This window comes from Streptomyces sp. NPDC018031, from assembly GCF_044327625.1.
Lineage (GTDB): Bacteria > Actinomycetota > Actinomycetes > Streptomycetales > Streptomycetaceae > Streptomyces.
In genome coordinates, this window is sequence record NZ_JBIRFT010000001.1 from 115,343 (window position 1) to 171,383 (window position 56,041).

General features: G+C 73.3%; 53 protein-coding genes and 5 tRNA genes. 11 read left to right on the forward strand and 47 right to left on the reverse strand.

Annotation, left to right across the window (positions count from 1 at the left end; genetic code table 11):
- Nucleotides 1–182: 182 nt before the first annotated feature.
- The 13 genes from ACH4B3_RS00415 to proS all read right to left on the reverse strand — a co-directional run bounded on the left by ACH4B3_RS00415 (nt 183) and on the right by proS (nt 10,206).
- The gene (locus ACH4B3_RS00415; protein ID WP_009714730.1) at nt 183–491 is read right to left on the reverse strand and encodes a DUF2469 domain-containing protein; all 309 of its coding nucleotides are present in this window, start codon (nt 489–491) and stop codon (nt 183–185) included.
- Between the two features lie 39 nt (nt 492–530).
- Nucleotides 531–1,022 (reverse strand): NUDIX hydrolase, encoded by a 492-nt coding sequence (locus ACH4B3_RS00420; protein WP_398460485.1) that lies wholly within the window; start codon nt 1,020–1,022, stop codon nt 531–533.
- Entirely contained in the window at nt 1,015–1,776 is a 762-nt protein-coding gene (lepB, locus tag ACH4B3_RS00425; protein WP_398460486.1) for a signal peptidase I, read from the reverse strand. The genes ACH4B3_RS00420 and lepB (ACH4B3_RS00425) overlap by 8 nt, the downstream gene beginning before the upstream one ends.
- A gap of 140 nt (nt 1,777–1,916) precedes the next feature.
- Nucleotides 1,917–2,768: a signal peptidase I gene (lepB, locus tag ACH4B3_RS00430; RefSeq protein ID WP_398460487.1), complete on the reverse strand. Its 852-nt coding sequence runs from the start codon at nt 2,766–2,768 to the stop codon at nt 1,917–1,919.
- A complete protein-coding gene (gene lepB, locus ACH4B3_RS00435) occupies nt 2,743–3,951 on the reverse strand; it encodes a signal peptidase I (protein WP_398460488.1) in 1,209 nt (402 codons plus the stop codon). Before lepB (ACH4B3_RS00435) ends, lepB (ACH4B3_RS00430) begins: the two co-directional genes overlap by 26 nt.
- Nucleotides 3,944–4,702, reverse strand: coding sequence for a signal peptidase I (gene lepB, locus ACH4B3_RS00440; protein WP_398460489.1), 759 nt, complete (start codon nt 4,700–4,702; stop codon nt 3,944–3,946). The genes lepB (ACH4B3_RS00435) and lepB (ACH4B3_RS00440) overlap by 8 nt, the downstream gene beginning before the upstream one ends.
- A gap of 45 nt (nt 4,703–4,747) precedes the next feature.
- Complete coding sequence (rplS, locus tag ACH4B3_RS00445; protein WP_398460490.1) at nt 4,748–5,098, reverse strand: 50S ribosomal protein L19; 351 nt, start codon at nt 5,096–5,098, stop codon at nt 4,748–4,750.
- Between the two features lie 132 nt (nt 5,099–5,230).
- Nucleotides 5,231–6,064 (reverse strand): tRNA (guanosine(37)-N1)-methyltransferase TrmD, encoded by an 834-nt coding sequence (gene trmD, locus ACH4B3_RS00450; RefSeq protein WP_398461536.1) that lies wholly within the window; start codon nt 6,062–6,064, stop codon nt 5,231–5,233.
- A gap of 14 nt (nt 6,065–6,078) precedes the next feature.
- The gene (gene rimM / locus ACH4B3_RS00455; RefSeq protein ID WP_398460491.1) at nt 6,079–6,654 is read right to left on the reverse strand and encodes a ribosome maturation factor RimM; all 576 of its coding nucleotides are present in this window, start codon (nt 6,652–6,654) and stop codon (nt 6,079–6,081) included.
- Between the two features lie 84 nt (nt 6,655–6,738).
- Nucleotides 6,739–6,978, reverse strand: a complete 240-nt coding sequence (locus ACH4B3_RS00460) for an RNA-binding protein (protein ID WP_362211881.1) — start codon at nt 6,976–6,978, stop codon at nt 6,739–6,741.
- Nucleotides 6,979–6,980: 2 nt separating this feature from the next.
- A complete protein-coding gene (gene rpsP, locus ACH4B3_RS00465; protein WP_398460492.1) occupies nt 6,981–7,424 on the reverse strand; it encodes a 30S ribosomal protein S16 in 444 nt (147 codons plus the stop codon).
- Nucleotides 7,425–7,977: 553 nt separating this feature from the next.
- The gene (locus ACH4B3_RS00470) at nt 7,978–8,568 is read right to left on the reverse strand and encodes a hypothetical protein (protein ID WP_398460493.1); all 591 of its coding nucleotides are present in this window, start codon (nt 8,566–8,568) and stop codon (nt 7,978–7,980) included.
- Between the two features lie 222 nt (nt 8,569–8,790).
- Complete coding sequence (gene proS / locus ACH4B3_RS00475) at nt 8,791–10,206, reverse strand: proline--tRNA ligase (protein ID WP_398460494.1); 1,416 nt, start codon at nt 10,204–10,206, stop codon at nt 8,791–8,793.
- 177 nt (nt 10,207–10,383) lie between these two features.
- Between proS and ACH4B3_RS00480 the strand changes: the two genes are divergently transcribed.
- Nucleotides 10,384–11,250, forward strand: a complete 867-nt coding sequence (locus ACH4B3_RS00480) for a methyltransferase domain-containing protein (protein WP_398460495.1) — start codon at nt 10,384–10,386, stop codon at nt 11,248–11,250.
- A gap of 79 nt (nt 11,251–11,329) precedes the next feature.
- Here the strand turns inward: ACH4B3_RS00480 and ffh are convergent, their stop codons facing one another.
- From ffh to ACH4B3_RS00505, 5 genes are all read right to left on the reverse strand, one after another.
- A complete protein-coding gene (gene ffh, locus ACH4B3_RS00485) occupies nt 11,330–12,886 on the reverse strand; it encodes a signal recognition particle protein (protein ID WP_398460496.1) in 1,557 nt (518 codons plus the stop codon).
- A gap of 76 nt (nt 12,887–12,962) precedes the next feature.
- Nucleotides 12,963–15,482 (reverse strand): [protein-PII] uridylyltransferase, encoded by a 2,520-nt coding sequence (locus ACH4B3_RS00490; RefSeq protein ID WP_398460497.1) that lies wholly within the window; start codon nt 15,480–15,482, stop codon nt 12,963–12,965.
- Nucleotides 15,483–15,683: 201 nt separating this feature from the next.
- Entirely contained in the window at nt 15,684–16,022 is a 339-nt protein-coding gene (locus tag ACH4B3_RS00495) for a P-II family nitrogen regulator (protein WP_398460498.1), read from the reverse strand.
- Nucleotides 16,019–17,311, reverse strand: coding sequence for an ammonium transporter (locus ACH4B3_RS00500; RefSeq protein ID WP_398460499.1), 1,293 nt, complete (start codon nt 17,309–17,311; stop codon nt 16,019–16,021). Before ACH4B3_RS00500 ends, ACH4B3_RS00495 begins: the two co-directional genes overlap by 4 nt.
- Before the next feature lie 358 nt (nt 17,312–17,669).
- Complete coding sequence (locus tag ACH4B3_RS00505) at nt 17,670–19,154, reverse strand: hypothetical protein (protein ID WP_398460500.1); 1,485 nt, start codon at nt 19,152–19,154, stop codon at nt 17,670–17,672.
- A gap of 469 nt (nt 19,155–19,623) precedes the next feature.
- Between ACH4B3_RS00505 and ACH4B3_RS00510 the strand changes: the two genes are divergently transcribed.
- Nucleotides 19,624–20,307, forward strand: a complete 684-nt coding sequence (locus tag ACH4B3_RS00510) for a bifunctional DNA primase/polymerase (RefSeq protein WP_398460501.1) — start codon at nt 19,624–19,626, stop codon at nt 20,305–20,307.
- 251 nt (nt 20,308–20,558) lie between these two features.
- Here ACH4B3_RS00510 and ftsY read toward each other — a convergent pair whose 3' ends face one another.
- Nucleotides 20,559–21,779: a signal recognition particle-docking protein FtsY gene (gene ftsY, locus ACH4B3_RS00515; protein WP_398460502.1), complete on the reverse strand. Its 1,221-nt coding sequence runs from the start codon at nt 21,777–21,779 to the stop codon at nt 20,559–20,561.
- A 216-nt stretch (nt 21,780–21,995) separates the two neighbouring features.
- On the opposite strand from ftsY, the gene ACH4B3_RS00520 reads away from it, so the two are divergent.
- Together ACH4B3_RS00520 and ACH4B3_RS00525 are read left to right on the forward strand one after the other, a co-directional pair.
- The gene (locus ACH4B3_RS00520; RefSeq protein WP_398460503.1) at nt 21,996–23,480 is read left to right on the forward strand and encodes a purine-cytosine permease family protein; all 1,485 of its coding nucleotides are present in this window, start codon (nt 21,996–21,998) and stop codon (nt 23,478–23,480) included.
- A 148-nt stretch (nt 23,481–23,628) separates the two neighbouring features.
- Entirely contained in the window at nt 23,629–24,624 is a 996-nt protein-coding gene (locus ACH4B3_RS00525; protein ID WP_398460504.1) for an LLM class flavin-dependent oxidoreductase, read from the forward strand.
- Nucleotides 24,625–24,644: 20 nt separating this feature from the next.
- On the opposite strand, the gene ACH4B3_RS00530 is transcribed toward ACH4B3_RS00525, so the two are convergent.
- The 13 genes from ACH4B3_RS00530 to ACH4B3_RS00590 form a co-directional block, all read right to left on the reverse strand.
- On the reverse strand, nt 24,645–26,072 hold the full coding sequence (locus ACH4B3_RS00530; RefSeq protein ID WP_398460505.1) for a sugar porter family MFS transporter: 1,428 nt from the start codon (nt 26,070–26,072) through the stop codon (nt 24,645–24,647).
- A gap of 293 nt (nt 26,073–26,365) precedes the next feature.
- Nucleotides 26,366–29,956, reverse strand: coding sequence for a chromosome segregation protein SMC (gene smc / locus ACH4B3_RS00535; protein ID WP_398460506.1), 3,591 nt, complete (start codon nt 29,954–29,956; stop codon nt 26,366–26,368).
- A gap of 249 nt (nt 29,957–30,205) precedes the next feature.
- Nucleotides 30,206–30,412 carry a hypothetical protein gene (locus ACH4B3_RS00540; RefSeq protein WP_398460507.1) on the reverse strand — a complete coding sequence of 69 codons (207 nt, stop codon included), beginning with the start codon at nt 30,410–30,412 and terminating at the stop codon, nt 30,206–30,208.
- Between the two features lie 371 nt (nt 30,413–30,783).
- Nucleotides 30,784–31,065, reverse strand: a complete 282-nt coding sequence (locus ACH4B3_RS00545; protein ID WP_398460508.1) for an acylphosphatase — start codon at nt 31,063–31,065, stop codon at nt 30,784–30,786.
- Nucleotides 31,066–32,020: 955 nt separating this feature from the next.
- Nucleotides 32,021–32,914, reverse strand: coding sequence for a bifunctional DNA-formamidopyrimidine glycosylase/DNA-(apurinic or apyrimidinic site) lyase (mutM, locus tag ACH4B3_RS00550; RefSeq protein WP_398460509.1), 894 nt, complete (start codon nt 32,912–32,914; stop codon nt 32,021–32,023).
- A gap of 212 nt (nt 32,915–33,126) precedes the next feature.
- Complete coding sequence (rnc, locus tag ACH4B3_RS00555; RefSeq protein ID WP_398460510.1) at nt 33,127–33,954, reverse strand: ribonuclease III; 828 nt, start codon at nt 33,952–33,954, stop codon at nt 33,127–33,129.
- A gap of 19 nt (nt 33,955–33,973) precedes the next feature.
- A complete protein-coding gene (rpmF, locus tag ACH4B3_RS00560) occupies nt 33,974–34,147 on the reverse strand; it encodes a 50S ribosomal protein L32 (protein ID WP_197990530.1) in 174 nt (57 codons plus the stop codon).
- A 2-nt stretch (nt 34,148–34,149) separates the two neighbouring features.
- Nucleotides 34,150–34,746, reverse strand: coding sequence for a YceD family protein (locus tag ACH4B3_RS00565; RefSeq protein ID WP_398460511.1), 597 nt, complete (start codon nt 34,744–34,746; stop codon nt 34,150–34,152).
- 229 nt (nt 34,747–34,975) lie between these two features.
- Entirely contained in the window at nt 34,976–36,247 is a 1,272-nt protein-coding gene (locus tag ACH4B3_RS00570) for a cell division initiation protein (protein WP_398461537.1), read from the reverse strand.
- Nucleotides 36,248–36,333: 86 nt separating this feature from the next.
- Nucleotides 36,334–36,855, reverse strand: coding sequence for a pantetheine-phosphate adenylyltransferase (coaD, locus tag ACH4B3_RS00575; protein WP_398460512.1), 522 nt, complete (start codon nt 36,853–36,855; stop codon nt 36,334–36,336).
- Complete coding sequence (gene rsmD, locus ACH4B3_RS00580) at nt 36,852–37,436, reverse strand: 16S rRNA (guanine(966)-N(2))-methyltransferase RsmD (protein ID WP_398460513.1); 585 nt, start codon at nt 37,434–37,436, stop codon at nt 36,852–36,854. Before rsmD ends, coaD begins: the two co-directional genes overlap by 4 nt.
- A gap of 141 nt (nt 37,437–37,577) precedes the next feature.
- A complete protein-coding gene (recG, locus tag ACH4B3_RS00585) occupies nt 37,578–39,779 on the reverse strand; it encodes an ATP-dependent DNA helicase RecG (protein WP_398460514.1) in 2,202 nt (733 codons plus the stop codon).
- Nucleotides 39,780–39,842: 63 nt separating this feature from the next.
- A complete protein-coding gene (locus tag ACH4B3_RS00590; protein ID WP_398460515.1) occupies nt 39,843–41,612 on the reverse strand; it encodes a DAK2 domain-containing protein in 1,770 nt (589 codons plus the stop codon).
- A gap of 294 nt (nt 41,613–41,906) precedes the next feature.
- Between ACH4B3_RS00590 and rpmB the strand changes: the two genes are divergently transcribed.
- The gene (gene rpmB / locus ACH4B3_RS00595; RefSeq protein ID WP_009714771.1) at nt 41,907–42,092 is read left to right on the forward strand and encodes a 50S ribosomal protein L28; all 186 of its coding nucleotides are present in this window, start codon (nt 41,907–41,909) and stop codon (nt 42,090–42,092) included.
- 313 nt (nt 42,093–42,405) lie between these two features.
- On the opposite strand, the gene thiD is transcribed toward rpmB, so the two are convergent.
- Together thiD and ACH4B3_RS00605 are read right to left on the reverse strand one after the other, a co-directional pair.
- On the reverse strand, nt 42,406–43,242 hold the full coding sequence (gene thiD, locus ACH4B3_RS00600) for a bifunctional hydroxymethylpyrimidine kinase/phosphomethylpyrimidine kinase (RefSeq protein ID WP_398460516.1): 837 nt from the start codon (nt 43,240–43,242) through the stop codon (nt 42,406–42,408).
- Nucleotides 43,243–43,252: 10 nt separating this feature from the next.
- The gene (locus ACH4B3_RS00605) at nt 43,253–44,221 is read right to left on the reverse strand and encodes a thiamine-phosphate kinase (protein WP_398460517.1); all 969 of its coding nucleotides are present in this window, start codon (nt 44,219–44,221) and stop codon (nt 43,253–43,255) included.
- Nucleotides 44,222–44,511: 290 nt separating this feature from the next.
- On the opposite strand from ACH4B3_RS00605, the gene ACH4B3_RS00610 reads away from it, so the two are divergent.
- Together ACH4B3_RS00610 and ACH4B3_RS00615 are read left to right on the forward strand one after the other, a co-directional pair.
- Nucleotides 44,512–44,745, forward strand: a complete 234-nt coding sequence (locus ACH4B3_RS00610) for an Lrp/AsnC family transcriptional regulator (protein ID WP_398460518.1) — start codon at nt 44,512–44,514, stop codon at nt 44,743–44,745.
- A 20-nt stretch (nt 44,746–44,765) separates the two neighbouring features.
- Nucleotides 44,766–45,257 (forward strand): DUF3515 domain-containing protein, encoded by a 492-nt coding sequence (locus tag ACH4B3_RS00615; RefSeq protein ID WP_398460519.1) that lies wholly within the window; start codon nt 44,766–44,768, stop codon nt 45,255–45,257.
- 73 nt (nt 45,258–45,330) lie between these two features.
- Here ACH4B3_RS00615 and ACH4B3_RS00620 read toward each other — a convergent pair whose 3' ends face one another.
- The 3 genes from ACH4B3_RS00620 to ACH4B3_RS00630 form a co-directional block, all read right to left on the reverse strand.
- On the reverse strand, nt 45,331–46,479 hold the full coding sequence (locus ACH4B3_RS00620; protein WP_398460520.1) for a D-alanine--D-alanine ligase family protein: 1,149 nt from the start codon (nt 46,477–46,479) through the stop codon (nt 45,331–45,333).
- Nucleotides 46,480–46,657: 178 nt separating this feature from the next.
- Entirely contained in the window at nt 46,658–47,608 is a 951-nt protein-coding gene (locus ACH4B3_RS00625) for an NAD(P)H-dependent glycerol-3-phosphate dehydrogenase (protein WP_398461538.1), read from the reverse strand.
- 47 nt (nt 47,609–47,655) lie between these two features.
- Nucleotides 47,656–48,390 carry a lysophospholipid acyltransferase family protein gene (locus ACH4B3_RS00630; RefSeq protein ID WP_398460521.1) on the reverse strand — a complete coding sequence of 245 codons (735 nt, stop codon included), beginning with the start codon at nt 48,388–48,390 and terminating at the stop codon, nt 47,656–47,658.
- Between the two features lie 171 nt (nt 48,391–48,561).
- Between ACH4B3_RS00630 and cofC the strand changes: the two genes are divergently transcribed.
- Nucleotides 48,562–49,233: a 2-phospho-L-lactate guanylyltransferase gene (gene cofC, locus ACH4B3_RS00635; protein ID WP_398460522.1), complete on the forward strand. Its 672-nt coding sequence runs from the start codon at nt 48,562–48,564 to the stop codon at nt 49,231–49,233.
- A 360-nt stretch (nt 49,234–49,593) separates the two neighbouring features.
- Nucleotides 49,594–49,797: a hypothetical protein gene (locus tag ACH4B3_RS00640; RefSeq protein WP_398460523.1), complete on the forward strand. Its 204-nt coding sequence runs from the start codon at nt 49,594–49,596 to the stop codon at nt 49,795–49,797.
- 190 nt (nt 49,798–49,987) lie between these two features.
- Here ACH4B3_RS00640 and ACH4B3_RS00645 read toward each other — a convergent pair whose 3' ends face one another.
- The 4 genes from ACH4B3_RS00645 to leuC form a co-directional block, all read right to left on the reverse strand.
- On the reverse strand, nt 49,988–50,653 hold the full coding sequence (locus tag ACH4B3_RS00645) for an HU family DNA-binding protein (protein ID WP_398460524.1): 666 nt from the start codon (nt 50,651–50,653) through the stop codon (nt 49,988–49,990).
- A gap of 125 nt (nt 50,654–50,778) precedes the next feature.
- Nucleotides 50,779–51,024, reverse strand: a complete 246-nt coding sequence (locus ACH4B3_RS00650; RefSeq protein ID WP_398460525.1) for a hypothetical protein — start codon at nt 51,022–51,024, stop codon at nt 50,779–50,781.
- A 125-nt stretch (nt 51,025–51,149) separates the two neighbouring features.
- Nucleotides 51,150–51,743: a 3-isopropylmalate dehydratase small subunit gene (gene leuD, locus ACH4B3_RS00655; RefSeq protein WP_398460526.1), complete on the reverse strand. Its 594-nt coding sequence runs from the start codon at nt 51,741–51,743 to the stop codon at nt 51,150–51,152.
- Between the two features lie 7 nt (nt 51,744–51,750).
- A complete protein-coding gene (gene leuC, locus ACH4B3_RS00660; protein ID WP_398460527.1) occupies nt 51,751–53,175 on the reverse strand; it encodes a 3-isopropylmalate dehydratase large subunit in 1,425 nt (474 codons plus the stop codon).
- A 142-nt stretch (nt 53,176–53,317) separates the two neighbouring features.
- Here leuC and ndgR point away from each other — a divergent pair, with 142 nt between their 5' ends.
- Entirely contained in the window at nt 53,318–54,034 is a 717-nt protein-coding gene (gene ndgR, locus ACH4B3_RS00665; RefSeq protein ID WP_398460528.1) for an IclR family transcriptional regulator NdgR, read from the forward strand.
- Between the two features lie 5 nt (nt 54,035–54,039).
- Here ndgR and ACH4B3_RS00670 read toward each other — a convergent pair whose 3' ends face one another.
- The gene (locus ACH4B3_RS00670) at nt 54,040–54,528 is read right to left on the reverse strand and encodes a DUF4188 domain-containing protein (RefSeq protein ID WP_398460529.1); all 489 of its coding nucleotides are present in this window, start codon (nt 54,526–54,528) and stop codon (nt 54,040–54,042) included.
- A 117-nt stretch (nt 54,529–54,645) separates the two neighbouring features.
- Between ACH4B3_RS00670 and ACH4B3_RS00675 the strand changes: the two genes are divergently transcribed.
- Nucleotides 54,646–55,290 carry a MerR family transcriptional regulator gene (locus tag ACH4B3_RS00675; protein WP_398460530.1) on the forward strand — a complete coding sequence of 215 codons (645 nt, stop codon included), beginning with the start codon at nt 54,646–54,648 and terminating at the stop codon, nt 55,288–55,290.
- A gap of 78 nt (nt 55,291–55,368) precedes the next feature.
- Here ACH4B3_RS00675 and ACH4B3_RS00680 read toward each other — a convergent pair.
- The 5 genes from ACH4B3_RS00680 to ACH4B3_RS00700 form a co-directional block, all read right to left on the reverse strand.
- Nucleotides 55,369–55,441 (reverse strand) — tRNA-Glu (locus ACH4B3_RS00680).
- Nucleotides 55,442–55,462: 21 nt separating this feature from the next.
- Nucleotides 55,463–55,534 (reverse strand) — tRNA-Gln (locus tag ACH4B3_RS00685).
- A 16-nt stretch (nt 55,535–55,550) separates the two neighbouring features.
- Nucleotides 55,551–55,623: transfer RNA gene (locus ACH4B3_RS00690), tRNA-Glu, on the reverse strand.
- Between the two features lie 61 nt (nt 55,624–55,684).
- A tRNA-Glu gene (locus ACH4B3_RS00695) sits at nt 55,685–55,757 on the reverse strand.
- A gap of 41 nt (nt 55,758–55,798) precedes the next feature.
- A tRNA-Gln gene (locus ACH4B3_RS00700) sits at nt 55,799–55,870 on the reverse strand.
- Nucleotides 55,871–56,041: the final 171 nt, after the last annotated feature.

A 56,041-nucleotide genomic window follows, 5' to 3' on the forward strand; every position in this document is an offset into this window, starting at 1 on the left:
GGACCGGGCGGGCGGGGCCGCGACGGGAGCCGAGGACCGGGGCGACCGGGACGACGGGAAGAACCGGGAAGACGGGGAAGACTGCGGCATCGGTACCACCTCCGGCACCGACTGTGACGCCTTCCGGCAGAGCCCGTGGATCTTGGTCGTGATCCGTGGACAACGTCCCGGTTGTGGATAACTCAGCCACCCGGAAGGTCGAGGTCGCTCTTGTTGAGCTCCTCGATGTTGACGTCCTTGAAGGTCAGCACCCGCACCTGCTTGACGAAGCGGGCCGGCCGGTACATGTCCCACACCCAGGCGTCCGCCATGGAGACCTCGAAGAACACCTCGCCCTGGACCGAGTGCACCTGCATCTCGTAGTCGTTGGTCAGGTAGAAGCGCCGTTCGGTCTCGATCACGTATTTGAACAGCCCGACGACGTCGCGGTACTCCCGGTAGAGCTTCAGCTCCATCTCGGTCTCGTACTTTTCGAGGTCCTCGGCGCTCATGGCATGTTCCCCTTCAGCCGTGCGTCCCCCCATTGTGCGTCAGACACGCTCGGTCTCCAGGACAACCGGGGTGACCGGTGGGCCGTCCTCGAGCAGCGTACGCAGCAGTGCGGCGAGCCTGGTCGGGTACACGGTCTCATGAGTGGCGGCCAGTTCCTCCCATGTCCACCAGCGGGAACCGGTCACACTGCGCAGCTCCAGTTCGGTGAGTCCCGCCGGGCGCGTCACCGTTTGTCGCGTCCGCCCCAGGAAGTACCACTCGTCCTGATCCCAGCGTCGGCCGGCGAACGGGAACGAGCAGATCCGGCGCCACAGCACCGGGCCCAGGTCGACCTCGGTGATCCCGGTCTCCTCGGCCAGCTCCCGGCGCGCCGCCTGCTCCCGGGTCTCCTCGCCCTCCAGCCCGCCGCCCGGGGTGAACCACCAGGTGGACGCCGGGTCGGCCGGCTCGCGGCCGTGCAGCAGCAGCACCCGGTCCCGGGGGTCCAGCAGGACCACCCGGGCGACCTTCCGGAGTTCCGGCTCAGCCATGGACGGCCTCCTCCGCCGGGCGCTCGGGCCGGCGGGCGCGCCGCCGCCCGGCGAGGCCGGCGATCGGCCCGTAGGCCGCGCCGCCGAGGATGAGCACCGCGCCGGCCACCACCGCGATGGTGAGCGGGCGCAGCGGGCCGGGCTCGGAGGTGCCGCCGGGCAGCTGGGCGAAGCCGCCGGCCCGGTCCAGCATCCCCAGGTCGCCGAGCGGCCAGGCGGTGGCGTCCACCCGGGCGCTCACCGCGTCCCGGGACACCGCGCCGTTGCCCTGGTCGGTGAGGTGCTTCCGGGAGTCCAGGGAGTCGCTGCGGTGGTCGCCGAGGAGGAAGAGCTTGCCGGCCGGCACGGTGGCGCTGAACTCGGTGGGCGAGGCGGGGGCACCCTCGGGCAGATACGGTTCCTCGATCGGCGTGCCGTTGACCGTCAGCTTCCCCTGCCGGTCGCAGCAGGCCACGGTGTCACCGTCCACCCCGACCACCCGCTTGATCATCGGCAGGTCTCCCCAGACCTTGTCCTTGAACACCACGACGTCGCCGCGGCGGACCTCGTCGCCGTCTATTCGCTCCGCCAGCACCCGGGTGCCCTGGTCGATGGTGGGCGCCATCGAATGGCTGGGGACGGCGTACGGCCGGTAGAGCAGGGCCGCCCAGGCGAAGCCGCCGAGGAAGAGCACACAGCCGACGGCCACGGCCACTCCGGACAGTCTCCTGCCGGTGCGGCCGTGGCCGTCGTCCGTACGCCGCGCTCCGCTCATCGCCGTGCTCCCGCCTCGCGAGGGGATGTCCCCGGGGAGATCCCGGTGGGGGATCTCCCCGGTTGGAGGTCTCGCGTAGAAGATCCGATTCCATGCCCCGGGGCATGGAATCGCACCCTACCCGGCGGTCACCGGGCGCGTCAGCTCTCCTGCCGCGCGGTGGCCTTCCTGGTCATCCTGGCGCGCCGCCACAGCACGATGGGCAGCGCGCCCGCCAGGCCGAGGGCCGAGGGGCCCACCGCCGCCGCGGCGCTCAGCCCCGGCTGGTCGAACGTGCCGGGCACCGAGAGGGTCGACCAGCGGTCGATCGGCCAGGCGACGACGATCGCCCGTCCCACGACCTCGTCCACCGGGACGGTGCCCTGCTCGATGTTCTGGTGGTACCGCGAGTCCAGCGAGTCGTCGCGGTTGTCGCCCATCACCCACAGCCGGTCGTCGGGGATCTTCACCGGGCCGAAGGGCCGGTCGTCGCAGGGGGTGTCGCCGGACTGGATGTAGGGCTCGTCCAGCGCCTTGCCGTTGACCTTGACCGGGCCGCCCTTCTGGCACTCCACCGTGTCGCCGCCGACCGCGATGACCCGCTTGATCAGGTCCTTCTCCTCGGCGGACGGCATCAGCCCGATGAAGCTGAGCGCCTTCTGGATGCCCTCGATCACCGGGCCGGAGTCGCTCTCGGGGGCTTCCTTCAGCCAGCCGCCCGGGTCGTGGAAGACGACGACCTCGCCGCGCTCGGGTTCGGAGCCGAACCAGGGCGTGAGCTTGTCGACGAGCACCCGGTCGCCGCGGAGCAGCGTGTTGTTCATGGAGTTGGACGGGATCGAGAACGCCTGCACCAGGAACGTCTTGATCAGCAGCGCCAGCACCAGGGCGATGCCGATCAGCAGCGGCAGTTCCTTCCAGAAGGAGCGCGGTTTCCCCTTCGGCCGCCCCTTGCCGTCGCCGTCCTCGCCGGGGCCGTCGGCACCGTCACCGTCGCCGTCCCTGCCTTCCACGGAGGACGAGCCGCCGGAGCCGGGCGCCGCGGCTTCCCTCGGGGACTCGGAGGGGGTCTCGGCCCCCGGCGCCTGGGCCCGGTCGTCCGCCCCGGCCGCGGACGGCTCGGGGTCGGGCGCCTTGTCCACCGGCGTCTCCCCCGTCGTCCTGGGCCGTTCCTCGGATTCGTCGTGACCGGATCGTGCGCCGACCGCCAAATCCCCCACATCCACTCCTCACGCCGCTCTGCCGCCCGCGCCAGGAACGACGCAGGCCCACCACTCCCATAACGAGCGGGAGTTCCGCAGGGGTCGGGAGCTGGACCAATCCTTGCTGATCCACGGGGGAAAGCCTATGCGCCGAGCCGTCCGCCTGGGGCTTGCTCGTCGGCGCGTCCCGCACCGAAGCATAAGTTCCCGGCTCTTCCAGCCGGCGCCAGTGGCCGAACGGCCATGCGATCACCACCGCCCGGCCGACCACCAGGTCTTCCGGAATGGTGCCCTTGCCCTCCTCGTCCAGGTGGTAGCGGGAGTCCGCGGAGTCCTCCCGGTGGTCGCCCATCACGAAGATGCGTCCCCGGGGGACCTTCACCTCGAACTCGATCTTCGAGGGGTCGTTGCCCGGGTGCAGGTACGGCTCGTCGAGCGGGGTGCCGTTCACCGTGACCCGGCCGTCCTTGCCGCAGCACCGGACGGTGTCCCCGCCGATCGCGACCACCCGCTTGATCAGGTCCTGCTCGTCCGCGGAGGGCAGCAGCCCGATGAAGGTGAGGAACTGCTTGGCCTGCTTGACCCCGACCATGTCGTCGTTCTTCGGCTTCTCGTCGTCCGGCAGCCAGCCGCCGGGGTCCTTGAAGACCACCACGTCCCCGCGCTCGGGCTTGGCCCCGAACCAGGGTGTGAGCTTGTCCACCAGCACCCGGTCGCCGATCTTGATGGTCTGCTCCATCGAGCCGGAGGGGATCACGAACGCCTGGACCAGGAAGGTCTTGAGGACCAGCGCGATCAGCAGCGCCACGCCTATCAGGACCGGGATCTCCTTGACGACCGAACGCCGCCGCCGGCGCTTGATGCGTTTGAGCGCCTTGCGCCGCTCGGCCCGCCCGCCGGTGGCCCGCTGCGCCGGCTCCTCGGCCCCGTCCGCGGCCGGATCGGGTTCACCGGCCCGGTGGTGTCCGTGCCGGGGACGCCCGCGGCTACCCATGGCCGCCGTCCGGCTCCGGGATCCGGTCGAACTCCGCCGGCCGGTCCACCGAGGTCAGCCGGCCCAGCGGCCAGCCGATCCAGTCGGCCCGGCCGATCACCCTGTCGACCGGGACGGTGCCGCCGCCCGGGGCGCCGAGGAAGTCCCGGGAGTCCCGGGAGTCGCTGCGGTGGTCCCCCATCACCCACAGCCTGCCCTCCGGCACGACGACGTCGAACGGCACCCGCGAGGGCGCGTCCCCCGGGTACAGGTAGCTCTCGTCCACCGCTCGGCCGTTCACCTCGATCCTCCCCCGCTCGTCGCAGCAGGTGACCCGGTCACCGCCGATGCCCACGACACGCTTGATGTACTCGGTCCCGGCCGGTTCGACCAGCCCCAGAGCCGCCCCCGCCTCGCGCAGCAGCCCGGTGACCGGGTTCTCCGACGGTGCCTCTTGGACGAAGGAACCCGTGCCGTCGAACACCACCACGTCGCCGCGGCGCGGCTCATCCCCGAAACGGTACGCCAGCTTGTTCACCAGCACCCGGTCCCCGGGGCGCAAAGTGTTCTCCATGGACGCGCTGGGGATCTGGAACGGCTGGACGACGTAGGCGCTGAGCAGCATCACCACGGTGCAGCAGACCACGGCGACCACCGCGTACGGCCGCCGGCGCCGCCAACGCGAAGAGCGCGGCCGCTCCCCGGGACCCTCGTCGGGTCGCGGGGAGCGGTCGCGCTCGTCAAGCTCGCTGAGCTCTGCCTCGGTGTCCATGGGCCTGTGAGCCTATCCGGCCCGGCCCACGGCGCGGGAAGCAGCTCAGTTCTCGCGCTTCTCCTTGATCTTCGCGGCCTTGCCGCGCAGCTCACGGAGGTAGTACAGCTTCGCACGGCGCACGTCACCGCGGGTGACGACCTCGATCTTCTCGACGATCGGGGTGTGCACCGGGAAGGTGCGCTCGACGCCGACGCTGAAGCTGACCTTGCGGACCGTGAAGGTCTCGCGGACGCCCGAGCCCTGGCGGCGGATCACGACGCCCTTGAACTGCTGCACACGGGAGCGGTTGCCCTCGATGACGCGGACGTGGACGTTGACCGTGTCGCCGGGGCGGAAGGCCGGGACGTCGCTGCGCAGCGACGCGGCGTCGACGTTGTCGAGCAGGTGAGACATGAGTGTCTGCTTTCCTCGCTGATGCCACAGGTCATCAGCGGTATGTCGTAAGGAGATGTTCGGATGCCGCTTCGCCGGGCGGACGTCGTCTCCCCCTGTGGCAGGGGCGCACGCCGGACGTACAGCAGCGGCCTATTCTTCCACGACCCCGGCCGGGCGCCCAAATCGGCCGTCCGGCCGCTCCTGCCAGCCGAGCTCGGCGAGCAGCGCGCGGTCGTGCTTGTCGAGCGCGGCCGGGTCGCACCGCTCGATCAGGTCCGGCCGGTTGCGGGCGGTGCGCCGGAACGCCTCGTCCCGCCGCCACCGGGCGATCCGGCCGTGGTGTCCGCTGACCAGCACCTCGGGGATGCCCCGGCCGCGCCACTCGGGCGGCTTGGTGTAGACCGGCCCCTCCAGCAGATCGGCCATGGCTCCGGGGGCGAACGAGTCGTCGCGGTGCGACTCGGCATTGCCCAGCACGCCGGGCAGCAGCCGGGCGACCGCCTCGGTGATCACCAGCACCGCGGCCTCGCCGCCGGCCAGCACGTAGTCGCCGATGGAGACCTCGTACACGTCGAGGTGCTCGCCGTACTCCTCGATCACCCGGCGGTCGATGCCCTCGTAGCGGGCGGGCGCGAAGATCAGCCACGGCCGGGCGGCGAGTTCGACGGCGTGCCTCTGGGTGAAGGGCACACCGCTCGGCGTGGGTACCACCAGCACCGGCCGCGCGGCCGGGTCGGCGGGCTCGTCCCGCGGGCCGGAGGCGATGATCTCGTCCAGCGCCTCGCCCCAGGGCCCGGGCTTCATGACCATGCCGGGGCCGCCGCCGTACGGGGTGTCGTCGACGGTGTTGTGCCGGTCGTGCGTCCACTGCCGCAGGTCGTGCACCCGCACGTCGAGCTGGCCGCGGGCGCGCGCCTTGCCGACCAGCGAGACGTTGAGCGGCTCCAGGTACTCGGGGAAGATCGTCACCACGTCCACCCGCATGCGGCCCTGCTCCATCAGGACTCGTCCCGGTCGCCGGTCCGCGGTTCCCCGGCGTCCCGGGCGCCGGCGATCTCCGCCTGGCTCTCGTCGAACAGCCCCGGCGGCGGGGCGACGACCGCGCGCTGCGCCTCCAGGTCGATCTCCGGAACGATCTCGGAGACGAACGGCACCATGACCTCCTGCCCGTCGGGCCGCCTGACGACCAGCAGGTCCTGGTACGGGAGGTGGGCGATCTCGGCGATGCGGCCGAGCTCGGTGCCGTCGGTCGTCACGACGTCGAGGTCGATCAGCTGGTGGTCGTAGAACTCCTCGGGGTCCTCGGGGACCTCCTCGGGGTCGACCTCGGCGATGAGCAGGACGTTCCGCAGCGCCTCGGCGGCGGTGCGGTCCGGCACGCCGGCGAAGCGCAGCAGCAGCCGGCCGCTGTGCACCCGGCCGGTCTCGATGGTCAGCGGTCCGGCCGACGGAGGGTCGGTGGCGAGGACCGCGCCCGGCGCGAGCCGCTGTTCCGGCTCGTCGGTGCGCACCTCGACGGTGACCTCGCCCTTGATGCCGTGGGCCCGGCCGATCCGGGCGACTACCAGCTGCACTGTCTTCCCGTTCCTTGTCAGCACACGGGCCGGGGAGGGACACCAGCCCTCCCCGGCCCGTGCCGGTGCTCTATCTCTCGCTCTTCAGCGAACCTGGTCCACGTCGACGAGGTCGACGCGGATACCGCGGCCGCCGATGGCGCCCACGACGGTGCGCAGCGCTCGGGCGGTGCGGCCGTTACGGCCGATCACCTTGCCGAGGTCGTCGGGGTGGACCCGGACCTCCAGCACCCTGCCGCGCCGCAGGTCGCGCGAGGCGACCTGCACCTCGTCGGGGTTGTCGACGATGCCCTTCACCAGGTGCTCGAGGGCCTCCTCGAGCATCCTCAGGCCTCGGTCGACTCGGTGGACTCGGTGGCCTCGGCCGCCTCGTCCGCCTTCTTCTCCGACTTCTTCGCCTTCTGGGTGATCGCCTCACCCTTCGGCTCGTCGCCGGCGTCCTTGGCCGCGGCCTCGAAGAGGGCACGCTTGTCGGCCTTCGGCTCGGCGACCTTCAGCGGCGCCGGGGCCGGCAGACCCTTGAACTTCTGCCAGTCGCCGGTGAGCTTCAGGATGGCGAGAACCGGCTCGGTCGGCTGCGCGCCGACACCCAGCCAGTACTGGGCGCGCTCGGAGTCCACCTCGATGCGCGAGGGGTTCTGCACCGGGTGGTACAGGCCGATCTCCTCGATGGCCCGGCCGTCACGGCGGGTGCGGGAGTCGGCGATGACGATGCGGTAGTGAGGCGAACGGATCTTGCCCAGACGCTTCAGCTTGATCTTGACTGCCACGGAAGTGGTGTCTCCTGGTCTTGACGTGGGTGGGCACGGGCGGGATGCCACGTGGGGTTGCGGTACCCGAGTGCCCGATGGACGCGTCAGCCGGAGGAGAGAGGGGTCCTGTTCGGCTGTCGAGTACAGCTGACCATTGTGCCACACCGGGTCGGCGCCCCCGTACGCCGTGCGCCTCGGCCGGAGGTGCGGCGGGGCTGGGCCCGGCGGGACGGAGCAGCGCGGGGCGGGACGGGGCGGGACGGAGCAGCGCCGGACGGAGCACGGAACGGAAAGCGGGACGGAGCACGGCGGGACGGAACGGAGCGGGGACGGGGCGCAGCGCGGCGGAGCGGGGCGGACGACGGGGCCGTGCGCGGGCATGCCGGAGACGGACCTGGCGCGGCCGCGTTCCGGGCGGGACGGCGCGCGCGAACCGCCGGCTGCGGCCGCGATCGGCGGCCGGCGGTGAACTCCCGGGAACCTGGCCGCGGAGCCTGCGGCAGCCCGCAACCCGTACCGGGCTGCCGCAGGCTCAGCGGCGGTTGTCAGGATTCGGCGGTGGTGTCAGGACTCAGGCGGCGCGTGCGGCCTCCGGGATGCGGAACGGCTTTCCGCATCCTCCGCACATGATCGGCGCCTGGGCGAGGACCGACGGCACGACCCGTACGTTCCGCCCGCACTCGCACACCGCCTTCACCCGCACCCCGCCGCCCGAGGAGCCGTGCCGTGCGGCCGGGCCCCGGAAGGTGCGGGCGGTGTCCGCGGTGGTGGCGACCGAGTGTGCCTTGAGTGCGCGCTGGAGCCGTTCGATCGTCGGCCGGTACCGCTTTCTCGCCTCGGCGCTGAGCGTGACCAGGGAGAAACCGCTGCTGGGGTGCGGCTCCTCGACGTGGTCCAGGCCCAGCTCCTCGGCGATCGCCAGGAACCGGCGGTTGTGGTAGCGGCCGGCGCGAGAGGTGTCGCGGACACCGCGAGCGGCCGCGATGCCGTGGACCGCCTCGTGCAGCAGCCTTTCGAAGGAGAGCTCCGATCCGCAGGCGGAGGAGGACTCACCGATCAGGGATTCGGGCGCGGCGAGATCCGGCAGCTCGGAGTGGTGCCGTTGAATATCGGCCCACGCCTGTGCCAGCTCCGCGGCGAGAACAGGTGGTGTCGTGCTCACGTCGTGACAACGACCCAGGAGCGCTTTGCGTTCCGATTCCGGGCCATCTCAAATATTTTGCACTTACCAGTCAGTTAACGCTGATGCGTCCTGACGAGGGCGGGTACGCAGATCTGCGGATGCAAGCCCCAGCCCCCGCCAAGACGGCATCTACCGGTCCGTAGGGTGCCGGGGAAGCCGGACCCGCGCCTCCCGGCGCGGGCCCTCCGGCGGACCGGTGCGTCAGTAGGCGCGGGCCACGATGGCGACGTTACCGGGCGCGTCGTCGGCGTCCGGAACCGACCCGTCCGCGGCGACCAGACACCGCACCGACACCGCCTGCTCGGCCAGCTTGGCCTCGCCCTCCGGGCCGAGGTCGGCCCACGGGATACGGGCCCAGCCACCGGCGTTGGCCGCCTCGCCCGCCTCGCCGATGGTCCGCACGTCGGTGGTGCGGGCCTCCCGGCGCTCCCGCGACTGCCGGAGCAGCAGCGCCTGGTCCTCTTCCAGGAACTTCGGCAGCAGCTCGGCCAGCGCGTCGATGTGCACCGGCTCCTTGCCGCCGGGGATCCGGCGGGCGACCATCGCGGTACCGGCCTCCAGGTCGCGCGGCCCCACCTCGATCCGCACCGGTACGCCCTTGAGCTCCCAGTCCACCGCCCGGCGGCCGAACGGGGTGTCGGTCCGGTCGTCGACCTGCACCCGGATCCCGGCGGCGGCCAGGGCCGCGCCGATCTCCCGCACCTTGGCGACCACCGCGTCGTCGCCCTTGATGGCGAGCACCACGGCCTGCACATGGGCCAGCCGCGGCGGCACCCGCAGCCCGTTGTCGTCACCGTGGGACATGATCAGGCCGCCGACCATCCGGGTGGAGACGCCCCAGGAGGTCTGCCAGACCAGCTCCTGCCGGCCGTCCTTGGACAGGTACTGGGTGTTGAACGCGCGGGCGAAGTTCTGGCCCAGCTCGTGGCTGGTGCCCATCTGCAGCGCCTTGCCGTCGCCCATCATCCCTTCGAGGGTGAGCGTGTTGATGGCGCCCGCGAAGCGCTCCTTGGCCGTCTTGCGGCCCAGGACCACGTCGATGCCGAGCACGTTGACCATGAAATCGGCGTAGACGTCCCGGTGGATGCGGGCGGCGTAGTCGCGTGCCTCCTCGTAACCGGCGTGCGCGGTGTGGCCCTCCTGCCAGAGGAACTCGCTGGTGCGCAGGAAGACCCGGGGGCGCATCTCCCAGCGGACCACGTTCGCCCACTGGTTGATCAGCAGGGGCAGGTCGCGGTAGCTCTGCACCCACTTGGAGAAGTACTCGTTGATGATGGTCTCGGAGGTGGGCCGGACCACGACCGGCTCCTCCAGCTCCTTGCCGCCGCCGTGCGTGACCACCGCCAGCTCCGGGGCGAAGCCCTCGACGTGCTCCGCCTCCCGGGTCAGGTAGGACTGCGGGATGAACAGCGGGAAGTACGCGTTCGCCGCGCCCGCCGCCTTGATCCGCGCGTCCATCTCCTGCTGCATCCGCTCCCACAGGCCGTAGCCGTACGGTCGGATGACCATCGTGCCGCGCACCGGGCCGTTGTCGGCCAGCTCGGCCTTGGTGATCAGATCCTGGTACCAGCGCGGGAAGTCGTCCGCCTGGGGGGTGAGAACGGGAGCCTTTGCCATGGCGCCGATCGTACGGCGGCGCGCCGTGGAACCGTGAATCGGGCGGGTGCGCGGTCCGCTCCGGCGCGACCTCTGGACGCCGGGGGTGATGCGCAGTTCCCTGGCTTACGGGCCCTCGGCCCGGCACGGGGGAAGGAAGTGGAACCGGCACCGAAATCGGCGGATTGGGGCGCATCGATGACACCCACGCTCGTCCAGCGGAACAACCGGCACCGTATCCCCTCACCCACCACCGACCCGCGCGCCCGCGTCCGCGACTGGGCCGAGATCCAGGAACGCATGCTGGTACCGCTGTACGAGGCGGTCTACGCACGGCTCGGTATCGGGCCCGGGACGCATCTGCTCGGGCTGGGCTGCGGTTCCGGGCTGGCGCTGCTGATGGCCGCCGCCCGCGGTGCCCGGGTGGCCGGGACCGACCCGGACGAGCGGCGGCTCGCGCTCGCGCGTGACCGGCTCGCGCGCCGCGGGGCGGGGCACGGCCCCGGCGGCGGACCCGCGGTGCGGCTGTCCGCCGCGGCGCCCGCCGGAGTGCGCGACCCGCACGGCGCGCCGTTCACCGTGGTGACCGACTTCGAGCTGCCCGGGGTCCCCGGCGCCGGCCGCCCGGCCGCGCCGTCCTCGGCGGACCGGCTGCGCCGGGCGCGGGCCCTCACCGTGACCGGCGGCGCCGTGGTGCTGGCGGGCTGGGGTCCGCCGGAGCGGTGCGCCACCGCGTCGGTGCTGCGGGTGGCGGCGCGGCTGGCCGACCCGATGTGCGCGCCCGCCCGCTGGCGTCCGAGCGGCCGGGACGACCTGGAGCTGCTGGCCGAGCGGGCGGGGCTGCGGCCGGACGGCTCCGGCCGGGTGGCCTGCCCGTTCGGCTACGCCGACCAGGAGAGCGCGGTGCGCGGCCTGTTGTCGACCGGCTGGTTCGACGCCGCGGAACGGGCCACCGACACGGCGCAGGTGCGCAAGGAGGTGGCCGAGGCGCTGCACCCGCACCGCCGGCCGGACGGCACCGTCTGGATGCCGAACGTCCTGCGGTACCTCATCGCGCGGGTGTGAGCGGCGCGCCCGGGCGCCGGTAAAGGACAGCGGCGGGCGGCGCGCCTTCCGCGCGCCGCCCGCCGTCACCGCCCCTCGGTCACTTCGGGGGCAGGATGTCCTTGAACTCCTGCGGCAGTTCGAAGGAGCCCGGGTCCTGGCCCGCGCCGGGCAGCCCGAAGGCGCCGCCCTGGGCCGCGGCCTTGCGCTGGGCCGCCTCCTGCTCCTGCTGCGCCCGCTTCAGCGGGTTGCCGGAGCGCTGCTTGCCCTTGACCTTCTTCTGCTGCTTGCCCTTGCGCTTGGCACCGCCACCGCCCATGCCCGGCATGCCCGGCATCCCCGGCATGCCGCCGCCCTGGGCCATTCGCGACATCATCTTGCGGGCCTCGAAGAAGCGCTCCACGAGGTTCTTCACCGCGCTGACGTCCACGCCGGAGCCCTTGGCGATACGGGCGCGGCGGGAGCCGTTGATGATGGTCGGGTCCTGCCGCTCGCCGGGCGTCATCGACTTGATGATCGCGGCGGTGCGGTCGACGTCGCGCTCGTCGAGGTTGTTGATCTGCTCCTTGATCTGCCCCATGCCGGGCAGCATCCCGAGCAGCTTGGAGATCGAGCCCATCTTCCGGACCTGCTCCATCTGGGCCAGGAAGTCGTCGAGGGTGAACTCCTTGGGGCCCTTCGCCAGCTTGGCCGCCATCTTCTCGGCCTCGGCCTGGCTGAAGGTCTGCTCGGCCTTCTCGATCAGGCTGAGCATGTCGCCCATGCCCAGGATGCGGGACGCCATGCGGTCCGGGTGGAACGCGTCGAAGTCGTCCAGCTTCTCGCCGTTGGAGGCGAACATGATCTGGCGGCCGGTGACGTGCGCGATCGACAGCGCGGCGCCACCGCGAGCGTCGCCGTCGAGCTTGGAGAGCACCACGCCGTCGAAGCCGACGCCGTCGCGGAACGCCTCGGCGGTGTTCACCGCGTCCTGGCCGATCATGGCGTCGACGACGAAGAGGACCTCGTCCGGGCGGACCGCGTCGCGGATGTCCGCGGCCTGCTGCATCAGCTCCTGGTCGATGCCGAGGCGGCCCGCGGTGTCGACGATGACGATGTCGTGGACCTTGGTCCTGGCGTGCTCGATCGAGTCCTTGGCGACCTGCACCGGGTCGCCGACGCCGTTGCCCGGCTCGGGGGCGTAGACCGCGACCCCGGCCCGCTCGGCGACCACGGCCAGCTGGTTGACGGCGTTGGGGCGCTGGAGGTCACAGGCGACCAGCAGCGGGCTGTGCCCCTGCCCCTTCAGCCAGCGGCCCAGCTTTCCGGCGAGCGTGGTCTTACCGGCACCCTGCAGACCCGCGAGCATGATTACGGTCGGCGGCTGCTTGGCGAAGCGGAGCCGGCGGGTCTCGCCGCCGAGGATGCCGATCAGCTCCTCGTTGACGATCTTGATGACCTGCTGGGCCGGGTTCAGGGCCTGGGAGACCTCGGCGCCGGCCGCCCGTTCCTTGACCTGCTTGATGAACGCCCGGACGACCGGCAGCGCCACGTCCGCCTCGAGCAGGGCGATGCGGATCTCGCGTGCCGTGGCGTCGATGTCCGCCTCGGACAGGCGGCCCTTGCCCCGGAGGTTCTTGAATGTCGCTGCGAGGCGGTCGGAGAGGGTATCGAACACGGTGGTCGCGAATCCTTCGGTCGGATGTCGGGTCGGTGGTCGGCCTCCAAGGGTATCGGGCCGCGCGGGGAATGCGTCACCGCAAGGCGTCCTCGGTCGTCCTGGCCACGGCGGCGGCCTCCGCGCCGGTCAGCCGGGCCCCGTCCCCGCGTGTGACGTAGAAGGCGTCGACCGCGTTCGCGCCCAGCGTGCTGACGTGCGCGCTGCGCACCGCCACGCCCGCCGCCTCCAGCGCGGCGCCGATCCGGTGCAGCAGCCCCGGGGCGTCCTGGGCGCGCACCTCGATGACGGTGGCGAGCTGGGAGCCGCCGGGGGCGACGGTGACCCGCGGTGGCGGCGCGTGCACGCCCCGGCGGCGCGGGTACTTCGCGTACGCCGCCTCCCGTTCGGCGAGCCGGGCCGCTATGTCGAGCGAGCCGTCCAGGGCGCGCAGCAGGTCCTCGCGGAGCCGGGCGGCCTGCGGCAGCGAGCCGTACTCGGCGGCGACCCGCCAGTCGAGCAGCAGCACCCCGCCCGGCCGGCCGGAGGCGGCGATCTCCCGGGGTGGTTCCACGGCGTGCAGGTCGGCGGCGCGTACGGTCAGCCGGTGCAGGGCGAGCACGCCGGCCGCGGCGGCCAGGACGCCCGGCTGGTCGGGGACGGCGATGAGGAGTTCGACGCCGATCGGCTCGGGCTCCTCCGGGTGCCGCTCCGGCCCGTCCCCGCCCACCGGCGGTTCGGCCTGGGCGTGCAGCGCCAGCACGGGTCCGCCGGTGCGCCATGCCTCGACCGCGAGCCGTTCCTGTTCGGCGGTCGGCGCCCCGCGCGCGGCCCGTTCCGGCCCGGGGTCCCCGGCGAGCTGGGCGGCGACCCGTGCCACGAGGTCGGCGACGAGCGAGCCGCGCCAGCTGCTCCAGGCGGCGGGGCCGGTGGCGAGCGCGTCGGCCTCGGTGAGCGCGTGCAGCAGTTCCAGGGTGGCGGTGGTGCCGACGGCCGCGGCCACCGACCGCACGGTCGCCGGGTCGTCCAGGTCGCGGCGGGTGGCGGTCTCCACGAGCAGCAGGTGGTGGCGGACCAGGGTGGCCAGCACGGCGACGTCGGCGCGGTCGAATCCGATCCGCGCGGCGAGGTCGCGGGCGATGGTCTCGCCGGCCACCGAGTGGTCCCCGGGCCGGCCCTTGCCGATGTCGTGCAGCAGGGCGGCGACCAGCAGCAGGTCGGGGCGGCTGACCCGGCGGGTGAGCGCGGCGGCCCGCACCGCCGTCTCCACCAGGTGCCGGTCGACGGTCCAGCGGTGGACCGGGTTGCGCTGCGGGCGGCAGCGGACCCGCTCCCAGTCCGGCAGCAGCCGGGTGATCAGCCCCTCGGCCTCCAGCGCCTCCCACACCGGGACGGTGGATTCGCCGGCGCCGAGCAGGGTCACCAGCTGGTCCCGGGCCTCCGGCGGCCAGGGGACGGGCAGCGGGCGCACCGCCGCGGCGGCGGCGAACTGCCGGACCGCGTGCCGGGACAGCGGCAGCCCGGCCTGGGCGGCCGCGGCCGCGGCGCGCAGCGCCAGTACCGGGTCCCGTTCGGGGCGGGCGGTCCGGGCCACCACCACCTCGCCGTCCTGTTCCACCACGCCGTCGGCGAGCGGACGGCGCCCGGCCCCGGCGTCCGGGCCGCCGCCGGCCCCGCGCCCGCCGAAGGGGCGCGGGCGGGAGGCCCCCAGCAGGCCGCGCAGCCGCGGCCGGGCGGTGCGGGCCCGCAGCACCCGGCCGACCTCGCGCCAGGTGACGTCGCCGGCGTAGGCGACGGTCCGGGCCGATTCGTAGACCTCGCGCAGCAGGGTGTCGGCGTCGAGCAGGCCGAGTTCCCGGGCGACCTGGTCCTGTTCCTGCAGGGCGAGCCGGTCGGTGGCGCGCCCGGTGGCGAGGTGGAGGGCGTCCCGGGTGTCCAGCAGCCGGCGGCGGGCCTCCTCCAGTCCGTCGCGCGGGGCGTCGGCCAGCCAGGAGGCGGCGACGGCGCGCAGGGCGGTGGCGTCCCGGAGGCCGCCGTGCGCCTCCTTCAGGTCCGGTTCCAGCAGGAAGGGCAGTTCGCCGTGCCGCCGGGCCCGCTCCTGGCAGAGTTCGCGCAGCTCCGGGAGGCGGCGGGGGGCCTGGGCGCGCCAGTCGGCGAGGACCGTGCCGCGCAGCGCCGCGGTCAGCGCCGCGTCGCCCGCGATGTGCCGGGCGTCGAGCAGCCCGAGGTGGGCCCTGAGGTCCTCGCCGGCGGTCTTCCGGGCCTGTTCCGGGGTGCGGACCGAGTGGTCCAGGGCCAGACCCTGGTCCCAGACCGGGTACCAGACACGGTCGGCGACGGCGGCGAGCGCCTCCGGGCTCCCGGTGCCGTCGTGGAGCAGCAGGACGTCCAGGTCGCTGCGGGGGGAGAGTTCGCCGCGGCCGTAGCCGCCGACGGCCACCAGGGCGACGCCGGGCGCCGTGCCGAGCAGCCCGGCGAGCCAGTGGTCGGTGAGCCGGGCGAGTGCCGCGCGGCGCGGCGCTCCGGGCGCCTCCTCGGCGAGCAGGCGCAGCCGGGCGGCCGCGTGGTCGCCGGGCTCCGCGTCGGGGGTCCGGTCCGTGGTGACGCCGTCGGTCAACTCGGGTCTCCCTGGTCGGGGAAGGCGGCGGTGCCGCCGTCCGTCCGATCGGCCGGTGGGGTCCGCCGGTGGCGGCCGGGGGCGGCGGGCTGCGGCGGGTGTCCCGCCGCCGAGGCGGGGCGGCCGCGGGCGGTGGCCGGGGCGGCCCGGCGGCGGGGTGGGCGGCGGCGGGTTCCGGCCGGTGCCGGAGCCCGCCGGCGGTCACAGCGCGTCGGGTCCGCGTTCGCCGGTCCGCACCCGGACCGCCGTCTCCACGGGGACGCTCCACACCTTTCCGTCGCCGATCTTCCCGGTGCGGGCGGCCTTGACGACGACCTCGATGAGGTCGTGCGCGTCGTCGTCCTCCACCAGCACCTCGATCCGGACCTTGGGCACCAGGTCGACGGTGTACTCGGCGCCCCGGTAGACCTCGGTGTGGCCGCGCTGCCGTCCGTACCCGCTGGCCTCCGTGACGGTCAGGCCCTGTACGCCGAAGGCCTGCAGCGCTTCCTTGATCTCGTCCAGCCGGTGCGGCTTGACGACGGCCGTGATGAGCTTCATGCGTCCACCTTCCTGGTGCGCGGCGTGGCCGCGGCGATCTCGTCCTTGCTGGGGGCGGGTGCCACCGTACGGCCGCTGGGCGCGCCGCCCACCGCGCTGAGGTCGTACGCGGTCTCCGCGTGGAACGCCTGGTCCACGCCGCTGAGCTCGTCGTCCTCGGTGGCCCGGAAGCCGATGGTGGCGTCGACCAGCTTGGCGAGGAGCCAGGAGACGACGAAGGAGAAGGCCATCACCGAGAAGGCGCCGACCGCCTGCTTGCCGAGCTGCTCCAGGCCGCCGACGCCGTCGGTGGCCAGCACGCCGACCAGCAGGGTGCCGATCACACCGCCGACCAGGTGCACGCCGACGACGTCGAGGGAGTCGTCGTAGCCGAGCTTGTACTTCCAGCTCACCGCCCAGGAGCAGGCGACACCGGCGACCAGCCCGATGGCGATGGCGCCGAAGGCGTTGACGGCGGCGCCGGAGGGGGTGATGGCGACCAGGCCGGCGACGGCACCGGAGGCGGCGCCCAGCGTGGTGAACGCGCCGTGCCGGACGCGCTCGTAGGCGAGCCAGCCGAGCATCGCGGCGCCGGTGGCGACCTGGGTGTTGAAGGCCATGTTGGCGGCGGTGCCGTTGGCGGCGAGCGCGGATCCGGCGTTGAAGCCGAACCAGCCGAACCACAGCAGCGCGGCGCCGAGCATCACCAGCGGCAGGCTGTGCGGACGCATCGGGTCCTTCTTGAAGCCGATCCGCTTGCCGACCACCAGGACGGCGGCGAGGGCGCCGATACCGGCGTTGATGTGGACCGCGGTGCCGCCGGCGAAGTCGATGACCTCCAGCTTGAACAGCCAGCCGTCGGCCTGCCACACCCAGTGCGCCACCGGGAAGTAGACGACGCTGACCCACAGGGTGATGAACAGCGCCCAGGCGCTGAACTTCACCCGGTCCGCGAGGGCGCCGCTCATCAGGGCGGGGGTGATGACGGCGAACATCAGCTGGAAGAGGGCGAAGGCGAGGACCGGGATGCCTTCCTTGCCGCCGGTCAGCGTCTCGGGCTCGATGCCCTTGAGTCCGATGTGGTCGAGGTTGCCCAGCAGCCCGCCGCCGATGTCGTCACCGAAGGTGAGCGAGTAGCCGAAGAGCACCCACAGCACGCTGACGATGCCCAGCGAGATGAAGGACATCATGAGCATGTTGAGGGCGCTCTTGACCCTCACCATGCCGCCGTAGAAGAAAGCCAGGCCGGGTGTCATCAGCATCACGAGCGCGGCACTGATCAGTACGAATGCGGTATCTGCGCCATTCAATGTCGACGTCTCCTCGGGAACTGCGGCCCGTGCGGGAGGGAGCGGGGGTGGGCCGGTTTTCGCCACGAGATTGACGCAGGGGGATTTCAGTCGATGCCGCTCGGTGTTTCGCCGCAGTGACGAAGCACACCGGGGTGTTACGGGCGGATGAACCGCCGGAGCGGGCCGCCCCCGTGCCGTTACCGTGCCGCAACCCTCGCCGCCGCGGGCGGCGGTGGGGCCGCGGGGAGGCGTGGGACCGGCCGCGGCGAGCACCCTGGTGACCTGGCGTGAGGGAGCCGAGTCGGGCGTATCGGGGTGTTCGCCGCGGCCGGGGTCGCGGGGTGGTGGCAGGTGGCGGGCGGCAGCCGGGGGCCGGTCAGACCGCCAGGGCTTCGGCGGAGTCGGGCATCTGCTGGGCGAGCCGTTCGCCGAGGTCGACGACGGCGGGCACGTCGCCGTGGTCGCGGACGGCGGTACTGACGGTCTTCCGCAGCCGGTTGTTGACCCGCTCCGAGCGGATCCGCCTGGCCAGCGGCAGGGCCTGGCCGGCGAGGTCGGCGGCCTGTTCCGGCTCGCGCTGGAGCAGGTGGACGGTGGCCATGCCGATCAGGTTGAGCGCATACGACCGGTGGTGGCCGTTCTCCTGCTTCGCCTCGGCGCCGAACAGGTCGACGGCCCGCTGCATGAACGGGGTGGCGAGGTTCGCGTAGGTGGGGCTGCGGCCCGCGACGTAGGCGAGGTCGCGGAAGGAGTGGGCGTTCTCCGCGTTCAGCTCGGCCTCGGAGAAGAAGCCGATCCAGTCCGGGTCCTCGTCGCCCTGGGCGCACTCGCCGAACGCGTCCTCGGCCATCCGCACCGCGCGGTGGCACTTGCTGGGCTGGCCGATGTTGGCGTAGGCCCGGGCCTCCATCGCATACAGCATCGCCTGGGTGCGGGCGGTGGCGCTCTCCCGGCTGCCGTACTGCGCGAGGTGGATGAGTTCCAGGGCGTCGTCGGGCCGGCCGAGATGGATCATCTGGCGGCTCATGTTGGAGAGGATGTACGAGCCCAGCGGCCGGTTGCCGGCCTCCTTGGCGGCGTGCAGGGCCAGCACGAAGTACTTCTGGGCGGTGGGCTGCATGCCGATGTCGTAACTCATCCAGCCGGCCAGCTCGGCCAGCTCGGCGGCGACGGTGAACAGCCGCTTGGCGATGTCCGGGTGGTGGCTCTCCTGGAGCAGGTCGGTCACCTCGTGGAGTTGGCCGACGACCGCCTTGCGGCGCAGGCCGCCGCCGCACTGGGCGTCCCACTGCCGGAACATCACGGCGGTCGCCTCCAGCAGCTCCAGCTCCGGCCGGGAGAGCCGGGCCGGGCGGCGGGAGCGTTCGGTCTCGGTCCGCGCCGGGACCGCGCCCGGGGGGGTGGGGGCCAGCCAGCGCTGCATGGGTTCGACCAGGGACGGGCCCGCGGCCAGGGCCAGCGAGGAGCCGAGGAAGCCGCGGCGGGCCAGCATCAGGTCGCTGCGGGAGAACTCGCTGAGCAGCGACACGGTCTGCGGTCCGGCCCAGGGCAGGTCCACCCCGGAGTCGGACGGCGACTGGTGGGCCGGGCGCAGCCCGAGGTCCTCGATGCCGACCACGCACCCGAAGCGTTCGGAGAACAGCTCGGAGAGGATGCGCGGGATGGGCTCGCGCGGCTGCTCGCCGTCGAGCCAGCGGCGCACCCGGGAGGTGTCGGTGCTGACGTGATGGGCGCCCAACTGCCGTGCCCTGCGGTTCACCTGGCGTGCGAGCTCGCCCTTGGACCAGCCGCTGCGCACGAACCACGACCCCAACGAAGCGTTGGGGCGCTTGTCAGCGCTTCCGCCGTTGCCGCCGCTCACGGGAACGCCCCCATTCCACGAATGTTTCTTGATTGGCCATCAGAATGCCTTCCACGGTGGCCAGTTGTCGCCCGGCGGACCGGTTTCGAGCCACCCGGTGGACGTGTCCGCCGAAGCTCCGCACCGCCTGCGGCAGGCCCGTCCGCCACGGACGGCATCCCCTGCTTGTGCACCGAAAGTAACCCCCTGATCACTGTCGGGGCGACGCGCTTCGAGGAAACGCCACCATTCGCCACCCCTTCGAATGAACTGCTGTCACGGTTCACACGATTCACTTGACGGAGGGCGATCAGGAAACGGGTGCGCGGCCGGAACCCACCCCTGCGTGGACCGGGGACGGCCGGGGGCGCGCACGCCGCGACACACCACCCCGCGTGCCGCGTCACACCTCCGCCATCAGGTGGCGACTCAGCGTGTCCGGGGAACTCCGGGTCGTAACCATCGACGAAGGCGACCCGTTGGAGGGGGCATGGGCTTCACGATCGGCGGCATCCGCGGCATCCTCGACAAGCCGTCCGGCCCGCGACGCCGCGGCCGGGCATCCGACGCCATCACCGTGGCGGAGTACACCGGCCTGTGGGGGTGGGACGTGGTACCCGGGGCGCGGGCGGTGCGCCGGCCGGGGGCCGGCCGCGGCGAGTGCTCCTGCGGCGACGTCCGGTGCCCGGCGCCGGGTGCGCACCCGCTGGCCTTCGCCGCCGCGGTGCCCGCCGGGACCGCCTGGGACGACGCGGTGGCGGCCTGGGCCGAGGTGCCGGGCGCGGCGGTACTGCTGCCGGTGGGTACCGCCTTCGACGTCCTGGAGGTGGCCGAGCGGGTCGGCCGCTGCGCGCTGGTCCGGCTGGAGCGGATGGGCCTGCCGGTGGGCCCGGTGACGGTCACGCCGCACGGCCGCGCCCAGTTCTTCGTCGCCCCCGGCGCCGCGGGCGAGCTGCCCGGACTGCTGTACCGCATGGGCTGGGACGGCGCCGACCTCGATCTGCGCTGCCTGGGCCCGGGGGACCACGTGACGGCGCCGCCCTCCGATCTGGGCGGCTTCGGGCCGGTGCGCTGGCTGCGCCCGCCGGCGCTGGACACCGCGGCGTGCCCGCCGGAGGCCCGGCTGCTGCTGGGCACCCTCGCCTACGTCTGCCAGCGCTCCGCCGCGGCGTAGCCCCCGCTCCCCCGCCGGCCGTCCCTGACCGGCCGGGCGCACCGCCGCTCGGCCACCGAGCGGACCGGACCCGGCGGGGGGCGATGCTGGCGCCGCGCGCCGTGAGATCCGGCGGTTCCGCCGGTGCCGGGGTGCGGACACGACAACGCTCGGCCGGGGTTCTCCGGCCGAGCGTTGTCGTGCCCTCGGTCCGCGGTCCGGACGAACCGGCCGCGGGTCGGCGGCCGCCGGTGGACCGGCGGCCGCCGCGGTCAGCCTTCGATCAGCGCGTCGACGAACGCCTCGGGCTCGAACGGCGCCAGGTCGTCCGCGCCCTCGCCCAGGCCCACCAGCTTCACTGGTACGCCCAGGTCGCGCTGGACCGCGATCACGATGCCGCCCTTGGCGGTGCCGTCCAGCTTGGTGAGCACGATGCCGGTGATGTCCACCACCTCGGCGAAGACCCGCGCCTGCACCAGACCGTTCTGGCCGGTGGTGGCGTCCAGTACCAGCAGCACCTCGTCCACCGTGCCGTGCTTCTCCACGACCCGCTTGACCTTGCCCAGCTCGTCCATCAGACCGGTCTTGGTGTGCAGCCGGCCGGCGGTGTCGATGAGCACCACGTCGGCGCTCTCCGCGATGCCCTCCTTGACCGCGTCGAAGGCGATGGAGGCGGGGTCGCCGCCCTCGGGGCCGCGGACGGTGCGGGCACCGACCCGCTCGCCCCAGGTCTGCAGCTGGTCGGCGGCGGCGGCGCGGAAGGTGTCGGCGGCGCCCAGCACCACGGACTTGCCGTCCGCGACCAGGACGCGCGCCAGCTTGCCGGTGGTGGTGGTCTTGCCGGTGCCGTTGACTCCGACGACCATGACGACGCCCGGCTTCTCCTCGCCGTCCGGGCCCACACCGCTCTCGGTGTGCACGGTGCGGTCGGCCTCGGTGCCGATGAGCAGCAGCAGTTCCTCGCGGAGCAGGCCGCGCAGCTCCTCCGGGGTGCGGGTGCCGAGGACCTTGACGCGCTCGCGCAGCCGCTCCACCAGCTCCTGGGTGGGGGCCACGCCGACGTCGGCGGTGAGCAGGGTGTCCTCGATCTCCTCCCAGGTGTCCTCGTCGAGGTGTTCGCGGGACAGGAGCGTGAGCAGGCCCTTGCCGAGCGTGTTCTGGGAGCGGGCGAGCCGGGCGCGCAGCCGGATCAGCCGGCCGGCCGTCGGCTCGGGGATCTCGATCGCCGGCGCCTCGGGCTCGGCGGGCGCGGGGGCCGGGGCGGGCGGCGCCTGGGTCGCCGGGAGGTCCACCTCTTCGATGGTCCGGCGCGGTTCCTCGCGCGGGGTTTCGGCCTCCTCGCCGACGTGCGGCTCGGCGGGCGGCGCGGTGACGGACGGACTGCTCGGCGGGGTCGGCGGCAGTTGCTTCTTCTTGCGGCTGCTGACGACGAGCCCGCTGATCGCGGCGAGCGCGACCACAGCGATGGCTACAGCAAGGATGACGAATTCCATAACCCTCTCAGTATCAGCCACGTCCCGGGAATTGTGCCGCCGCCCGGGATGCGGGCTTTTGGCGGTGAGGACCAAAGCCTCTAATGGGCCAAAGTTGGAGCTAAGTACGATGGTGTGCGGCTATGCGACGCGCGTAGAGTCCTCGCGGTCGCCTGGTCGGCCTTCCCGGCCACGCGCTCACCTCCCCTGCCCCACCCCGCACGGAGCCCCACCCTCATGGATCACTCCCCCGCCACCACCGCCACGGCCCCCGCCGACGGCGACGGCGCTCTCGAGACCCGAGGCATCGAACCGGTACCGGACCACGAGCGGCACGGAAGAGCACGTGAGCTGTTCCCGACCTGGGTCGCCGCCAACATCAGTGTGCTGCTGCTCACCATGGGCGCCGGACTGGTGGTGTTCAACGGGCTGAGCCTGTGGCAGGTGCTGGTGGTCGGCCTGTGCGCCGCCGCCGTCTCCTACGGCATGGTCGGCCTGGTGTCGCTCGCCGGCAAGTGGGGCGGCGCGCCCGGGCTGATGCTCTCCCGCGCCACCTTCGGCATACGCGGCAACTACTTCCCCGGCATGATCCTGTGGGTCGCCCGGTTCGGCTGGGAGACGATCAACGCGGTCACCGGCGCGTACGCGATGCTGACCGTGCTGAAGCTGCTGTTCGGCGTGGAGAGCAGCACCCCGCTGATCGTGGTCACCCTCTTCGCCTTCGTCGCCTGCACCTTCCTGGTCAGCGGAATGGGCCGGAAGGTCCTGGCGGTCTGCAACAAGTGGTCGACCTATCTGTTCGGCGCGTTCACCGTCCTGGTCCTGGGCTACCTGATCGCCAAGGTCGACTGGGACCAGGTCTTCTCCCGCCCCTCCGGCAGCACCTCGATGCTGATCGCGGGCATCGGGACGATCGCGGCCGGCGGCCTGAGCTGGGTGCCCTCCGGCCCCGACTTCACCCGCTACCTGCCGCGCCGCACCAGCGGCCGCGCGATCGTGGGCACCACGGTCTCCGGCGCCGCCATCGTGGTCGTGCCGATGGTCCTGATGGGCGCCGTGATGGCGGCGGTCAACCCCGACCTGGCCTCCACCCCGGACCCGGTGTCCTTCCTGGGCGAGGTGCTGCCGGGCTGGCTGGCGGTGCCGTACCTGGTCACGGCGCTGGTGGGGATGCTGCTGATCAACAGCCTGTCGATGTACTCGGCCGGGTTCACCGCGCAGACGATGGGCGTGAAGCTGCCGCGCGCGATGGCGGTGAGCGTCAACGCGATCATCAGCCTGGTCGGCGGCCTGGTCCTGATGCTGGTGGCCAAGAGCTTCCAGGCCTCCTTCATCACCTTCCTGACGCTGCTCGCGGTCTCCTTCTCCGCCTGGATCGGGGTGTTCATGGTGGACATGGCACGCCGGCGCGGGCGGGCCGAGCGGTACGACGCCGAGGCGCTGACCGACACCGGCCGTGGCAGCCGCTACTGGTACCGCGGCGGCTTCTGCTGGCAGGCGATGACCGCCTGGCTCACGGCGCTGGGCACCGGCCTGTGCTTCACCCGGACCGACTGGTTCTCCGGGCCGCTCGCCGACACCTGGATCGGGCGGAACGGCCTGGGCTGGGCGGCGACGATCGTGATCGCCGCGGTGGTCTTCGCGGCGCTCCCGGCGGCCCGGGAGAGCGCCGCCGCGGACCGCGACGCGACCGCCGCGCGGGAACCGGCCCGGGTCGGCTGACCGCCGGGTACCGGCCAGGCCGGGGCCGGGCGCGGACCGGTGCCCGGCCGGCCCCGGCCGAGATGGCGCCGCGCACTCTGGCCAGCTGACAGTACGTCAACTACCGTCCCCTCCACCGGACTCACCTCACGGTGGAGGGGGCGTCGTCATGCCTGTCACGGTCCTTCGGTTCAATCTCGTCGACCCGCACGCGGATCGCCAGTCACTCGCCCGGCGCTACGGCGCGGCCCTGGAGATGGCGGCCTACGCGGACCAGCGCGGCATCACCGCGGTCCAGACCGAGGAGCACCACGGGGTGGCGGGCGGCTGGCTGCCCTCCCCGCTGACCTTCGCGGGAGCGGTGCTCGGCGCCACCCGGACGGTGACCGTCACGGTCTGCGCCCTGATCACCGCGCTCTACGACCCGCTGCGGCTGGCCGAGGACATCGCGGTACTCGATCTCACCGGCGGCGGACGGCTGGTGACCGTCGCCGGGATCGGACAACGGCCGCAGGAGTACGCCTCGCACGGCAAGGACTGGTCGCGGCGCGGAGCGTTGCAGGACGAGGCGCTGGAGACGCTGCTGGCGGCCTGGTCGGGCAGACCCTTCGCCTACCACGGGCGCACCGTGCGGATCACCCCGCGCCCGTACAGCCGGCCGCATCCGCCGCTGCTGGTGGGCGGCAGCTCGCGCGCCGCGGCCCGCCGGGCGGCCCGGCTGGGACTGCCGTTCCTGCCCAGCGCGCACCTGCCGGCGCTGGAGACCTACTACCACGCCCGCCGGGCGGAGTACGGCACCGAGGGCTGGTGCCTGATGCCCGCGCCGCGCACCGTGCTGCTGCACGTGGCCGACGACCCGGACCGGGTGTGGGCCGAGTACGGCCGGCATCTGCTGCACGAGGCGCGCTCCTGCGCCCCGGGGCGGCCGGCCGGGGCCCGGTCGGCGGCCGCCGACACCGCGGCGTTGCGCCGCGAGGGGGTCTTCCGCGTGCTGACACCGGAGCAGTGCGTGGCGTTCGTCAACGCCGAGGGGCAGCGCACCGGCCTGGTGCTGCACCCGCTGTGCGGCGGGATGCCGGTGGCGGAGGGGCAGCGGTCGCTGCGGCTGTTCGCGGAAAGGGTGCTGCCCCGGCTCGCGACGCGAACCGGGGCAGCGACCGCTTGAGGAGACGGCCGGCGGGGGGGTCAGCCCATCTCCTCCAACGCCTTGCCCTTGGTCTCCGGCACCCACTTGAGGATGAACGGGACGGAGAGCGCGGCGAAGACCGTGTACATGATGTAGGTCGCCGACAGGTTCCACTCGGAGAGGCTGGGGAAGCTCGCGGTGATCGCCCAGTTGGCCACCCACTGGGCCGACGCCGCGACGCCCAGGGCGGCGGCGCGGATCCGGTTGGGGAACATCTCGCCGAGCAGGACCCAGACCACCACACCCCAGGAGAGGGCGAAGAAGAGGACGAAGAAGTGGGCCGCGACCAGGGCCACGGTGCCCTCGGTGTCCGGCAGCACCACGTTGTCGCCCGAGCCGGTCCTGGCCGAGAAGGCCCAGGCGACCAGGGCCAGCGACGCGGCCATGCCGACCGAGCCGATGAGGGCGAGCGGCTTGCGGCCGATCCGGTCCACGAAGATCATCGCGATCACGGTGCCGAGGATGTTCACGATCGAGGTGGTGAACGAGTAGAAGAAGGAGCTGCTCGGGTCCACGCCCACCGACTGCCACAGCGTGGAGGAGTAGTAGAACGCCACGTTGATGCCGACGAGCTGCTGGAAGACCGAGAGGCCGATACCGATCCAGACGATCGGCAGCAGGCCGAAGCGGCCGCCCAGCAGGTCCTTGAAGGTCGACTTGTGCTCGCTGCGCATCGCCTGCTCGATCTCGGCGACCCGGGCGTCCAGGTCGGTCCCCGGGCCCTCCACGTCGGCGAGCACCGCGCGGGCCCGGTCGACCTTGCCCGCGGAGATCAGGAAGCGGGGCGACTCGGGGATGGCGAAGGAGAGCAGCCCGTACAGGACGGCCGGGACGACCATGACGCCGAGCATCCACTGCCAGGCCTCCAGGCCGGCGATCTCACCGCGCTGGTCCCCGTCGGCGAGGTTGAGGATGCCCCAGTTGACCAGCTGGGAGATGGCGATGCCGATGACGATCGCGGCCTGCTGGAAGGAGGCGAGCCGACCGCGGTAGGCGGGTGGCGCGACCTCGGCGATGTAGGCCGGGCCGATGACCGAGGCCATGCCGATGCCGATGCCTCCGAGCACCCGCCACATGGCCAGGTCCCACAGGGCGAACGGCACCGCGGAGCCGACGGCGCTGACGGTGAACAGCACCGCGGCGATCCGCATCACCTGGATCCGGCCGATGCGGTCGGCGAGCCGGCCGGCGGTGGCGGCGCCGATCGCGGAGCCGATCAGGGCGATGGCCACGACCTGGGCGAGGGCCGCGGAGCCGATGTCGTAGCGGTCGCGGACGGCCTCGACCGCACCGTTGATCACCGAGCTGTCGTATCCGAAGAGGAAACCGCCCATCGCTGCGGCGGCGGTGATGAAGATGACATGGCCGAGGTGGTCCGTCGGGGCCTTCTGGCCCGCGGGCTCCTGCGCCGTCGCGGAGGTCGTCAACGTGTACTCCTGTGGCCCGGCAGCGCTGCCGGGCGTCGAGGCCGGTCCTTCGGGTGGTGCGCCGACTGCTGATCGGCTGCCCGGTGAACCGCCGGTCCACGCATGGCTGATCGCCCCGGCACCACTTGAAGGTAAAAGCAACGTTGCAGAGACTATGCCTTCAAGTTTCGAAGTCAATACCCTGTGACGAAGAAGTACCCCCGCCTGGAGGCGAGGGTCGATTACAAGAAGTGAAGATCTACTGTCCGGAGCCGACCGAGCGACGCCCGGGGGGCGGCCGGCCGGCCGCCCGGTCACCGCAGCCGCTGGCTGATGACCTTGGAGACCCCGTCCCCCTGCATGGAGACGCCGTACAGCGCGTCGGCGACCTCCATGGTCCGCTTCTGGTGGGTGATCACGATCAGCTGCGAACTCTCCTGCAGCTCCTCCATGATCCGGATCAGCCGCTGCAGGTTGGTGTCGTCCAGGGCCGCCTCCACCTCGTCCATCACGTAGAACGGACTGGGCCGGGCCTTGAAGATCGACACCAGCAGGGCCACCGCGGTCAGCGAGCGCTCGCCACCGGAGAGCAGCGACAGCCGCTTGACCTTCTTCCCCGGCGGACGGGCCTCCACATCCACGCCGGTGGCGAGCATGTTCCCCGGATCGGTGAGGATCAGCCGCCCCTCGCCGCCCGGGAACAGCCGCGAGAAGACCCCCTCGAACTCCCGCGCGGTGTCGTGGTACGCCTCGGTGAAGACCTGCTCGACCCGCTGGTCGACCTCCTTGACCACCTGGAGCAGGTCGGCGCGGGTCTTCTTCAGGTCCTCCAGCTGCTCGGTGAGGAACTTGTGCCGCTCCTCCAGCGCCGCGAACTCCTCCAGCGCCAGCGGGTTGACCTTGCCCAGCTGCTGGTACGCGCGCTCGGCCGCCTTCAGCCGCTTCTCCTGCTCGGCCCGGACGAACGGCACCGGCCGGTTCCGCCGATGCTCCGGATCCTCGGGCAGCGTCTCGCCCTCCACCGGCGGTGACGGGGGCACCGGCTGGTCCGGCCCGTACTCGGCGAGCAGCCCGGCCGGTTCGATGCCCAGCTCCTCCAGCGCCCTGGTCTCCAGCTGCTCGATCCGCAGCCGCTTCTCCGCACCCAGCACCTCCCCCCGGTGCACCGAGTCGGTCAGCTTGTCCAGCTCACCCGCCAGCTCACGGCCGTGGTTCCGCTCGGCGATCAGCTCCTGCTCGCGCTCGGTCCTGGCCCGCTCCGCGGTGTCCCGCTCGGTCTGCGCCCGTACCAGGGACACCTCCACATGGGCCAGCAGCTGCCGGGCACCGGCCGCCACCGCCGCCGCCACCTGCGCCTCGTGCCGCAGCCGGGCGCGCCGCTGCTCGGCGCGGGCCCGCGCCTCGCGCTCCGCCCGGGCCGCCCGGTCCAGGGAGTCGGCGCGCCCCGCGAGCCCCTTGACCCGCTCCTCGTGGGTACGCAGCTGGAGGCGGGCCTCCATCTCCGTCTGGCGGGCGTTGGCGCCGTCGGCGGCGAGCCGGTCCCGGGCGGAGGTGTCCGGCTCCTCCATGCCCCCGTCGCCGGCGGCCTGGTCCTGGGCCACCGCCAGCCGCTCGGCGAGCTCCTCGGCCTCCGCCCGGGCGGCCAGCAGCGCCTCCTCGGCACGCGCGACGGCCGCGGCGGTCCGCCCGGCCTCACCGGCGGCCGCCCGGGCCTGCCCGGCCAGCCGCCCCAGGGCCTGCGCGACCTGCGACTTCTCCCGGTCGGCGGCGCTGCGGCGAGCGGCCATCTCCTCCACCGCCGCCGCGCACTCGGCACGCCGGTCGGCGGCCGCCCGCCGGCCGGCCGCCAGTTCCTCGCACCGGACGGCCAGCTCCGCGAGGTCCGCCGCGGCCTCGTCGACCGACGCCTGCACCTCCAGCAGGCTGGGCGCACCGGCCGAGCCGCCGTGCGCGAAGTGGCCGCCGAGCAGGTCGCCCTCCGCGGTGACCGCCGTCAACTCCGGGTGCTCGGCGACCACTTTCTCGGCGTCCTCCAGGGTCTCCACCACCACGACGTCGCGGAGCAGCCGGCGGGCCGCGGCGGCCAGGCCGGGCGGCCCGCTCACCAGGTCCGCGGCGCGCGGCGGGCCGGCGCCGGGGACGGCCGGGGCGGCCGGTTCCCCCGGCGGCGTGTCCGGGGAACCGGCCGCGGCACCCAGCAGCAGCGCGGCCCGCCCGGCGTCCTGCTGCCGCAGCAGCCGCAGCGCGTCGGCGGCCGCGGCGGGGCCGGTGACGGCGACCGCGTCGGCCGCGGCCCCGAGGGCGGCGGCGACCGGCACCTCGTGCCCGGGGGCCACCGTCAGCAGCTCCGCCGCCGGGCCGAGCAGGCCGGTCAGCCGGTCGGCGGCGGCGAGCAGCGCTCCGGTGCCGTCCTTGCGGCGCAGGCCCAGGGCCAGCGCGTCGTGCCGGGCGGCGGTCGCGGCGCGCTCGCGTTCGGCGGTGGTGGCGGCCTCCCGCGCCGCCCCGAGTGCCGCATCGGCCTCGGCCAGCGCCCGCTTGGCCGACTCATGGCGGTCGGCCAGTTCCAGATCGCCGGCGTCGAGCCCGTCGACCTCGGCCTGCTGCCGCTCGTACTCCTCCTGGGCGTCGGCCGCGCGCTGCCGCGCCTCGTCGCGGGCCAGCACCAGCCGGTCGATCTCGGCCTGGGCGGACGCGGCCCTCCCCCGGGCGGCGGTGGCCTGGCCGCTGAGCCGGGCGATGCCCTCCCGCCGGTCGGCGATGGCACGGGCCGCGTCCTTGAGTCTCCGCTCCTCCTGGGCCAGCCGCCGTTCGAGTTCGGCCCGGTGCTCGACGGTGTCCTCCAGCGCCCGGCTCGCCGCCTCCAGGGCGGCCTCCAGCTCCGCCTCCTGCTCCCGGATCCGGGCCGCCTCGCGCTCCATGTCCTCCGGGTCGCGGCCGCGCCGCTCCTCCACGGGTGCGGAGGTGGCGCTGTGCACCCGGGCGTCGGCCAGGCTGATGGTGCCGCGCACCCGTTCGGCCAGCTGGGAGAGTTCGTACCAGGTCTGCTGGGCGTGCTGGAGCCTGGGCGTGAGCATCCGCACCTGCTCCTCCAGCGCGGCTTCCCGCTGCCGGGCCTCGCGCAGTTGCGCCTCCGCCGCCTCCTTGCGCCGTTTGAGGGCCGCCTCGTCGGCGATCTCCGCGCGCAGCGCCTCCCGCAGGGTCACCAGGTCGTCGGCGAGCAACCGCAGCCGGGCGTCGCGGAGATCCGCCTGGATCACCGCCGCGCGGCGGGCCACCGCGGCCTGCCGGCCGAGCGGTTTGAGCTGGCGGCGCAGCTCGTCGGTGAGGTCCTGGACGCGGGCCAGGTTCGCCTGCATCGCGTCCAGCTTCCGCAGCGCCTTCTCCTTGCGCTTGCGGTGCTTGAGGACGCCGGCCGCCTCCTCGATGAAGGCGCGGCGGCCCATCGGGTCGGCGTGGAGTACGGAGTCGAGCTGGCCCTGGCCGACGATGACGTGCATCTCGCGGCCGATGCCGGAGTCGGAGAGGAGCTCCTGGATGTCCAGCAGGCGGCAGGTGTCCCCGTTGATCTGGTACTCACTGCCGCCGTTGCGGAACATGATCCGCGTGATGGTGACTTCGGCGTACTCGATGGGCAGCGCGCCGTCGGAGTTGTCGATGGTCAGTGAGACCTCGGCCCGGCCCAGCGGGGGCCGGCCGGTGGTCCCGGCGAAGATGACGTCCTCCATCTTGCCGCCGCGCAGGGACTTCGCCCCCTGCTCGCCCATCACCCAGGAGAGCGCGTCCACGACATTGGACTTGCCCGACCCGTTGGGACCGACGACGCAGGTGATGCCCGGTTCGAAGCGGAGCGTCGTGGCGGAGGCGAAGGACTTGAAGCCTCTGAGGGTCAGGCTCTTGAGATGCACGCCGTCGGACTCTACTCCCTGGCTCCGACGCCTTTGATTCCGTCATCTTTTCGGTTTCGTGCCGGAAGGCGAGGGGCACATCAGTCGGTAAGGAACGCCGGGGTGCCGTGAAAGCGGCGTCCGGACGAACGTGGGGGGAGCGCCAGGCACCCGGGAGCAGAGGGCGGAAACGACGAAGGGACGCCGGGGCGTCCCTTGCAGATTCTCAAGCGGCTGACGATGCAACCCGACCGGCCCGGAAGGCTTGGGTCAGGCGAGCGCAGGCTCCGCCTGGGGTACGTCGATGGTGTCGAGCAGTGAGTCGCTCCGGTGCGCGGCGGCGGACAGAGCGTCGTTCTCGGCCTGGATCCGGATGAGCTCGGATTCGAGGTCCTGGACACGCTGCTGAAGCCGTCGCATTTCGGCGAGGACTCGGGGGTCGGAGCCGCCGACGTATCCGAGAAGCGCCTTTGCCATGATGGATGGTCCTCCACACTGAGTGACCGACCGAATGCGGTGTGGGTCGTGAGGGATTCGCACCCGCGGTGTCTGCCATTCCTTGCCGTGCCCAATGGCGAACAATTGAGGTGCGCGGGGCTTCCAGCGTCTCACCAAATGGTTTGACGGTCAACACGATCACACCCCGCATCGTCCGTCGAGCCGGGGGCAGGCCGCGCCGTCTCGGCGCCGGCGCCCCACCTGAGGCCCCGGAGGGGTGGAGAGATCATCCTTGGCACGCAGCCTTCCACGGCACGGCGCGATTGGCAACCACCAGCCCGTTTCTGCCTGGCGCACATGCCCGCACGACCTCCGCCGGGCCCGTGCGCGGGCGGTCGCCGGCGCTCCGGTCAGCGGGTCTCGAAGGTGTCGTAACCCCCGCGCGGGGTGTCCCAGATCTCAGTGACTCCGTCGACGTGCCCGGGCGTGTCGCCGCTCCGGAGCCAGTCGAGCAGGCGCTCGCAGCCGGTCCGCGGGCCCTCCGCGACGACCTGCACCCGGCCGTCGGAGAGGTTCGAGGCGAAGCCGACCAGGTCTCCGATGGCGAGCGCGTTGGCCCGCGTGTACCAGCGGAAGCCCACGCCCTGCACCCGGCCGCGGACCCAGGCGGTGAGACGGACATCGTCGTTCATACCGGCACGCTAACCGGCCGTCCGGCCGGCGGGCACATCGGGGCCGACCGGGGAGTGCCGCCCCGGGCCCGGCGTACGGCCCCGGCCCAGCTGACTCACTCGGACGGGTGACGCCGGTTGCCGCCGGGCCCCGGGGAGTGCCACCGACGGGCCGCCGTCGACGCTCCGGCACCGTGCTCCGGCCCCGGCCCCGTGCTCCGGCGCCGGACCCGGACCCGGACGGAACTCCCGGACGGCACCCGACCGACTCCCGCTCCCCCGCCGCGAGCCCGTACGGCCGCAGGAAGGCCCGTCTGCGACGCGGAGGACCGCCCGCCGCCCCCGCAGCCGCCCGTGGCCGAGCCGTCCACGGGGTACCGGCGGGCGGCCGGGAGCCCGGCACCCGACCCTCGGCCCTCGGCCCTCGGCACCCGACCGGAGCCCACCCGCACCGCCACGGCCCGCCGCGGCCGGCCACCGATCCCGCCGCCTCAGCCGAACCCGCCGACACCGCCGCGCGAAAGGCGCCCGCCCCGCTCAGCCGGCACGCGGCCCGGGCCGCCCGCACACCGCCGACCGCCCGTCGGCCGCCGGCCGCAACCGGCGGCGCCGGCGCGGGACTTCGGCGAGGGCACGGCGGGGCGTGTCCCCTTCCGCCCTCCCCCTCCGACGCCCTGCCCCCTTCCGCCCTGCCCCTCCGGCGCCCTGCCCCTCCATACGGCCGTGCCCCGTCCGGACGGGCCGAGCGGGCCAAGCGGGGCCGAGCGGGCCGGCGCCGGTACCGGCAGGGCGGCGGGAGCCCGGCGCGAACACCGCGCGCGGGCAGGCGAACGCACGGACCGTCAGGCGCTCCCGGGCGGACGGCTCGGACGCCGGGCGGACGTCTCGTCCGCCGCTTCCGCACCCGGGCGGCGGGCGTCCCGCCCATGCCCCGGCCACCGGGGCGCCGGGCGCCCGTCCGGGGGCCCGGCGGGGCTCAGCGGGCGCGCGGCGGGCGCTGGCAGCGCGGGCAGAAGTAGCTGGAGCGGTTCATCCACGGACGGCGGCGGATCGGTGCGCCGCAGCGCCGGCAGGGCTCGTCCTCACGCCCGTAGGCGTCCAGCGAGCGGGAGAAGTACCCGGATTCGCCGTTCACGTTGACGTACAGGCTGTCGAAACTGGTGCCGCCGGCCGCCAGCGCGTCGTTCATGACGTCCCGGATGTGTCCGAGGAGTTCGGCGGTGCGGGGCCGGGTGAGGCCGGCCGTCGGCCGCTCGTAGTGCAGGCGCGCGCGCCACAGCGCCTCGTCGGCATAGATGTTGCCGACCCCGCTGATCAGCGACTGGTCGAGCAGGGCGCGCTTGACGGTGGTGCGGCGGCGGCGCAGCGCCTCGTGGAAGGCGGCGTCGTCGAAGGCCGGGTCGAGCGGGTCCCGGGCGATGTGCGCGATGACGTCCGGCAGACCGTCGGCCGCGCCGGGGGCCGTGCCGTGCAGGGACAGTCCGCCGAAGGTGCGCTGGTCGACGAAGCGGAGTTCGGTGCCGGCCGCCTCGCCGAGCGCCGCCGGACCCGCCGAGTCCGCGAACCGGACGCGGATCCGCAGGTGCTTCTCGTCCGGCACCTCGTGCGGCTGGACCAGCAGCTGGCCGCTCATGCCCAGATGGGCCAGTACCGACAGGTCGGCCCCCTCGACCGGGAGCCACAGGTACTTGCCGCGGCGCCGGGCCTCGCCGATGCGCCGGCCGGTGAGCCGGGCCGCGAAGTCGGCGGCACCCGCCGGGTGGCGGCGGATGGCACGGGGGTGGAGCACCTGGACCGAGGCGACCGTCCGGCCGCTGACCCAGCGGTGCAGACCACGACGGACGACCTCGACCTCGGGCAGCTCGGGCACGGGACCCCTCCGGGACTCGCCGGCAGCTGCCGGGCGGCCGGCTTCCGAGCCGGTGGCCCGGGCGCTCGCCGGACAGGCTGATGCGGGCGGTATCGGTGCGGCCCGGCCCGCGGGCAGGCCGGAGCGCCGGGCGGGGGCGCGCGCCCCACGGGCCCGGTACGCGGAGCGCCGCGCGGCACCGGCCGGTGCGGCCGGTGCCGCGCGGCATCCGTTCAGCGTGCGGCGCCCTCCGCCGCGCCGGCGGCGCCGGACGGCTTCGCGCCGTCCCCCGCGTCGCCGTCCGTGGCGGCACCGGCGGCGGCGGCCTGCGCGGCGTCGGCCGCCGCGCGGATCGCCCGCCAGGCGGCCTCCGCCGCCTGCTGCTCGGCTTCCTTCTTGCTGCGGCCGGTGCCGGTGCCGTACGCGACACCACCGACGCGGGCAGCAGCCGTGAAGGTCTTCTCGTGGTCCGGACCCGTCTCGGAGACCAGGTACTCGGGGACACCGAGCCCTTCGGTGGCGGTCAGCTCCTGGAGACTGGTCTTCCAGTCCAGGCCGGCACCGAGGTTGGAGGACTTCTCGATGAGCGGGTCGAACAGCCGGTGCACCAGCTCGGCGGCGGCGTCGAGGCCCTTGTCGAGATAGACCGCGCCGATCACCGCCTCGAGGGTGTCGGCCAGGATGGACGCCTTGTCCCGGCCACCGGTGCCCTCTTCACCCCGGCCGAGCCGGATGAAGGCACCGAGGTCGAGGCCGCGGCCCACCTCCGCCAGCGCACGCGAGTTGACCACCGCGGCCCGCAGCTTGGCCAGCTGGCCCTCGGGCAGATCGGGGTGGATGCGGTACAGCGTGTCGGTGACCACCAGGCCCAGCACCGAATCCCCGAGGAATTCGAGCCGCTCGTTGGTGGGCAGACCGCCGTTCTCGTACGCGAAGGAGCGATGGGTCAGCGCACGCACCAGAAGGGCGGACTCAAGCTGATACCCGAGCCGCCCTTCCAGGAGCGTGTGGGACGAGGCTGTGTCCGTCGGCGTCTTCTTCGACGAGTTGCCGTCTGACATGGAGCCTGTCACCCGCCGATCAGACCGCGAGGACCTGACGCTTGTTGTAGGTGCCGCAGCTCGGGCACGCGATGTGCTGCAGCTTCGGCTCGTGGCAGCGCTCGCACGCCACCAGGGTGGGGACCGCAGCCTTCCACTGCGACCGGCGGTGGCGCGTGTTGCTGCGCGACATCTTCCGCTTCGGAACAGCCACGGCTACTTCTCCTGCTTCTCGTCGACGCCCGCTTCGGCGCCGCCCATATCGTCCTTCTCGCCGTCCCTGATGGTGCCGGCGAGTCCCTGCAGTGCCGCCCAACGCATGTCGACGGCGTCGTGGTGGTGGTCCGGTTCGTCCGCCAGCCGCGCCCCGCACTCGGAGCACAGGCCGGGGCAGTCCTCCCGGCACACCGGCTGCAGCGGCAGTGCCAGCACCACCGCGTCACGCAGCACGGGTTCGAGGTCGAGCAAGTCTTCCTCGAGGAAGAGCCTGTCCTCCTCCTCGACGTCGTCGTCCGAGTCCGCCTCGCGGCCCCAGGCATCGGCGTCGGGGTAGGAGTACATCTCCTGGAAGTCCACTTCGAGCTCGCGCTCCAGTGGCTCCAGACACCTTACGCACTCCCCTGTCAGCGGCGCACGGGCGGTGCCTGTGACGAGCACCCCTTCCATGACCGACTCCAGGCGGAGGTCGAGCTCCACGGTCGCGTCCGCAGGCACGCCGATGACCTCGATACCGAGGTTCACGGGTGCCGCGATCGAACGGGACAGCCGCTTGAGCGCGCCGGGACGACGGCCCAGCTCGCGTGTGTCGAACACGAGCGGGGCACGGTGGTCGAGGCGGGCGTTCAGGGCTTCCTGCTTTCTACGCTGCGGGCGTGCCGCCCGTCGCCGATGCGCCGCGGGCAGCCTGGATCGCGGACGTAGCGCGACCGAACAGCCAGGATACTGGACGGGCCGCCGTACACCCAATCCGCACCGCTCGCCGACGGCTCCGGCGGACCCCGCCCGCGGCCCCGCCGGGGCCGGGCCGCGCCCGCGGGGGCGGTCAGCGCCCCTGCTCGTACTCCCGCAGCTGGTCCAGGTTGATCATGCTGGTGTCGAAGAAGCTGGTCTCGTCCAGCGCCCCGGAGCCCGGCTGGGCACCCTGCTGCGGCGGCGCCGCGGGGTGCGGCGGCAGCTGTCCGTGCCCGGCCGCCTGGGCGTGCGGGTCCACGGCGGCGGGGTAGCCGTCCGCCGGGTAGCCCTGATACGCCTGCTGGTCGCCCTGGGTCCCGTAGCCGTGCTGCTGCCAGCCGCCGTAGGCGTCCGGCTGGGCGTACCCGCCCTGGGCGGCGGCGTAGGGGTCGGCGGGCTGCGGCTGCTGGTACTGCTGGGGGTAGCCGTAGGCGTCCTGCCCCGGGTACTCGGCGGTGGCCGCGTAGTAGTCCGGCTGTGCCGGGACGTGGGACTGCGCCGGGACGTGGGGTTGGGCCGGGACGTGCGGCGGGGCGGCGGGGGCGGGCGGGGCCGCGGGGACCGCCGGGGAGTCGCCCGGCAGCGCGCCGGCGCCGGGCCCGGCCACCGCGGCGGGCTCGGCGGGACGCTGCGTCCGGGCCAGGTCGGCGAGGAAGTCCGCGTCGCTCGCCCCGTGCCCGAACCCGGCCTGCTGGGCGTCCTGGGCGGCCATGTGCGCGCCGAGCTCGTCGACCGGACGCGCGCCCAGCAGCGTCTGGCGGCCCCGGCCGACCGCCTCCAGGGTCTTGGCCAGCACCGCCGAGACGGCGCCCAGCTTGGCGTCCACGTACTCGTCGGCGCGCCGCCGCAGGGTCGCCGGGTCGGCACTGCGCTCCGGGCCCTCGCCGGCCGCGCCGTCCTCGCCGGGGGCGGCAGCGGGGGCCAGGCCCAGCAGCTTCTCGCGGCCCCGGCCCACCGAGCCGATGGTCTTGGTGAGGACGACCTCGAAGTTGGCGAGCTTGCTGTCCACGTAGTCGTCGGCCTCGGCCCGGATCTCCTCGGCCTCGCGGCGGGCGTCGGCGAGGATCCGGTCGGCCTCCTCCTGGGACTGCCGGGCGATCTCGGTACCGGCGATCAGCGCGCCGCGCTCGGCGTGGGCGGACTCGATGATCCGGTCGGCCTCGCGGCGGGCCTCCTGGACCACCTGCTCACGGTCGCCGAGCACCTCCTGCGCCTGGGCGAGGGAGCCCGGGAGCGCGGCGCGCACCTCTTCGAGCAGGGCGAGCAGCTCGGCGCGGTTGACCACGCAGGAGGCCGACATGGGCATGGACCGGGCGCTGCCGACGGTGCCGACGATCTCGTCGAGCTTCTTCGATACGTCCACCTGGGTGCTCGCCACTCTCTTTGACGGATGGGAACGAACGGGACGACTGTACGGCCAGTGGCGCCCCGCCCGACACCCGCTGACGGTCAGTCAGCCCGGCCGCGCTGGGCCAGTCGTTCGTCCAGTGCCGTGAGCACCTGCGGCGGTACCAGATGGGCGACGTCGCCGCCCCAGGCCGCCACCTCCTTGACCAGGCTGGAGGAGAGGAAGCTGTAGGTCGGGTTGGTGGGGACGAAGAGCGTCTCCACCCCGGAGAGCCCGTTGTTCATCTGGGCCATCTGGAGTTCGTAGTCGAAGTCGCTGACGGCGCGCAGCCCCTTGACGATGGCGGGGATGTCGCGCTGCTTGCAGAAGTCGACGAGCAGACCGTGGAAGGACTCCACCTGGACGTTGCCGTACTCGGCGGTCACCTCGCGGAGCAGGTCGATGCGCTCCTCCACGGTGAACAGGCCCTGCTTCGACTTGTTGATCATCACGGCGACGTGGACCACGTCATAGAGCCTGGAGGCTCGGGCGATGATGTCGAGGTGTCCATTGGTCACGGGGTCGAAGGACCCCGGACAGACTGCGCGGCGCAACAGTGTTTCCTCGCTCTCCGGTCCGGTCATGACGCGTTCTCGCACGTCGAGGCGGCGCGACCGTACCAAAGGGTGCCCTCGCCGTAACGACGGGCCCGCAGCCCGTCGAATCCGGCCGGCCACCGGAACTCGCCGCCCCTGGTGCTCCGCTCCACGGTGACCACCGCGTCGGGCGCGAGCCAGCCGTTACGGCCGAGTGTGAGCAGGATCTCCCGGAGATCGTCGTCGCCCACGACGTACGGCGGGTCCAGGAAGACCAGGTCATAGGGGGCCCCGGGGGCCGGATGGGCGATGATCTGCTCGGCCCTGGCCGTCCGCAGTTCGGCGCCGGGCAGCCCGAGGGTGGTGATGTTCCGGCCGATGACCCGGGCGGCGCGGGCGTCGGACTCCACCAGCAGCACATGGGCGGCGCCCCGGGAGAGCGCCTCCAGGCCGACCGCGCCGGAGCCGCCGTACAGGTCCAGGACCCGGGTGCCGTCCAGCGAGCCGAGCAGGGACTGCCAGGTGGAGAAGAGGCCCTCCCGCGCCCGGTCGGAGGTCGGGCGGGTGCCGGTGCCCGGCGGCACGGCCAGGCGGCGGCCGCCGGCGGCTCCGGCGATCACGCGGGTCATGGGCGGGGCGTCCTTACACGGGAGGGGCGGGCGAACGGGCGGGCCCGCTGGGGACCGTCCGTCCCCCACGATATGGCGTCGGCCGCCGGGCCGGCGGCGCGGTGCCCGGGGCACGGCCGCCCGGCCCGCCGGACACCGCGGTCAGCCCTTGTCGAGGTAGCGCTCGCGCTCGGCGTCCAGCAGCGCGTCCAGCGCGGTGCGCAGCTCGGGCAGCTCGGCCAGCTCCGGGTCGGCGAGGACGGTGGCCACCGCCTCCTCGCGGGCCGCCGCGATCACCTCCTCGTCCTCGATCACGGTGAGCATCCGCAGCGAGGAGCGGACCCCGGACTGGGCCTGGCCGAGGACGTCGCCCTCGCGCCGCTGCTCCAGGTCGATCCGGGACAGTTCGAAGCCGTCCAGGGTGGCGGCCACCGCGTCCAACCGGGCCCGCGCCGGGGCGGCCTGGGGCATGTCGGTGACCAGCAGGCACAGTCCGGGGGCGGACCCGCGCCCGACCCGGCCGCGGAGCTGGTGCAGCTGGGAGACGCCGAACCGGTCCGCGTCCATGATCACCATGGCGGTGGCGTTGGGGACGTTGACGCCCACCTCGATGACGGTGGTGGCGACCAGCACGTCCACCTCGCCGGCCGCGAAGCGCCGCATCACCTCGTCCTTCGCCTCCGGGGCCAGCCGCCCGTGCAGGATGTCCACCCGCAGGCCGCGCAGCGGTCCGGCGGTGAGCTGCCCGGCGACTTCGACCACGGCCAGCGGCGGCCGCTTCTCGGCGATGTCCTCGGCGCTGCGCTTCGCGGGCCGGTCGTCCTCCTCGTCGCCGATGCGGGGGCACACGACGTACGCCTGGTGTCCGGCCTCGGTCTCCTCCCGCACCCGGTCCCAGGCGCGGGCGAGGAAGTGCGGCTTGTCCTGGGCGGGCACCACATGGCTGGCGATCGGGGAGCGGCCGGCCGGGAGCTGGTCGAGCACCGAGGTCTCCAGGTCGCCGAAGACGGTCATGGCCACCGTCCGCGGGATCGGGGTCGCGGTCATCACCAGCAGGTGCGGGGGCTGCTTGCCCTTGTTGCGCAGGGCGTCGCGCTGCTCGACGCCGAAGCGGTGCTGCTCGTCCACCACCACCAGCCCCAGGTCGTGGAACTGCACCTTGTCCTCGATCAGGGCGTGGGTGCCGATGACGATGCCGGCCTCGCCGGTGACCAGGTCGAGCAGGGCCTGGCGGCGTGCGGCGGTGCCCATCGAGCCGGTGAGCAGCACCACCTTGGTGCCCTGCTCGGCCCCGCCGAGCAGCCCGCCCTCGGCGAGGTCCCCCAGCATCTCCACGATGGAGCGGTGGTGCTGCTGGGCGAGCACCTCGGTGGGCGCCAGCATCGCGGCCTGTCCGCCGGCGTCCACCACGGCGAGCATCGCCCGCAGGGCCACCATCGTCTTGCCGGAGCCGACCTCGCCCTGCAGGAGCCGGTGCATCGGGTGGTCGGCGGCGAGGTCGTCGAAGATCTCCTTGCCGACCTTGCGCTGGCCCTCGGTGAGTTCGAAGGGGAGCCTGGCGTCGAAGGCGTCCAGCAGGCCGCCGGCGCGGGGCACCCGGGGCACCGCGGGCAGCTGTGCGTCGGCGTGCCGGCGGCGGGCCAGGGCGACCTGGAGCACGAACGCCTCGTCCCACTTGAGCCGCTCCCGGGCGATGGCGATGTCCGCCTTGGTCCGCGGCCGGTGGACCCTGAGCAGGGCGTCCGGGAGCGGGGCCAGGCCGCGGCCCTCCCGCAGGGCGGTGGGCAGCGGGTCCACCAGGCCCTCCCAGCCGGTGGCGGCCATGCTGTCCAGCACGGTGCCCACCGCCTTCTCGATCTTCCAGGACTGCAGTTGGGCGCAGGCCGGGTAGAGCGGGCGCTGGTGGTGGGCGAAGGCCTCGACGGCGTCCGCCCCGTCGTCCTTGCCGAGCATCTCGTAGGCGGGGTGGGCGAGCTGGCGGACGTTGCGGAAGACGCCGACCTTGCCGGCGAACATGCCGCGCCGGCCGGGCAGCAGCTCCTTCTGGTGGGCGTAGATCGACCGGCCGAAGAACACCAGCTGGAGCCGGCCGCTGCCGTCGGTGAGAGTGACCTCCAGACGCTGCCCCTTGCCGCTGTTGAACTTCAGCACGCGGGCGTCGGCGACCTGGGCGACGACGGTGACGTGCTCGTCGAGCGGCAGGTCGGCCAGCCGGGTCAGCTCGCCCCGCTCGGCGTACCGGCGCGGGTAGTGGTGCAGCAGGTCGCCGACCGTGTGCAGGTCGAGGTGCTCGGCCATCACCTTCGCGGTGTTGCCGCCGAGGATCTTCTTCAGGGGTTCGTCGAGGGCGGGCACGCTGTCCATTGCACACCACCCGTGTGACATCGGGCGACGGACACCCGGTGGCGGGCGCCGCGCGCCCGCCCGCTACTCCACTCCGATGATCATCGGTACGCCGTGCTGGCCGCCGCGGTAGACCACGGTGTCGACGGCGAGGTACGTCCGCCGCACGTGGTCCTCCAGCTCCTCGGCCACGGTGCCGGGCACGTCCGCCCCGAGGACCAGGGTGACCATCTCCCCGCCGGCCGCGAGCATCCGGTCCAGTACCGCCCGGGCCGCGGCGGTGATGCCGGGCCGGATCACCGCGACGTCGCCGTCGATCAGGCCGAGCACGTCCCCGGCCTGGCAGACCCCGGCCGTCGTCCACGACTCGTGCTCGGCGACGGCCAGTTCGGCGTGGCGGGTGGCGCCCGCGGCGGCGGTCATGGCGACCACGTCCTCGTCGAACCGGCGGCCGGGTTCGTGGACGGCGAGGGCCGCGATGCCCTGCACCGCGGACCGGGTCGGGACCAGGGCCACCCGTACCCCTTCGGCGCGTGCCTGCTCGGCGGCGGCCGCGGCGGTGTGCCGCAGCGCCGCGTCGTTGGGCAGCAGGACCACCTCGCGGGCGTGCGCCCGGCGCACCGCCTGGACGAGTTCCCCGCTGGCGGGCGGCTCGCCGGGGCGGGTGGTGACCACGGTGGCACCGGCCTCGGCGCACAGCGCGGCCAGGCCGTCGCCGGGCACCACGGCGACGACGGCGCGGGCGGCCCGCTCGCCGGGGACGCCGTTGCCCTCGGCCGGCCGGCCGGCGGCGCCGTGGGCGGGGTCCGCCGCGGTGCCGAAGTGGGTGATCCGGATCCGGTAGGGGCGCCCGGCCTGGACGCCGGCCTCCACGGCGGCGCCCGCGTCGTCCACGTGGACGTGGACGTTCCACAGGCCGTCGCCGCCGACCACCACCAGGCTGTCGCCGAGGGCGTCGAGCCGGGCGCGGAGCCGGTCGACGGCCTCCTCGCCGGCCTCCAGCAGATAGATCACCTCGAACGCGGGGCCGGTGCCGGGCGCGGCGGCCGCGGCCTCGTCCGGCCGCCGTGCGGCGTCCTCCCCGGGGCCGACCGGGCCGCAGACGGGGCCGACGGGGTCGCAGGCGGGGCCGACCCGGCCGTGCCCGGGGGCGGGCGGCCGGGGCGGCGCCTCCCCGGAGAGGGCCTGCGCCAGGGCTCCGAGTATCGCCACCAGCCCGTAGCCGCCGGCGTCGACCACACCGGCGCGGCGGAGGGTGTCGAGCTGCCCCGGGGTGGCCGCCAGGGCGGTGCGCGCGCCTTCCCAGGCCGCGCGGGCCACGGCCGCCGGGTCGCCGTCGCCGCGTTCCGCGGCGTCGGCCGCGGCGGCGGCGACGGTGAGCACGGTGCCCTCCACCGGGTGGGCGACCGCCGTGTAGGCGGACCGGGCGGCGTTGCGCAGACCGCGCCGGAGGGCGTCGCCGCCGGCCCTTCCGGTCGCGGGCTCCGGGGCGGTTCCGGTCGCGAGTACGTCGGCCATGCCGCGCAGCAGCTGGGCGAGGATGGTGCCGGAGTTGCCGCGGGCGCCGATGAGCGCACCGTGCGCCATGGCCCGTACCGCGTCCCCGAGGGTGGGGCGGGAGGCGGCGCCGGAGGCGGTGTGGCCGTTGAAGACGGCGTCGACGGCGTGCGCGGCGGACTCCGCGGTCAGGTAGAGGTTGGTGCCGGTGTCCCCGTCGGCGACCGGGTAGACGTTGATGGCGTCGATGTCCTCGCGGGCCCGGCCGAGCGCGTCCAGCGCCAGCGAGCACCAGGTGCGCACCGCATCGGCGTCCAGGGGGTCCCCCCGGACGGAGTCTGGGGGAGTGTGCGGCACCTTGCGTCCTCCTGGCTGGCAGCGGAACAGCGCGCGTGAGCGCGGTGAATGACCTGGGCGGCCCACCGCAGGGTAGTCGGGCCGCGCGGCGCCGTCAGTCCGCCGGCCGGGGCGGTGGCCGCCCGGCGGGCCACCGGCCGCTCATGGTAGTTTCGAGGTACGGAAGCGGCCGTAGTATGCTGCTCCGGTTGCCCGATGCGAATCGGGCTTCTTTTCCCTGGTACTGCCGGTCGTCCACGACCTTGGCACGCCGGGCTTTCACCGTACGTGTATCTGAAGTCTTTGGAGTGACCCGTGGCTGCCAACTGCGACGTCTGCGGCAAGGGGCCGGGCTTCGGCAACAACATTTCGCACTCGCACCGCCGCACTCGCCGTCGTTGGAACCCCAACATCCAGACGGTGCGTGCTGTGGTCGGGCGGACGCCGAAGCGGCTCAACGTCTGCACCTCGTGCATCAAGGCCGGCAAGGTCTCGCGCTAGCGGACGGTACTCCCCGCATGCAGCGGGGAGCCGGTCTCGCGTGTACGACTTCGACTCCGTCGTAGCGCAGCCCTCCGGTCGTCAAGGCCGGTCCACCTCGGTGGACCGGCTTTTTCGCGTTCCGCCGTCCACCGCCGGCGGCCCGGTGGCGTGACCGGCCGGGCCGGGCAGGACCGGTGGGGAACCCGGACCGGGCGGAACCGGGCCAGGCGGAACCGGACCGGGCGGAACCGGGCCAGGCGGAACCGGACCGGGCGGAACCGGGCCGGTCCCGGCCGCCCGGGCCGTCACCGCCGGCGGCCCGGGGCCCGGGTCAGTCGCGCAGCCGCCAGCCGTGGTCGACCGGGCCGATGCCCGAGCCGAGCGGGAAACCGGCCGCGATGGCGCCGGTGACGTACCGCTTGGCGGCGCGGACCGCGTCCGGCACCGGCAGCCCGCCCGCCAGCCCGGCGGCGATGGCGCTGGCGAGGGTGCAGCCGGTGCCGTGGGTGTGCCGGTTGTCGTGGCGCGGGGCGCGCAGCCAGTGCTCCTCGGTGCCGTCGGTCAGCAGGTCCACCGCCTCGCCGTCCAGGTGACCGCCCTTGATCAGGGCCCAGCGGGGCCCGTGGCCGAGGATCGCGTCGGCGGCCCGCCGCAGGTCGGCCTCGCCGGTCACCCGTACGCCGGTCAGCTGGCGCACCTCGTCGAGGTTGGGGGTGGCCACGGTGGCGGTCGGCAGCAGCTTGCCGCGGACCGCGCCGAGCGCCTCGGCCGCCAGCAGCGGGTCGCCGTGCTTGGAGACGCCCACCGGGTCGACGACCACCGGCACGGTCAGCTCGGCGAGCAGCCCGGCGACGGTCTCCACGAGTTCGGCGGAGGCCAGCATGCCGGTCTTCACCGCCTGCACGCCGATGTCGTCGACGACGCTGCGGAACTGCGCGCGCACCGCCTCCGCGGGCAGTTCCCAGGCGCCCTGGACGCCCCGGGAGTTCTGCGCCGTGACGGCGGTGAGCACGCTCATGCCGTGTACGCCCAGCGCCAGCATCGTCTTGAGGTCGGCCTGGATGCCGGCACCGCCGCCGGAGTCGGAGCCGGCGACGGTGAGGACGCACGGCGGGTGCGGCGGGACGCCCGGGGGCGGCGGTGCTTCGGACGCGGGTATGTGCGGCATGCCGCCGAATCTACTCGGCGCCCGCCTCGTCGCCGAAGTGGTCCCAGCCGCCGTGCGCCCAGGGCGCCCCGTCCACCGTCACGTACGGCAGGGCGGAGGGGTTGAGCACCTCGCCGATCACCTTCCAGCGGGCCGGCAGTTTCACGTCCGGCGGGAAGGTGGCGACGATGGCGTGGTCCTCTCCCCCGTTGAGCACCCACTGGAGCGGGTCCACGCCCACCGCCTGCGCGATGTCGGACATCTGGGTGGGGATGTCGACGTCGCCGGACCGCAGGTCGATGCGGACCTTGCTGGCCTCGGCGATGTGGCCCAGGTCGGCGACGAGGCCGTCGCTGACGTCGGTCATCGCGGTGGCGCCGAGCCCGGCGGCGGCCGGACCCGCGTGGTACGGCGGCTCCGGGCGGCGGTGCGCCTCGACGAAGGCCCGGGGGGAGCGGAAGCCGCGGGAGAGCACCGCGTGACCGGCCGCCGACCAGCCCAGCCAGCCGGTGACCGCGACCACGTCGCCCGGCTGGGCACCGGATCGGGTGACCGGGTCCTGGTTGCGGAGGTCACCCAGGGCGGTGATCGCCACGGTGATGGTGTCGCCGCGGACCACGTCGCCGCCGACGACCGCGGCGCCGGCCACCTGGCACTCGTCGCGCAATCCGTCCATCAGCTCGTTCGGCCAGGTGGCGGGGAGGTCCGCGGGCACCACCAGGCCCAGCAGCAGCGCGGTGGGCACCGCCCCCATGGCCGCGATGTCGGCGAGGTTCTGGGCCGCCGCCTTCCGGCCGACGTCGTAGGCGGTGGACCAGTCGCGGCGGAAGTGCCGGCCCTCCAGCAGCACATCGGTGCTGGCCACGACCCTGCGGTCGGGTGCGGCGACCACCGCGGCGTCGTCCCCGGGCCCCAGCCGTACCGCCCGGGTGCTGGTGAGCCGTGAGGTGAGCTCTCTGATGAGCCCGAACTCCCCCAGCTCGCCCACGGTGCCTTTCACTGCGCTTCTCCTCACGGTGTTGGTGTCCTCGGCTTCGCCGTGCCCAGGGCCCGGCCCGTGGTCGCGGAGCCGCTCCCCGGCACCGTCCCCCGGAGAAGTGTGCGCCATTCCGTCACCCCTTCACGATCGTTCCCGGACAGCTCGCGCTCGTTTTCCTGCGTCACTCGCGCACGTTGTGGTGCCGTTCGCCGCGCCGCGCAGGCCGCCCGGGTCTCCCCGCGCCGCTCGGTGACGCGGTACCGTGGCGTCCCTTCTCCCCACATGATCCTCGTAGCCGCCCTGGAGGTTCCGTGGTACAGGCGTACATCCTGATCCAGACCGAGGTCGGCAAGGCGTCGACCGTCGCCGAAGTCATCTCACAGATCCCGGGGGTGATCCAGGCCGAGGACGTCACCGGGCCGTACGACGTGATCGTGCGCGCGCAGGCCGACACGGTGGACGAGCTCGGCCGGATGGTGGTCGCCAAGGTCCAGCAAGTGGACGGCATCACGCGCACCCTGACCTGCCCGGTCGTGCATCTGTAGCTCCCCCGTATGCTCGGCCGGTGAACTTCTCGTCCCGTCGGCTGATCAGTCTTGCCGCCGCCGCGCTGGTGCTGGTGCCGGCGGCGGGTTGCACCTCCACCGACGAGGCCGCCGGACCGGCGGTTCCCACTCCGCCGGCGAAGGCGGTGGCGATGTGCCGGGCACTGCACCGGGAACTGCCCCGGCAGCTGGACGGCCTCGACCGGCGGGAGACCGACCCGGCGTCGGACTTCACCGCGGCGTGGGGCGACCCGGCCGTCGAGCTGCGCTGCGGCGTGCCCCAGCCTGACGTGCTCACGCCCGGCAGCGAAGCGTACAACGCGCTCCCGGACTCCGCCGAGCTGAACGGCGTCGGCTGGGTCATCGAGAAGCAGGACGGCGGCTATCGCTTCACCACCACGCTGCGCAGGGCGTACGTCGAGGTGGTGGTGCCGGACGACTACGCCCCCGAGGTCAACGTGCTGATCGACCTCGCAGGCGCCGTCCGGAAGACCGTGCCGGCCGGGATCTGAGCGCCGGGCCGCCCGGGCCGCGGCGGACCGGGGGTCCCCCGCGGCGCTCCGGTGGCGCGGCCCGCGCGGCGGCTCAGCGCAGGCCGGTGCTGCGGCTCAGCGCGGCCTGCAGCAGGCGGTCCACCAGCTCCGGGTAGCTCACGCCGCTCTCCTGCCACATCCGCGGGTACATGGAGATGGGCGTGAAGCCGGGCATGGTGTTGATCTCGTTGATCACGAACTCGCCGTCGTCCTGCAGGAAGAAGTCGGCGCGCACCAGACCTTCGCAGGACGCCGCCTCGAAGGCCCGCACGGCCAGCCGCTGCACCTCGGCCGTCTCCGCCTCGGTCAGCGGCGCGGGGACGATGCCGGTGGCCGAGTCGATGTACTTGGCCTCGAAGTCGTAGAAGTCGTGGGAGGTGACCGGCGGGATCTCGGCGGGGACGCTGGCGCGCGGTCCGTCCTCGAACTCCAGCACACCGCACTCGATCTCGCGACCGCTGAGCAGCGACTCGATGATGATCTTGGGGTCGTGGCGGCGCGCCTCGGCGACCGCCTCGTCGACCCCGGCGAGCGAGTCGACCTTGGAGATGCCCATGGAGGAGCCCGCGCGGGCGGGCTTGACGAAGACCGGCCAGCCGTGCTCGGCGGCGAAGTCCACGATCTTCTTGCGGGCGGCCGCCGGGTCGCGGTCCCACTCCCGCGGGCGGATCACCTCGTACGGGCCGACCGGCAGCCCGAAGGAGACGAACACCCGCTTCATGTACTCCTTGTCCATGCCGACGGCCGACGCCAGCACCCCGGAGCCCACGTACGGCACCCCGGAGAGCTCCAGCAGGCCCTGCAGCGTGCCGTCCTCGCCGTAGGGGCCGTGCAGCATGGGGAAGACCACGTCCACGTCGCCCAGCACCTTGGGCACGTTGCCCGGCTCGGTGTAGACCACCTCACGGCTGGCGGGGTCGACCGGCAGCAGCACGGTGCCGTCGGCGGACTCGGTGAGTTCGGCGACGCTGGGCAGGCGGCGGTCGGTGATGGCCATCCGCTGCGGGTCGTCGGCGGTCAGCGCCCAACGCCCGTCGGCGGTGATGCCGATCGGCAGCACGTCGTACTTCGTCCGGTCGATCGCGGACAGGACGGCACCGGCGGTGACCACGGAGATGGCGTGCTCGGAGCTGCGCCCGCCGAAGACGACGGCGACGCGCGGCCTGCGGCCTGGGCTGGGAGTGGTGGTGTCGCTGCTCATATCGCGTTGAGATTACCTTGCGGTCGCTTTTCCGTCAGTGACGCAGGGGGCCGGTGTCCGCGGCACCGGGCCCGGCGGCGGGCCCGCGCCCGTCCGGGGGCCGGTGGCGGCGCGGGGTCCGGCGGCCGGCGCGGCGCGGGCCGGCGGGGGGGGCCGGGGCGCCCCGCCGGGTCCGCCGTCAGTGGCGCTCGGGCTTGGCGCTGCGGGACATCAGCTCCTTGAGGGCCACCAGCGGCGGCTTGCCCTCGTGCACGATGTCCACCACGGTCTCGGTGATCGGCATGTCGACATCGTGCCGGCGGGCCAGATCGAGCACCGACTCGCACGACTTGACGCCCTCGGCGGTCTGCCGGGTGACCGCGATGGTCTCCGCCAGGGTCATGCCGCGCCCGAGGTTGGTGCCGAAGGTGTGGTTGCGGGAGAGCGGCGAGGAGCAGGTGGCGACCAGGTCGCCCATGCCGGCCAGGCCCGCGAAGGTGTGCGCGTCGGCGCCCATCGCCAGCCCGAGCCGGGTGGTCTCGGCCAGACCGCGGGTGATCAGCGACGCCTTGGCGTTGTCGCCGAGCCCCATGCCGTCGGCGATGCCCACGGCGAGCGCGATGACGTTCTTCACCGCCCCGCCCAGCTCGCAGCCCACCACGTCGGTGTTGGTGTACGGGCGGAAGTACGGCGTGTGGCAGGCGGCCTGGAGGCGCAGGGCCACGCCCTCGTCGCGGCAGGCGACCACGGCGGCGGCGGGCTGGCGGGCCGCGATCTCCTTGGCGAGGTTGGGGCCGGTGAGCACCGCGACCCGGTCCGGGGACGCTGTGCCGACCTCCTCGATCACCTCGCTCATCCGCTTGGCGGTGCCGAGTTCCACGCCCTTCATCAAGGAGACCAGCACGGTGTCGGAGGGCAGCAGCGGCACCCAGCCGGCCAGGTTGGCACGGAGCGTCTGGGAGGGCACGGCGAGGATCGTGAACTCGGCGCCGTCCGCCGCCTCGGCGGGGTCGGTGGTGGCCCGGACCGACCGCGGCAGCTCGACACCGGGCAGGTAGTCGGGGTTGGTGCGGCCGCTGTTGATGGCCTCGGCCAGCTCCGGGCGGCGGCCCCACAGGGTCACCTCGCAGCCGGCGTCGGCGAGCACCATGGCGAAGGCGGTCCCCCAGGACCCGGTGCCGTACACCGCGCAGCGCGTCACTTGCCCCCCTCCCCGGCGTCGCGGGCCTTGCGGTGGTCGTACGGCTCGGCGGGCGCGGGTTCGTCCCGCAGCTCGGCGAGGAGTTCGGTGATGGCGGCCATGATGGCGTCGGTGGCGGCGCGCAGCACCTCGGCGGTCGGCTCCTGGCCGTAGAACTCGGACAGGTCGACGGGGGGCCCGGCGACCACCCGGAGGGTCTTGCGCGGGAGGAGCCGGACCCGCTTGCGCTTGGCGTACGGCGGCACCGCCTCGTTCGCCCCCCACTGCGCGACCGGGATGACCGGGGCCTTGGTGAGCAGCGCGACCCGGGCGGCGCCGGTCTTGCCGCGCATCGGCCACATGTCGGGGTCGCGGGTGAGGGTGCCCTCCGGGTAGAACGCCACGCACTCGCCCTTGTTGATCGCGTCGACGGCGGCCCGGAAGGCGTTCGCGGCGTCGGTGGACTCCCGGTAGACCGGAATCTGCTTCAGACCCCGCAGGAAGGTGCCGACGAAGCTGCCCTTGAAGAGGCCGGCCTTGGCGAGGAAGCGCGGCACTCGGCCGGTGTTGTACTGAAAGTGCGCATACGACAGTGGGTCGAGATACGAGTTGTGATTGATCGCCGTGATAAATCCGCCTTCAGCGGGAATGTTCTCCATTCCTCGCCAGTCCCGCTTGAACAGAACCACCAGGGGCGGTTTTACCAAGACCGCAGCCATGCGGTACCAGATGCCGATTCTGCGGCCGGACACTCGCCAACACCCTCTCTGAAACCCTGCTGACCTGCTGCCTTCACTCGCCCCCGCAGCCGCACAAGTGTCGCTCCCGGTAGCCGCAGTGTCGAGGACACCGTATCCGGAGCGGGTGTCCGGTGGCTGCGGCAGCAGGCGAGAATGAGGCCCGTGCGGAGAATTGGAGCGCCCTTGACCTGGACCCTGGTGGTCCCGCTCAAGCCCTTGTCGCAGGCGAAGAGCCGGCTCGACGGCGGTGTGCCGGAAGGCTGGCGGCCCGATCTCGCGCTGGCGTTCGCCCAGGACACGGTGGGTGCCGCACTGTCCTGCCGGCGCGTCGGGGGTGTGGTGGTCGTCACGGACGATGCGCGCGCCGGGTGTGCGCTGTCCGCCTTGGGCGCACGGATCGTGCCGGACGCCCCCGGACCGTCGGCGGACGGGCTGAACGCGGCGCTGGCGCACGGCGCGCGGGTGGTGCGGGCGGCGCTTCCCCAGGCGCCGGTGGCGGCGCTCAACGCGGATCTGCCGGCCCTGCGGGCGGCGGAGCTGGACCGGGTGCTGCGCGCCGCCGCGGGCGCCGGTCGGGCCTTCCTGGCGGATGCGGCGGGGATCGGGACGACGCTGCTGGCGGCCGGCGCGGGCGTGGAGCTGGCGCCCGCCTTCGGTGGGCCCTCGCGCGCCCGGCACCTCGCGTCGGGCGCTCGTGAGCTGGGTCTTTCCGCGGTGGACAGCGTGCGGCAGGACGTGGACACGGTGCCGGACCTGCGGGCCGCGCTGCGGCTCGGCGTCGGTCCGCACACCTCCGGCCTGCTGGCCGCGTGGTGCCCGGACCCGCAACCGCCGGCGCACACCGCGCCCTGCTGAGGCCGTCGCGCCCGGCCGGGCGCCGGTGGTACCGCCGTCCGGGCCCGGGGCCGCGGCGCCCCGCCGGTCCGCGGCCGACCGGCGCGCGCCGGCATGCCGACCAGGGCGCCCTGCCGACCACGGCGACCGGTTGACCGCGGCGCCCGGCCCGAGGCTGATCACCGCGCCCTGCCGGGGCGCGACGGTCCGGAGGCGTGGGCGGCGCCGGAGCGCCGCCGGCTCCCCGGGCCCGAGGTCCTCCCGCCCGCTGCGGCCGCGCTCCCCGCCCGCCGGGGCCGGCGCCGCCCGGAGGTGACCCCGGGCCGCCCTTCCTCCCGCACGGTGGCACCGGACTTCCCGCCGGGGGATACGCTGCCGGGTATGCAGGCAACCGCGTACACGTACGACCCCGAGACCCGCGCCGGCAGCGTGCTGCTGGACGACGGAACTCCGCTGCCCTTCGACGCGGTGGCCTTCGACGCGGGCGGCCTGCGCCTGCTGCGCCCCGGTCAGCGGGTGCGGATCGAGGTGGCCGGCGAAGGCGCGGAGCGCCGCGTCACCTTCCTCACCCTGCAGACCTTCTGACCCGCGGGCGGCGCGCGCCGCCGGGCCGGGCTGCCGCCCGGTCCGTCCGCGGGTGACCGCCCGGCTGCCGCCGCGGCCCGTGCGGCCGGCCCGCGGAAGGCCGCACCAGACCGGCCCTGCCTGGGAAAACACCGCGGGCCGGGCTCTTCGGAGAGAGCCCGGCCCGGCGCGGGACGCAGCCCGCCCGCGATCACTTCTTGCGGGCGGTGGTGGCCTTCTTGGCGGTGGTGGTCTTGCGCGCGGTGGCCTTCTTGGCCGGCGCCTTCTTCGCCGTGGCCTTCTTGGCGGGCGCGGTCTTCTTCGCGGCCGTGGTGGCCTTCTTCGCGGTCGTCTTCTTCGCCGCGGCGGCGGTCGTCTTCTTCGCCGTGGTCTTCTTCGCCGCGGCGGTGGTCTTCTTCGCGGCGGCCGTGGTGGCCTTCTTCGCCGGAGCCGCCTTCTTGGCGGCTGCGGGGGCGGCCTTCTTCGCGGCGGCCTTCTTGGCGGTCGCCTTCTTGGCCGCGGCCTTCTTCGCGACGGCGCCGACCTGGAGGCTGCCCTTCGGTGCCTTCTTGACGGACACCTCGCCGCCCTTGGGCAGCTTCTTGGAGCCGCTCACCAGGTCCTTGAAGCCCTGCCCGGCGCGGAAGCGGGGCACCGAGGTCTTCTTCACCCGGACGCGCTCACCGGTCTGCGGGTTACGGGCGTAACGCGCCGGGCGGTCCACCTTCTCGAACGAACCGAAGCCGGTGACCGAAACTCGATCCCCGGCGACGACCGCACGCACGATCGCGTCCAGTACCGCGTCGACCGCGTCGGCGGCGTTCTGCCGGCCGCCGAGCTTGTCGGCAATCGCTTCTACGAGCTGCGCCTTGTTCACGTCTTCCCCTTCGGAGACATCGCCGGAACGAATGTGTTCAAGCTTTTTCGCACGTTAGGCAGATATATACCGCAAATCAAACACGAAACGGGCTAATCACCCTTGTGCCGCAACGAACTCGACCGTCACGGACTTCCGTCGCCGCCGAGGTCTTCGGGGAATCGACCCGCGTCCAGGTCGTCCATCAACCGGTCCAGACGCCGAGCCGCGTCCGCCAGATCGTGCTTCGACGCTGCCGTGATGACCAGCAGCTTCCGGGACAGCGCCATCCGTACGCCCTCCGGGACTTGCAGTGCGCGCACCCTTGTGTGCGCTTCCTTCAAGCGGGCCGCGACGGCCGCGTAGAGCTCGAGTTGGCTGTCGCGTTCCATGCGGTGATTGTGCCATCTGCGGCGAGTTGTCGCCTCATGGGGCCTCAACACGCCGATGCGTCGCCGGTCCTCTGACCGGCGACGCATCGTGTCAAACGTGTTCCGTGCAGGGAGAACCGGGGGGCTCAGACCTCAACCGTGGTGGGCTTGAAGGAGGGTCGGCGGGCCTCGAACGCGGCGATCGCGGCGTCCTCCCGGAGGGTCAGACTGATGTCGTCCAGCCCTTCCAGCAGGCGCCATCGCGCGTTCTCGTCAAGGTCGAAATCGGCCGTGATTCCTTCGGCCCGGACCTGGCGGTCGACGAGGTCCACGGTGATCTCGGCCCCCGGGTCGGCCTCCACCAGCTCCCACAGCCGGTCCACCGTCTCCTGCGGCAGCACCACGGTCAGCAGACCGTTCTTGAGCGAGTTGCCGCGGAAGATGTCGGCGAAGCGGGAGGAGATCACGGCCTGGAAACCGTAGTTCTGCAGCGCCCACACCGCGTGCTCGCGGGAGGACCCGGTGCCGAAGTCGGGACCCGCCACGAGCACCGTCGCGCCCCGGTGCGCCTCCTGGTTCAGCACGAAGCCGGGGTCCTTGCGCCACGCCTCGAAGAGCCCGTCCTCGAAGCCGTCACGGGTGACCTTCTTGAGCCAGTGCGCGGGGATGATCTGGTCGGTGTCGACGTTGCTGCGGCGCAGCGGGACGGCCCGGCCGGTGTGCGTGGTGAAAGCTTCCATGGTGATCTCAGACTCCGGCGGGCGTGGGGACGTCGGACAGGTCGGCGGGCGAAGCCAGGTGGCCGAGCACCGCGGTGGCGGCGGCGACCTGCGGCGAGACCAGGTGGGTCCGGCCGCCCTTGCCCTGCCTGCCCTCGAAGTTGCGGTTGGAGGTGGACGCCGAGCGCTCGCCCGGGGCCAGCTGGTCGGGGTTCATGCCCAGGCACATCGAGCAGCCCGCGTGCCGCCATTCGGCGCCGGCCGCGGTGAACACCTTGTCCAGGCCCTCCTCGACCGCCTGCAGCGCCACCCGCACCGAGCCGGGGACGACCAGCATCCGGACCCCTTCGGCGACCGACCGGCCGTCCAGGACCGCGGCCGCGGAGCGCAGGTCCTCGATCCGGCCGTTGGTGCAGGATCCGACGAACACGGTGTCGACGGCGATCTCCCGCAGCGGCTGACCGGCCGTCAGCCCCATGTACTCCAGCGCCTTCTCGGCCGCCAGCCGCTCACTGGGGTCGGCGTAGGCGGCCGGGTCCGGCACCGACGCCGACAGCGGCGCGCCCTGGCCGGGGTTGGTGCCCCAGGTGACGAACGGGGCCAGCGAGGCGGCGTCGATGACCACCTCGTGGTCGAAGACGGCGTCGTCGTCGGTGCGCAGGGTACGCCAGTACGCCACGGCCGCATCCCAGTCCGCACCCTTGGGGGCGTGCGCGCGGTCCTCGAGGTAGGCGAAGGTGGTCTCGTCCGGGGCGATCATGCCGGCCCGGGCGCCCGCCTCGATGGACATGTTGCACACGGTCATCCGGGCTTCCATCGACAGCTTCTCGATCGCCGGGCCCCGGTACTCGATCACATAGCCCTGGCCGCCGCCGGTCCCGATCCTGGCGATGATCGCCAGGATCAGGTCCTTGGCCGTGACACCGTCCGGCAGCTCGCCCTCGACGGTGATCGCCATGGTCTTGAACGGCGCCAGCGGCAGCGTCTGGGTGGCCAGCACGTGCTCGACCTGGCTGGTGCCGATACCGAAGGCGAGCGCGCCGAAGGCGCCGTGCGTGGAGGTGTGGCTGTCGCCGCAGACCACCGTGGTGCCGGGCTGGGTGAGGCCCAGCTGCGGTCCCACCACGTGGACCACGCCCTGCTCGACGTCGCCCAGCGGGTGCAGCCGCACGCCGAACTCGGCGCAGTTCTTGCGCAGCGTCTCCAACTGCGCCCGGGAGACCGGGTCGGCGATCGGCTTGTCGATGTCGAGGGTGGGGGTGTTGTGGTCCTCGGTGGCGATGGTGAGATCGGTGCGCCGCACCCGGCGGCCGGCCTTGCGGAGGCCGTCGAAGGCCTGCGGACTGGTCACCTCGTGCAGCAGGTGCAGATCGATGAAGAGCAGGTCTGGCTCGCCCTCGGCGCGCCGGACGACGTGGTCGTCCCAGACCTTCTCCGCCAGTGTCCGTCCCATCGCTTTCCCTCCGACCGGCCGCATCGCCGGCCCAACTCGTGCCGTCTGCGTGCCCTGGTCCGCGGGCCCGCACTTCCTACAGTGGCGGGTTCCCCGGAATATTGAACTTGCGTTTCACAGTGTGAGACGCAAGTATCGTTGCATGGACAACTCTAGTGGCGTCGGCGTTCTCGACAAGGCGGCTCTGGTTCTGAGCGCTCTGGAGTCCGGTCCGGCCACCCTCGCGGGGCTGGTCGGAGCGACCGGGCTCGCGCGCCCCACGGCGCACCGGCTCGCGGTCGCGCTCGAACACCACCGCATGGTGGCGCGCGATATGCAGGGCCGGTTCATACTCGGCCCCCGGCTCGCCGAGCTGGCGGCGGCGGCCGGCGAGGACCGGCTGCTGGCCACGGCCGGCCCGGTACTCACTCACCTACGCGACGTGACCGGCGAGAGCGCCCAGCTCTACCGGCGCCAGGGCGACATGCGCATCTGCGTGGCGGCGGCGGAGCGGCTGTCCGGACTGCGGGACACCGTCCCGGTCGGCTCCACCCTGCCCATGAAGGCCGGCTCCGCGGCCCAGGTGCTGATGGCCTGGGAGGAGCCCGAGCGCCTGCACCGGGGGCTCCAGGGGGCCCGTTTCACGGCCACCGCGCTGTCCGGCGTACGCCGCCGCGGCTGGGCCCAGTCGATCGGCGAGCGGGAGCCGGGCGTGGCGTCGGTCTCCGCACCCGTCCGCGGCCCCTCCAACCGCGTGGTGGCCGCGGTGTCGGTCTCCGGCCCGATCGAGCGGCTGACGCGCCACCCGGGCCGGATGCACGCCCAGGCGGTCATCGACGCCGCGGCCCGGCTCAGCGAGGCGCTGCGCCGCAACGGCTGACCGCCTCAGCCGGCCCGCAGCCGGTCGGCCGCGCGCTCGCCGCGCCGGCCGATCGGCACCACTCCGCCTCCGGCCCGGCCCAGGCCGAACTCCGGCATGTTGATGTAGACCGACTCATGGCGGCCGGCCGGCACCAGATACGTCTCGTGCCAGAAGCCGACCTTGCCCTTCCCGGCCTTCAGCCTGCGGTTGAACGCCGCCCACGCGGGCCGGTGCAGCCGGTCCGGGGCGGACGCGTAGGCGAGCAGCTTCTCCGACGACTCCCAGTACTGGGCGACGTAGATCACCCGCGGCGGCCCGAACAGCAACTGGTGGTGGAGCAGCCCGCTGTCCGGGTCCCGGGAGAGCTCCTTGAGCATCTTCGGCATCGCCGAGAAGACCGGCCACCAACTGCGCACCGCCCGGAAGTCGTTGATGCGCATGCCGATGACGAACAGGGTCACGTCCCCCTCGGTCGCCGCCGTGTGCCGGCCGGGAATCACTGCGTTGCCCACTGATCCGCACCTTTCGGTCCGCTCGGGTAAACGGCGGACGCCGACGGCGCACGCCATTGGATAGCGTCACTATCCATGATTGGATAGTGCCACTGTCCAATAGGAGGCGCAAGAGGAATGCGACTGGCGGAGCTGAGTGAGCGCAGCGGGGTACCCACCGCGACGATCAAGTACTACCTGCGGGAGCGACTGCTGCCACCGGGCACCCGGGTCACCGCGACCCAGTCCGAGTACGGCGAGGACCACCTGCGCCGGCTGCGGCTGGTGCGCGCGCTGATCCAGGTGGGCCGGATGCCGGTGGCCACCGCCCGCGAGGTCCTCGCGGCGACGGACGACGAGACGCTGGACCAGAACACCCGGCTCGGCGCGGCCGTCTGGGCGCTGCCGCACGGCCCGGAGCCGGACGAGGACGATCCCGCCACGGCCGCCGCCCGCGGCCAGGTGGACACGCTGCTGGAGCGCCTCCAGTGGCAGCACAGCCTGGACTCCGGCGCCGCCGCCCCCGCGTACGGGATGCTGGTGGCCGCCGTCGCCACCCTGGCCCGGCTCGGCTACCCGCACGCCACCGACCACCTGGAGTTCCAGGCCCGGCTCGCCGGCCGGCTGGCCGAGGCCGATCTGGACCTGGTGGAGACCTACCGGACCCCCGCGGAGCGCATCGAGGCGGCCGTGGCGCTGACCGTGCTCTACGAGCCGGTGCTGCAGAGCCTGCGGCGGCTGGCCCAGGCCGAGGAGTCCACCCGGCGGTTCGGCGGGAAGTAGCGGGGCGACCCCGGAGACAAACGAAACCGAACGAAGCGGGGCCCTCCACCGCAGTGGAGGGCCCCGCTTCTTCGTGTGTACCCCCGACCGGATTCGAACCGGCGCTACCGCCTTGAGAGGGCGGCGTGCTAGGCCGCTACACAACGGGGGCGAGGATCTTGAACAGATCCAGCTGGGCTACCAGGACTCGAACCTAGACTAAATGAACCAGAATCACTCGTGCTGCCAATTACACCATAGCCCATGGTGGTATAGACCAGTACCCCCGACCGGATTCGAACCGGCGCTACCGCCTTGAGAGGGCGGCGTGCTAGGCCGCTACACAACGGGGGCCCTAGCGATCCTGCGTCGTGGTCACCGGGAGCGACCCGGGTGATCACGCGAGAAGGATCTGTACCCCCGACCGGATTCGAACCGGCGCTACTGCCTTGAGAGGGCAGCGTGCTAGGCCGCTACACAACGGGGGCTTGGTCCTGCTGGGACAGAAGACCTTGACGAAGATCTTCTGCTGGGGTACCAGGACTCGAACCTAGACTAAGTGAACCAGAATCACTCGTGCTGCCAATTACACCATACCCCACCAAAACTCAACCCCCTGCGGGGTTTTGTTTGGTTACGCCTCCCGCTCCGGCCTTTCGGCCCGCCCGGGCGGCGCAGGAAGAACATTACCTGATGCCGGACGGCCCACCAAAACGGGTATCCGCGCGGGTCGCCCGCGCCCCCGCGTACGGCCGCCCCGCCGCGCCGGCGA

Excerpts from the sequence above, each read along its gene's own strand:
- ACH4B3_RS00620 (WP_398460520.1), bottom strand. The coding sequence starts at position 46,479 with ATGAGCAGCGACACCACCACTCCCAGCCCAGGCCGCAGGCCGCGCGTC.
- leuD (WP_398460526.1), bottom strand. The coding sequence starts at position 51,743 with ATGGAAGCTTTCACCACGCACACCGGCCGGGCCGTCCCGCTGCGCCGC.
- ACH4B3_RS00415 (WP_009714730.1), bottom strand. The coding sequence starts at position 491 with ATGAGCGCCGAGGACCTCGAAAAGTACGAGACCGAGATGGAGCTGAAG.
- ACH4B3_RS00520 (WP_398460503.1), top strand. The coding sequence starts at position 21,996 with ATGGATCACTCCCCCGCCACCACCGCCACGGCCCCCGCCGACGGCGAC.
- ACH4B3_RS00545 (WP_398460508.1), bottom strand. The coding sequence starts at position 31,065 with ATGAACGACGATGTCCGTCTCACCGCCTGGGTCCGCGGCCGGGTGCAG.
- ACH4B3_RS00525 (WP_398460504.1), top strand. The coding sequence starts at position 23,629 with ATGCCTGTCACGGTCCTTCGGTTCAATCTCGTCGACCCGCACGCGGAT.
- ACH4B3_RS00650 (WP_398460525.1), bottom strand. The coding sequence starts at position 51,024 with ATGGAACGCGACAGCCAACTCGAGCTCTACGCGGCCGTCGCGGCCCGC.
- rsmD (WP_398460513.1), bottom strand. The coding sequence starts at position 37,436 with ATGACCCGCGTGATCGCCGGAGCCGCCGGCGGCCGCCGCCTGGCCGTG.
- ftsY (WP_398460502.1), bottom strand. The coding sequence starts at position 21,779 with ATGGAATTCGTCATCCTTGCTGTAGCCATCGCTGTGGTCGCGCTCGCC.
- ACH4B3_RS00510 (WP_398460501.1), top strand. The coding sequence starts at position 19,624 with ATGGGCTTCACGATCGGCGGCATCCGCGGCATCCTCGACAAGCCGTCC.
- lepB (WP_398460489.1), bottom strand. The coding sequence starts at position 4,702 with ATGGACACCGAGGCAGAGCTCAGCGAGCTTGACGAGCGCGACCGCTCC.
- lepB (WP_398460486.1), bottom strand. The coding sequence starts at position 1,776 with ATGAGCGGAGCGCGGCGTACGGACGACGGCCACGGCCGCACCGGCAGG.
- coaD (WP_398460512.1), bottom strand. The coding sequence starts at position 36,855 with ATGACCGGACCGGAGAGCGAGGAAACACTGTTGCGCCGCGCAGTCTGT.
- ACH4B3_RS00495 (WP_398460498.1), bottom strand. The coding sequence starts at position 16,022 with ATGAAGCTCATCACGGCCGTCGTCAAGCCGCACCGGCTGGACGAGATC.
- rnc (WP_398460510.1), bottom strand. The coding sequence starts at position 33,954 with ATGTCAGACGGCAACTCGTCGAAGAAGACGCCGACGGACACAGCCTCG.
- ACH4B3_RS00640 (WP_398460523.1), top strand. The coding sequence starts at position 49,594 with ATGCAGGCAACCGCGTACACGTACGACCCCGAGACCCGCGCCGGCAGC.
- lepB (WP_398460488.1), bottom strand. The coding sequence starts at position 3,951 with ATGGGTAGCCGCGGGCGTCCCCGGCACGGACACCACCGGGCCGGTGAA.
- ndgR (WP_398460528.1), top strand. The coding sequence starts at position 53,318 with ATGGACAACTCTAGTGGCGTCGGCGTTCTCGACAAGGCGGCTCTGGTT.
- ACH4B3_RS00420 (WP_398460485.1), bottom strand. The coding sequence starts at position 1,022 with ATGGCTGAGCCGGAACTCCGGAAGGTCGCCCGGGTGGTCCTGCTGGAC.
- recG (WP_398460514.1), bottom strand. The coding sequence starts at position 39,779 with ATGGACAGCGTGCCCGCCCTCGACGAACCCCTGAAGAAGATCCTCGGC.
- ACH4B3_RS00625 (WP_398461538.1), bottom strand. The coding sequence starts at position 47,608 with ATGGTGCTCGCCGACGCCGGCTGCGAGGTGACCCTGTGGGGCCGCCGC.
- ACH4B3_RS00460 (WP_362211881.1), bottom strand. The coding sequence starts at position 6,978 with ATGCTCGAGGAGGCCCTCGAGCACCTGGTGAAGGGCATCGTCGACAAC.
- thiD (WP_398460516.1), bottom strand. The coding sequence starts at position 43,242 with ATGCCGCACATACCCGCGTCCGAAGCACCGCCGCCCCCGGGCGTCCCG.
- ACH4B3_RS00675 (WP_398460530.1), top strand. The coding sequence starts at position 54,646 with ATGCGACTGGCGGAGCTGAGTGAGCGCAGCGGGGTACCCACCGCGACG.
- rplS (WP_398460490.1), bottom strand. The coding sequence starts at position 5,098 with ATGTCTCACCTGCTCGACAACGTCGACGCCGCGTCGCTGCGCAGCGAC.
- trmD (WP_398461536.1), bottom strand. The coding sequence starts at position 6,064 with ATGCGGGTGGACGTGGTGACGATCTTCCCCGAGTACCTGGAGCCGCTC.
- ACH4B3_RS00480 (WP_398460495.1), top strand. The coding sequence starts at position 10,384 with ATGACACCCACGCTCGTCCAGCGGAACAACCGGCACCGTATCCCCTCA.
- leuC (WP_398460527.1), bottom strand. The coding sequence starts at position 53,175 with ATGGGACGGACACTGGCGGAGAAGGTCTGGGACGACCACGTCGTCCGG.
- proS (WP_398460494.1), bottom strand. The coding sequence starts at position 10,206 with ATGGCAAAGGCTCCCGTTCTCACCCCCCAGGCGGACGACTTCCCGCGC.
- ACH4B3_RS00540 (WP_398460507.1), bottom strand. The coding sequence starts at position 30,412 with ATGGCAAAGGCGCTTCTCGGATACGTCGGCGGCTCCGACCCCCGAGTC.